The organism is Phyllobacterium sp. YR531, assembly GCF_000282595.1.
Lineage (GTDB): Bacteria > Pseudomonadota > Alphaproteobacteria > Rhizobiales > Rhizobiaceae > Phyllobacterium.
The window spans coordinates 57,672-115,342 of sequence record NZ_AKIZ01000023.1 but is presented as its reverse complement, the minus strand read 5'-3'; the positions used below and the strand labels follow the sequence as shown (position 1 = coordinate 115,342).

Here is a 57,671-nt window from a genome sequence, read left to right as displayed (position 1 = left end):
TAAAGGACCCGGCTTAATAGAATTTTGTGAATAGCTTTCCATGCGGGAAGCCGTGAAGCTCTTCCCATACACATGGCGAGCATTCCTATCCAAAGGACCGACAGTTTGAGGAAATCGGAGGGCCGCTCTGTATGACAGCAGCGCGACTGGCCATGCTTCCAACCTCACGAATAACTATCGTAACTTGCGTTGCTGGTTTCCATTAGGCGGCGGATAATCGAGAAGCCTTGGCGCAATTCTTCCCGTGTTGCTGGCACTGTCACACCAAGCCGGACGCGGTGGAACGCTTTCTCCGTGCGGCCCGGCTTAAACTCATCTTCGTCGTCGATCAGAACACCCTCATTAAGGGCGGCATTCTTGAATGTGGCTGAAAGCCATGGATCGGGCAGTTTTACCCACAGGAAGGTTGCAAGCGGTTGCGAATTGAAATCCATGCCGGCAAATATTTCCTGCGCAATGGCTTCCCGGTCGCGGACCTCGGCGCAGACCTTGCTGCGGATTGCGTCTGCTTCTCCGGAATTCACCAGTTGCGCACCCAGCTCCGCCATCATGAATGGCATGCCGCCCGTGACCATCTTGTGTGCCGTATAAACCCGTGTGGCCAGATGCGGAGGGCAGGCGACCCAGCCGCCGCGAACGCCGGCCGCCACCGATTTTGACAGGCCGCCAATGTGGAATGTGCGCTCGGGTGCCAGTGCCGCGATGGCGATATGCTTATTCTGCATGATCGAGCCATATATCTCGTCTTCAATGATCCAGACATTATAGCGCCGCGCAATATCAACGATTGCCCGGCGGTTTTCCTCCGGCATGGTTGTTGCCGTGGGGTTATGCAGCGAGGGCATGAGAAATACGAGTTTGGGATGCTGCTGGGCGCAGAGACGTTCAAAATCATCCGGTGTCGCAAAGCCCGCCTGTGTATGCATGATTATACTGCGGCGACCCATAAGATTGACGCTGCGTGCGGCAGAACAATAGGTCAGGTCTTCAAACGCGATCCTGTCGCCCGGAGCAGTCACCGCAGCAATGATTGCGAGAATTGCCGAGTGTGCGCCAAGTGTCGGGACAATGGAGGCAAGGTCTGGCTTCCAACCTGCCGATGAAAGCCATCTGCTTCCGGCCTCAAGCCAGCTTTGGGGTAGGGTGCGGGAATAGCTGGATATTTCGCGCGGGTACTGTTTCAAAATACCTTGCAGCAATCGTTCCATCGGTTCGGACTGGCCGACATCAATAGCCGCCGTCGAGTCCAGACGTATATTGCCAGGCTCGATGATTGCGCCCCGGGTTCCGCCAAATGGTGTTGATGTGCTCGAACGTTCAACCAGCGGCACATCCTTGTGACTGGTCACATAAGTTCCACGCCCTACTTCGCCGGTAACCAGCCCGCGCTCGCGAATAAGATTATAGGCGCGACCCACTGTTCCAATGGTGACGCCGATATCGAAGGCGAGATTGCGTTGCGGCGGCAGCTTTGTGCCGGGCGGCAATATGCCTTGCGCTATGTCGGATTCGATCCGGTTTGCGAGCCGCATATAGAGCGGACCGCGCCGTTCTTGGGGTTCAATGTCATTTTCGAGGTTGGGAAGCCAATTTGTCATGGTGACAATGAATATATTGCGATTCAAATAGAGTCAATTCATTAGAATACCCGTACAATGTTTGAGTCAATCCAGACTTGAGGAGTTTTAGTATGAGTACAATTGATACAATCAAATCTTCTTGCGGCTCTCGGGGAGTCGTAGAGGAATATCGCGCTACGCCTTCAACACTGATGGTCGTTTTCAACTGGCTGGTCTCGGCTTTGGCGAAAAGACGCAGCCGAATTCACCTCAGCGAACTGAGCGATGATCAGCTTCGGGATATTGGTATATCGAAGGGCGAAGCTCGCCAGGAAGTTGAGCGGCGGTTTTGGGACTGAATCGATGGTGGTATCGCCGACGATTCAACGTTCCAAAAATACACGGCCGACCAAAACAGAAAAAAGAGGAATTGAACGAGCGTTCAATTCCTCTTTTGTCGTTTTGGAGCGCTAAAGGCCTTTTTCAGTGCAAAAAGACCATTCTCAAAGCTTCATTTTTAAATTCCACGGCAGCGTTGCGCAGAATTCTCAAATTTTGCGAGCAAAACACTCAAATTTGCTAGTGTTTTTGCAATCAGCAGCTTTAATTTAGTTGTTGCCAGTTGAGCCAAACACGCGTTGGAAAATCGTATTGACGTGTTTGGTGTGATAACCGAGATCGAATTTTTCGCGGAGCACATCCTCAGGCAGCGACGCCCGCACATCAGCATCGGCAAGTAATTCCTCAAGGAAATCAGCACCATGCTCCCAGACCTTCATCGCATTGCGCTGAACGAGGCGGTAAGAGTCTTCGCGAGAAACGCCAGCCTGCGTCAGTGCTAGAAGCACACGCTGCGAGTGGATCAAGCCACGAAATTTATTCATGTTTTTCAACATGTTATCCGGATACACCAGTAGCTTTTCAATCACGCCAACCATGCGGGCCAAGGCGAAATCCAGGGTGATTGTCGCATCCGGGCCGATCATGCGCTCAACCGATGAGTGTGAGATATCGCGCTCGTGCCACAGAGCGACATTCTCCATGGCCGGCAAAGCAAAGGCGCGAACCATGCGGGCGAGGCCTGTCATGTTTTCTGTCAGAACCGGATTACGCTTGTGCGGCATGGCCGATGAGCCCTTCTGTCCGGGTGAAAAATACTCTTCCGCTTCCAATACTTCCGTGCGTTGCAAATGGCGAATTTCGACCGACAATCGCTCAACCGAAGATGCAATTACACCCAAGGTTGCAAAATACATGGCGTGGCGGTCGCGCGGAATAACCTGCGTCGAAACCGGTTCTGCTTGCATTCCCAATGCCTTGGCAACGTGCTCCTCAACGCGTGGGTCGATATTTGCGAATGTGCCTACCGCGCCGGAAATGGCACAGGTTGCAATCTCTTCACGTGCAGCGACCAGTCTGCTGCGGCATCTTTCGAATTCCGCATAAGCCTGTGCCAGCTTAACGCCGAAGGTTGTCGGTTCGGCATGGATGCCATGGCTGCGGCCAATGGTGACCGTATCCTTGTGCTCGAATGCCCGTATTTTTAACGCGGCCAGAAGCCGGTCAAGATCATCCAGGAGGATGTCGCTGGCACGCATAAGTTGCACATTGAAGCAGGTGTCGAGAACGTCAGACGAAGTCATTCCCTGATGCACAAAACGAGCATCCGGACCGACGATTTCGGATAAATGTGTAAGGAAAGCAATGACATCGTGTTTCGTTTCGCGCTCGATTTCATCGATGCGATCAATGTCGAATGTCGCTGCGCCACCCTTTTCCCAGATGGTTTTCGCTGCTTCTTTCGGGATGACGCCCAGCTCTGCAAGGGCATCGCAGGCATGTGCCTCAATCTCGAACCAGATGCGGAATTTTGTCTCGGGAGACCAGATTGCAACCATCTCGGGTCGCGAATAGCGCGGGATCATGTGTTTTCCTGTCGGCGGGTGTATATCGGATTTCAGTGCGGTCTATCAGACCAGCGCGCATCACTCAATGCTACTTTCCGGCTGGTCCGGCCCGCTGTGGATTATCGCTGTCTGGTAACGGCCAGCCAGCGATAGTCTGGCCCCTCGAATCCAACGCTGCGAACTGCAATCATGACAGCGATAACCGGCTTTGCATTATCGGGATAGAACGTCTGGACAGCGCCGATACTATAGCCGAGCGGGCACCCTCGACTGGATGGAACTGTCTTGTCTTCATGCAGAAGTTCAGGCTTTGCGTCGGGCTTATCTTCCGTGAGTGTAAGGCGGAAGCCTTTGATTTCGCCCATGTTTTGGCATGTTTCACTCGGCGTGGCAGGCGTTTCCAAAAGCTCGATCTTCAGGTTGGTATCAAGCGCGGGGAAGATTGGTCGCGGATTTACGATCACCTTGAACGGGTCAGCGGAGAGCTCGGTAACCGGGTTTGATGCAACTGTCTGGCCAGCATTGATACGTAACTCGGTATCCGGCAAAGATGTCAGCTCTTCGCTATCCTGACTGACTTTCGTTCGGGCATTTGCAATGGAAGCATTCTCGTCATCTAGCCTTACCCTTACCGGGGTTTTGGCAAGGAACTTGTCGGTCGCCGTGTCGATGTAAAAGCGGTTGGCATATGGAAAACCAGATCCGTCCTGCACGCCATATTCCTCGAAGGCAAATGCACCGCCATCCTTGGAAAACCCAATAATATCAAGCTTTGCAGCATCTCCTGCTTGCGCAATTGCAGGAGCTGCAATCAGTGCAAAAAGCAGACATAAGCCTGATAATGGGCGATATGGCATTACGAACCCTTTTGTATCGCGCTCCGTATAAGATCGATATTAGCTTTGTATTGGGCTTCTGTCCCGCCTTTATAAATGGCTGATCCTGCCACGAGTGCATTGGCGCCTGCGGCGACAGCCAGTGGTGCTGTTTCCGCAGTGATGCCACCATCAACTTCGATATCGATGGGGCGATTGCCGATCATGCCTTTGATTTTTCTTAATTTATCCTGCATTTCGGTGATAAATTTCTGGCCACCGAAACCCGGATTGACCGTCATGACAAGGATGAGGTCGACATTATCGAGAACGTATTCAATTGCGGATTCTGGCGTAGCGGGATTGATCGCAACACCTGCTTTTTTACCCAGAGCACGAATAGCCTGCAGCGAACGATGGAGATGCGGTCCGGCTTCTGCGTGTACAGTGATGATATCCGAACCTGCCTTGGCGAAAGCTTCAATATACGGGTCGCAAGGGGCGATCATCAAATGCGTGTCGAATACCGCATCAGTGAGAGGACGGATCGCTTTGACCACATCGGGACCAAAAGTTATGTTAGGCACGAAATGCCCATCCATCACGTCGATATGAATCCAGTCCGCTCCAGCACTCAAAACGGAAGTTATTTCCGAGCCGAGCTTCGAAAAATCCGAGGCAAGAATGGACGGGGCGATGACGAGCGGACGGCTCATGGTACTCTCCGGATAGCGAAATGATTGGCGCGCACCTATCATGTGCAGCCTTGCCGCACAAGCTTAGCTGAGAGAACCCCAGACGGGGTAAGGATCGTTGTCGGCAGGGGTAGCAGAGTAAACGCCCCGGGCCACAGCACGAGCCATTGTAGAGGCAGCACTGGCACAGAGCTCAACAAATTCACCAATTTCCGGCGCTCTGCCCGCCGTCCCCGTGGCAAGCGCAAAGATCAAGTCGCCGTCGAATGGCGTGTGTGATGGCCATATAGCGCGTGAGAAACCGTCATGAGCCGCGATTGCAAGTCGCTTTGCTTGAGCTTTAGTGAGTACGAGATCGGTTGCGATGACGCCTATCGTAGTATTACCGTTGCGGGCCGCGTCGCTGAATTTCGTGCGGATATCCGCTGCTTCCTCGGGAAGGGGATGAGGCATGCCGAGTCCGCCAAACTCCTCAACCATCTCAAAGGGCGAGGCCCAGAAATGGCGGGTATTTCCCACCGTAACCATCCCCAGTGCATTTACGGCAACAAGGGCACCGATCGTCGTTCCATTGTCCAGCAAAGTTGAGGCGGAGCCTAATCCGCCTTTCAATCCGGCGATGGTTGCACCTGTCCCGGCACCGGTTGTCCCGAGGGCAAAATCCAGCGAAGCCGTATGGACTGCTTCGTAACCCAATTCACGATACGGGGGATAGCGCCCCCAATCCTTGTCGCCGCCATTGAGCATATCAAACAGGATTGCTCCGGGGACGATGGGAATCTTTTGCGTGCCAACTTCAAAGCCCACGCCCATTTCGCGCAACGCCGCCTGCACGCCCGATGCAGCATCCAGCCCGAATGCCGAGCCTCCAGAAAGGACAAGGGCATTGATTGCTTCAACTGTATTATGCGGCTCAAGAAGGTCTGTCTCACGCGTTCCCGGCGCTCCGCCAAGCACCTGTACCGCTGCGGTCGCGGGGGTATCGCAAACTATCACTGTGCAGCCAGACTTTACTTGATCACTTGACGCATTGCCGATCTTGAGACCGCCAACATCCGTGATCAGGTTTCGTGGCCCGGTTTGCCTTGCCATCAATTCGTCTCCGGTACGAATTGTTTTCCATCATATTTTTGCAGACGATAGGTATCGGCAATACGTTCGCCGGCTGCATCGAACTGAACCGGCCCAAGCGCGGTCTCAAATGTGGTCTTGCGGAGCAGTTCGCTGATTGAACCAGCCTGCGATCTTGCGGCGTTCAGCACATCACGCGCAATCTCACCCGCAGCATAGGCCGCGATGGTATAACCTTCCGGCACTTTTCCCGCGAGTTCGACGGCATTTTTTGCGGTACGCGCGCTTTCCAGCGTCTGCGCGGCGCGTGGCGCAATCATGAGCGTGCCTGATGCAAGGTCATTTTCTTTTCCCGAAGCGTTCAGCGCCTCGCTTCCAATAATTGTCAGCGGGTAGTCCAATGCTGTTGCGCTGCGCCCGATGGCAGCAACATCGTCCCGTTCACCGCCAACAAATACCTGTGTGGCACCGGCGCGTTTGAGACGCCCGACAAGCGCATTCTGATTATCGAGTCCGGGGCGGTAAGTGTCGGAAAACACTGGTTTAAGGCCTTTTTCTTCAAGACGCAGGCGAATGCCGGAAGTAAGCTCGCGTCCGAATATTGTCCCGTCATCGATTATGGCAAATGGCGTGGAGCGCCAAAGGTCGGCAAGAATCGTGCTGGTTTCACTGACTTCATTGCGATTTGAAGGAGCCAGCCGGAATACAGGATAGCGCTGATCTGTCCGTAGTTCGGTCAATGTTTGCGACCGTATGGCTGGTGTGATGATCGCTATTCCTTTTTGACCAAGTATGGGCAATGCGGCTTCGAGCGATTCCGTACACAGGAAGCCGATGACGATAAGAGCATCGGATTGAAGCAATTGCTTTGCAGCTTCCGCACCACCTGCAGCCGTACAACTATCATCACGAGTTACTATCGATGCTGCCTGTCCGCTTTTGTCTGACGCGATAGCAATTGCAGCGCCATCCACAAGCTGATTGCCCAGACGTGAAAACGCACCTGAGATTGGCGCGACGACACCAATTTTATCTTCAGCATGTGCGATAGTGCAGAACACCAAGCCCAGAACCAAGGTTGTCGTGCGGATAAGGAGTGTCATCGAAAAAGTGCCGTTTCCTCGTATCTGGTCGCAGGTAACCTGTTTTCGGTAACTGTTTCCTTCACTCAGTGCAATGCGGCCCTATATAAATGATACGTCTTGCGTTAGTGATGCAGAGACAAATGGAAAAAGTACTGTGTTTATCGCCAAAGACCAAAAGATAGAGCCGCTCGCGTTCCGTAATGCGATGAGCCATTTTGCTGAAGCTGTTCACATCCTTACTACTGATGGTCCCGCTGGACGTCGCGGTGTGACGATATCTGCTGTTTGCTCAGTGTCCGACGATCCGGCGACAATGCTTGTCTGTCTTAACCGCAAGCACGAGTTCAACCATCTCTTTGTAGAGAATCAGGTCTTTGCGATTAATACGCTGTCTTTCCGGCAACAGGCGCTTTCAGAAGCATTTTCAGGTAAAGGCGATCTTTCACAAGCGGACAGGTTTGCGCTGGGCAAATGGCACACAGTACAGACCGGTGCACCAGTGCTGATTGATGCGCTGGCAAGCTTTGACTGCCGTATTATTGATACGCATGAAGTGGCGACGCATTATGTTATCTACGGCAAAGTAACTGCCATCAATATGAATAAGCTGGAAAGTTCGCTGGTTTACCTCAACCGCGGTTATCATCGCGTCGGAGAATGAGACTGGAAGAATTATGACCCAACGGCTGGCTGATCCACTAATGATTGCAGAAAGCTGGATGAGAGATGGTCGTGACGTTGCAATCGCCACTGTCATCGAAACATGGGGATCTTCGCCGCGCCAAGCCGGAAGTCAACTGGTCGTCGATAATGCAGGGAATTTCGAAGGGTCAGTTTCGGGAGGATGCGTAGAGAGTTCAGTTATTGCCGAAGCCGCTGATGTGATCAGGCACGGCGAACCAATTATGCTCGAATTCGGCGTTGCTGATGAGACTGCTTGGAAAGTAGGACTTTCCTGCGGAGGGCGCATCAAGATTTACGTCGAGCGGTTGGGTTGATCGTGGATCCTTATTGCCTGAAAAAACTCAATGAAGAAAGGCGTCAGCGCCGCGCCGTAATCATGTTGACCGATCTTGAAGACGGGCGGGATCGTGTCATCAGGGAAACTGATCCCGTTGCCGGTTCGTTAGGCAATGTTATCAAAAAAGCATTTCTGACAGGGCGGTCCGGCGTTGCGGAAGTTGAAGGTCGCTCCTTCTTTCTCAATGTTTATCTGCCGTCGCCTCGGCTTGTTGTTATTGGTGCTGTTCATATCAGCGAAGCGCTGGCACCAATGGCAAAGATTGCCGGCTTTGAGATGGAAATCATTGATCCGCGGACTGCATTTGCAACGCGGGAACGTTTCCCCGATGTGAACGTCTATGCTGATTGGCCGGATGGCGTTTTGCAGGAGCGTCCACTGGATGCCTATTGTGCGCTGGCAGTTCTGTCCCACGATCCCAAAATAGATGATCCCGCCTTGGCGGCTGCGCTGAATGCGGGGTGTTTTTACATTGGAGCACTTGGTAGCCGCACAACTCACGCAAAACGTGTTGAACGGCTAAAATTGCTGGGGTTTAACAAAGACCAGACGGATTCAATCAATGCCCCGATAGGTTTGGATATTGGTGCCGTCGGCCCGCAGGAAATTGCAGTTGCGATCATTGGCGGTATCATCAAATCCTTCCGTTCCCGTGATAATCTACACAAGGATATGAATTGAAGAAGCTCGGTATTCTTGCGGCACTGGTGTTTATCTCGTGCGCGGGTGCAGCGTCGGCTGCCCAGCTGGAGCCTTACAAGGATAGCCTGTTTGCCTATCCTGATATTATCAAAACCGGAGATGATGGGGACTATGTTGTCGTTAATTACAATGAACTGCGCGACATTAACGCCCGAGATCAAATTCCCGAACGTCGTGTAAAACAAGCCTATGTATCAATGCAGCCCAAGCGCTCACAAAAAGACCTGATTGTTACAACCGATGCCGGAGCTTTGAAAGTCATGGCTGTTGGCAATCTTGATGGAGGAGCCTCAGTCATTACGCTCTATCTTCACGGGCAGGGCGGTAGCCGCCAGCAGGGTATGAACGACTATACATTTGGCGGGAATTTCAATCGTCTCAAAAACTTGATGGACAAGAATAACGGACTTTACCTGTCTCCAGATTTCACTGATTTCGAAGCGAAGGGTACAGGCGAGGTTTCGGGTTTGATCAGCTATTTCAAAGCTAAATCACCTAAAGCGAAGCTGTTTGTTGCTTGCGGTTCCATGGGTGGGCAGTTGTGCTGGCGATTGGGCAATGATGCAACGATCTCAAAAAATATATCCGGCCTGATTTTGCTTGGTTCCTTATGGGACGATAAATTCACCAGCTCTTCAGCATTCAAACGCCGGATGCCGGTTTTCTTTGGGCACGGGAGTCGTGATCCGGTGTTTCCAATAAGCAACCAGGAGGGTTTTTATCAGAAACTTCGAGCGCAGACTCCGGGTTATCCTGTTAAGTTTCACCGTTTCGAGAGTGGTAATCACGGCACACCCATCCGGATGACCGACTGGCGACTGGTATTGAATTGGATGCTTTCCGTCACGAGCTGAGGGATGTTGCAATAAAGTCCCATTGTGGCAGTTGTGCCACTCGACAATTGTTAAAAAGCGAATAGTTTCCGGCCTTATACTATCATCCTTCGAGACGATCTTTGCGGAGAGAGCTATGCGCCTGCCCACCATTATTCTTTGCCGAATTGCCCCACTGGCAGTTCTTATCCCATTGGCAGCGTGTTCCACCACGGACGAGCCGAATATGCGGCCATCTATCATGCCAACATTTGCCCCTGTCCGCCCGCCGGTTGATGCTGCACTTGCGGATCCCTGCATTTCTGCAGCCGCATCAAAGTATTACCTGACTGAAAATCATATCACTGCGATTGACGCTGAACCAATTGGTGGCGGCATAAATCAGGTGCGGTTGAAGGCGGATATTCGTGATGCAATGTGTACTGTTACCGACAAGGGCAAAGTGCGCTCGGTAGTCGATACAATGCCTAAAAGCGCCGATCAGGTTGCAGCTGAAGAAGCCGCAGCGGCAAAGAAGGCGGCTGGACAGCCTGCGGCCGAGCCAAAGCCAAAAAAGAAGAGCTGATCGGACTTTGACAGTAAGCAAAGGGCGGCATTAGTCGTCCTTTTCTTGTTCCTGCTTCTCTCTCGGCGGAACCAGCACCTTTAATTCACCGGCATGTATTGCGATTTTGACGTCCTTGGGCAGTTTGATCAATTCACCATCAATAGTCGCCTTGGCGCTTTTTCTCAGGTGAGGGAAATGCAGCTGGACTTCTTCGGCCAATACTTCCTCAACATCCCTATTTCGGCGCCAGGAGCCTGTTATAACAGTTAGCGCAAGCTTCATCAGCGTACCGGATGTCAGGCTGCCAGCTATATATATTCCCAGCTTTCCCGTATTGACGCTCTCAGGCACCGGCAGCATCGTTTGGCCGTAGGGATTGTTGGCTATTGAAATAGCCGATACTGTTCGCTCGGTCGGGCTTCCATCGATTGTCATTCTCACGGTGAAACTGGGTGGCTTAGCCATTGCTTTGAGGAATGCTCGAAAGCTAGCAAGCCTTTTGCCCCAACGCGAGCTAAACTCCAACGTGTTGCGGAATTTGATCATTTGCGGTTGGAAACCGATGGAAAATTGGTGCACAAAACTCTCATCATTGGCGGTTGAAATATCAACAGCCTCAATCTCGCCGCTGGCGAGACTTTCGAGAGCGGCATTGAGTTCCAGAGGGATTTTCAACGCTCGAGCAAAGAGATTCATTGTTCCTGCCGGGAGTACCGCGAGCGGTACTTTTGCCTTCCAGGCAATATCAGCGGCAGCGGAAATAGTCCCATCGCCTCCGCCAGCCATAAGCACGTGTTCGCCTGTCTCTGCAGCGACGTTCTTGAGGGCGGCAACAATGTTCTTTCCTGCTACCACTTCGCTTTCAAATGTATGGCCGTGCCTTTCGAACACATCTTTTGCGGTCTTTGTGAAAAGCTCCATGTCCATTGTACGAAATGTGCCGCCATCGCGGTTAAAAACGGCATGAACTTTCATGACTGGCCCCTGAATTATGCTTGGAAGATGGAAAAGGCATGATTGAAAGTGCTTGATTGCACGAACTGACGCAATGGATCAGAGGTGATTTGGTTCCGAAGCTTTTTCCAGATGGGGGCTGCTAAATCCCAGTTTTGACAACGCGTCTTTTATCTCGGGCGCGCTCATGAACAGGTTCCAGATCAGGCCGCTGCGATAATTTTCTATCATCGCAACAATCGGCCCCTGATCAATTGCAAGATAGGTTCGGGCAAACCATCCACTAGCTGGAGAGAAGGCATCCACAAAGCCGAACCTGCCTGCGATTTTTCGTTTTGGCATCTTCATGAAGTGGCGCAGCGCCTGCATGGATTCTACCGGCGTATAGGGCATGCTGCTCAGGGCAGCAGTGGGGGCAATCAAGCCAAAATCGGATGTTGGTGAGCTGACCACATAACCGTTGGGGCCATGGCTTGAAGTCAATCCCCAGCAGTCAGGGCCATACCCGGCATAATTGTTAGGATTGTGGACGCTGTGCAGATAATTTATGCGGCTATGATTTTGATTTTGCTGCCAATAGTCCGCATAGCGATCAATCAGCGCTCTTGGGTCCAGCCCGCAAAATGAATAATGCGCAAAGAATAGCGGGCCACCATATTCTATCCCTAATGGTAATTTTATACCGTAATAGTCGCCACCATTAAGGAAGGCGCCATTTCGTGCAAATCCATCGTGATAGGTGTCTGCTGCTATACCATGTTCTTCGGAGGTGGTTGCCAGAATGTAAGTGATGAGCGCTTCATTCCAGCCCTGGATAGGTACGTTTCGGGCAAAACGATATTTTGGGCTGCGGTGCCAATAAAGAACATTTTCGCCTGGCTTGATATGACTGTTCCATTGCACGGCTCTACAGATATGATTGATCCGCTCGCGTAGCGTACGATCTTGCGCACTAAAGCTGTCAAAATACTGCCTGACACAGATAAGCCCCTGAATCAGAAATGAGGTCTCGACCAGATCGCCCCCGTCATCCAATTTCGAAAAAGGAATCGTCGATCCATCCGCACCATGGATAAAATGCGGGAATACGCCATGATAGCGTTTTGTACGCTCCAAAGCCGACAGCATTAAATTTATACGCTCACGAGCGCTTTTTTGCGTAACCCAGTTGCGCTCAAGCGCAACCAAAATTGCCATGAATGCAAAGCCTGATCCGCCAATTGCTACAAGGTCATTGTCAGGATCGGTGGTTCGTCCCGATCTGTCACGGGCCAACCCACTTTCGGGGTGTGCTCCTTCCCAGAAATAGGAGAAACTTGCACGCTGTATGTGCTCTAGCAGAACGTCATCGTCACCTTGCGCGACTTCCGGGGGCGTCAGGTCAAATCTCAAATGCATTACAGATGAAAGTCCCACTGCGACTTGTTGTTAGGCTGATGATCATTGTCTGACCTCGATAGCATGTAGTATGGATGATCCAGTTGAAAAGGCCCCAGCGGTCAATAAGCGGTGAATAATAATCATGCACGATCAGTATGTTTTCGAACCAGCCCCTCAACCGGGACTGGAAATTTCCGGTTCGGACAAGCTTTTCCCGGTTCATCGTATTTATTGCGTTGGCCGCAATTACGCTGACCACGCTATTGAAATGGGACATGATCCGAATCGCGAGCCGCCCTTTTTCTTTCAGAAAAACCCCGACTCACTTGTTAAGCAGGGGCAGGACTTTCCCTATCCTTCAGCCACAAACGATGTTCATTTTGAAATGGAACTCGTGGTGGCAATCGGGAAGGGCGGCGTTGATATTGGCGTTGATACTGCACTCGACCACGTGTTTGGCTATGCCGTAGGGCTCGACATGACCCGCCGTGATCTTCAAGGAGAAGCAAAAAAGCTTGGCCGTCCTTGGGAAGTAGGCAAGGCGTTTGAATCCTCCGCTCCCTGCTCACCAATTGTTCCCGCCGCCACGATCGGCCATCCCGCTCAAGGAGCGATATGGTTGAAGGTCAATGATGTAGAGCGTCAACGCGGTGATCTTGATCAAATGATTTGGAAAGTGCCCGAGACAATCGCCTATCTATCGACCTTATTTGCTTTAAAGGCTGGTGATCTCATATTTACGGGAACTCCGGCGGGAGTAGGTGCAATCCAGCGCGGTGATAAAATGGTGGGCGGTGTCGATGGAATTGCCGAGATCAGTGTGAAAGTCGTCTGATTTGATCTTAATTTTGCCAACAAAGATGATTGTTCTTGTTGTGAACGAGCTGGCTGGTTGAAATTATTTTTCAGTGCACCTGCCAGATCGCAATGTAAAAAAGCCTTTAAAAACTGATAGGCCGCAAATATTTGTCGACTAACAAAATATATCTGAGCGATCGATGAAGAATTCGTGTGTTGTCTTTGAAAATAAATGCTTTATTTAGTGAGTAGACACAACAAAATCGGCTCGAAAGTTGGCACTTGATGAACTATCAAATACTATTTGGCTCGTATCCTATTCCGCGTTTTGCCGGGATAGCCAGCCATAATTTTGTTGTGATGTGCGACGAAACCGGTAGGCCGCTTTACGAGATAAATGGTGGTGCTGCAAATCAGGATGGCAGTTTTAACTATTGCGCTATCCGGGGTCCGTTGACTGCTGTTGTCACGGATTATGCAAAGCGCGATTTGCGCTATTATCCCGAGTTCTATGTGCGCCCAACCTCAGTGACGTCTCTGCTTCTGGAGGGCAGTTATAGTTCAATAGCAACGCATTGGCGCGCAGCCGTCGACTTGGCGCAGCGAATTCGTCTATCTGATCTTCGGTATTCTTTTTGGTTTCAGAACAGTAATTCTGTCGCTAGCGCGGTAACTGAAGCGATGGAGCTGACGCCGCCATCATCTGCCGTTGGTAGAGTAAAGGCGCCGGGCAGCTATCGGCGGCTAGTGCTAAACGCTGCTTAACGTACAGGTTGCTTGCGCTTCACTTCGAAGCAAAGTCAACGCGGTCCGGCTTACTCCCCCGTTGACAGATTAGTTTGTGTTTTTTCTTATTTTTGGGCGCAATCCCGCCATTATTCGATTGCTAGTGACGCTACCCCAATTTCATGGTGAACTTGGCAGTATTTAGAAACCGTTTTCTGCAAGCCGGTACCTGCAATGACGCCAATTGCTGACAGTGAAAAACAAATCCGTAAAATTGAAGCGCGGGCCGAATCCAGTAATCCCTGGAGCGTAAAAGCAAGGTCTGCTTTATTTGCTTTTCTGGGTATTGCTGTAGCAGGCGTAAGCCTTCTGGTGCTTAGCCATCTTTCCAGTGAAATATATCTTCACGACGTTCGTCAGTCATTGCACCAGATACCCATGAATCTGGTTATTCTGGCATTTGCATTCACCATTGTGAGCTTTGCTGCTGTCGCCATTTATGACGTGGTTGCAGTTGAGACAATTGCCCCAGGTAGAATACCATACCGGATTTCCGCGATGGCTGGCGGGGCCGGTTACGCTATTTCAAATGCGCTCGGGTTCTCACTGCTTACCGGGGGAGCGTTGCGTTATCGGGTCTATGCAGCTGAGGGCATAGACACAGCCGACATTGGCAGGATCATTGGCACATCCTGGATGGCGATCTGGTTTGCATTCATTATTCTTATCGCTGTTGCGCTCGTCATCGATCCCTCGCGAATCCCTTGGATTGTCTCTTTTGGTCCGGTCGTGGATCAAGCAATTGGGGCAGTAATTCTCGCTGGCGTAGCACTGCTGCTCTATTGGCTATCCCGCCGCGAACGCACTCTTCAGTTTGGAAAAATGTCTGTCCGGCTTCCATCAACGCAGGGAGCCGTATTGCAGATTGTTTCGGGCCTTGTTGATGTTGCTGCTGCCGCAGCTACGCTCTACGTTCTGCTTCCTGCTGGGTCAGTGAGCAGTATTCCTGCCTTCGCGCTGGTCTATGTCGTTGCGGTAGCCTTGGGTATTGTCAGCCACGCACCGGGCGGCATAGGTGCTTTTGAAGCGACGATCATTGCTGGCCTTGGACTTGGGCAAAATCCGGATGCGATTGCTGCGCTCGTTGCTTATCGTGCGATCTATACCCTCTTTCCTTTTCTGGTTGCCGTTGCCGGTTTTGCCTTGTCCGAGATACTCAGAAAAAGGCACGTCCTTACTGCATCTACCCAGTCCGCCGTGAGGATGTTCGAGCCACTCATTCCGCCATTGTCTGCGGGCATCGCATTCCTTGGTGGAATCGTTCTGCTGATTTCAACCGTTATCCCCGGCACCCACCATCGGCTTGAGGCGTTGGCGGATATTGTCCCGATGCCCTTTCTTGAAATGTCGCATCTTGGTGCAAGCTTCGTTGGGCTTGCCCTGCTGATAGTAGCGCGGGGGCTGGCACGTCGTCTTTGGCGTGCATGGCTTGTTGCACTCGGGCTTTTCAGTCTTGGTGCCGTATTCGCCCTTATCAAGGGGTTGGCATGGGAAGAAGCGCTCATGCTGACACTGATGGCAGGCATATTGCTGCTTTTTCGCGACTCCTTCTATCGAAAGCCGCTTGGTGAAAGCTTCGCCCTGACATGGGGTTGGCTTGCCAGCGTTGGCACTACAGCATTCGCCATTATCTGGCTTGGCTTCTTCGCCTACCGCCATGTTGAATATGCAAACGAACTTTGGTGGGAGTTCGCATGGGATGCGCAGGCGTCACGGTTTTTGCGTGCGCTGGTTCTGGTTCTGACTTGTCTGGCTGCCGTCACGATTAATACAATTATAAATGGGGTAGGGCGTATCAAACTGCGCGCTCAGCCAATTCCGGAACCTGTGCCTGCACTGGTTGCCCAATCCCCACGTGCTTCTGATGCCTTGGCTTTGCTGGGTGACAAGCGCTTTTTGATCGATAATGCTGGCGGCGGTTTTGTCATGTATGCTCGCTCAGGCGGAAGTCTGGTTTCAATGGGAGAGCCAGTTGGCGTTGACGACAAGACTGTGTCTGAACTTGCCTGGACATTTCGCGGACTGGCTGACCGAACAGGCACGAGAACGGTATTTTATGGCGTTGGTCCAGAACGATTGCCATTGTTTCTCGATATGGGATTAACTGCGTTAAAGCTTGGCGAAGTGGCCCGAGTTGATCTCAGTGAGTTTTCACTTGAAGGTTCCAAGCGGCAACCTTTACGTTATGCGGCCAGGCGTCTTGAGAAAGAGGGGATATCCTTCGAGATTCTTTCCAAAGACAAAACCAGTGAAGTCATGCAGGAGTTGCGCAAGGTTTCCGATGCCTGGTTGGCGATGAAATCAGGATCGGAGAAGCGATTCTCCCTTGGCTCGTTCGAGAATGCCTATCTTGCGAATTTCGATATCGCAGTTTTACGCAAAGAGGGAGCAATAGTTGCTTTTGCAAATCTGTGGCGCGGTGCTGATCTGCAGGAGGTTGCCGTAGATTTGATGCGGCATCTACCAGATGCCTCCAGCGTTATCATGGACGGCCTTTTTGCCAATCTTCTGGTAGCTACCAGGGATGAAGGATATCGCTGGTTCAACCTTGGTGCGGCGCCGCTGTCCGGCCTTTCCGACAGCCATCTCGCGTCGAGATGGAATCGAATTGGCTCATTCATTTATCGCCGTGGTGCTGAATTTTACAGATTTGACGGACTTCGGGCTTTTAAAGATAAATTCGGTCCGAAATGGACGCCTTACTATCTAATATGCCCTCCGGGGCTTGCAACGCCGCGCTCGCTTATAGATGCAACTAATCTGGTGAGCGGAAGTCCCTTCGAGGTTTTCAAACGATGATATTTTTACGTAACCGCTATGTATTGATTGTGGCGGCCCTTCTGATCGTTAGCGTTGTTTTGGCTGCTGGAGTGCACTTCGCGCCGCAATTTGGCTTCCGCGCGCCCGGCGAACCCGTGCTGGTTTCATCAGAGCGCCTCAACAATGTTCCGCTTTTACAGCCATCGGGCAAACCAAAGGCGCTGGCGATCCTTGTTTCGCAGAAGGGTGGCCTTGCCGCAGATGACAACAGTTTGGCTGAGCTTTTGCTGGATCGGGATTTTCTGGTTCTCACAGTCGATCTGGAGAAATGGCGAAAAGAACTCAATCAGGATACGGGCGATTGCACTTATTTTGTTTCGGACTTTGAGGGAATTGCCAAGGAGGCGCAGCGCATGATCGCCGTTGATGTTTATATGCATCCTGTCATCATTGGTATCGGTGAGGGCGGTGTAATGGCCTACGCGTCGGTCGCCGATACGCCTGCGGCTACCATCGCGGGTGCCGTAATTGTAGACCCGTCCGTTGCCTTGGATACAAAGCTGCCATCATGTGAGGGAGCTGATTATGAAGCGGTTCCCGGACAAGGATTCAGTTATTCCTATGATGCGGATTTGCCAAATCCCGCAACAATAATTCGTGAAAAACCTGACACTGATCCGAAGGGGCCTCCGAGTGCAGGATTTTTCCTGGCGCAGGAAAAAATCGGAGACACCAAAGCGGGAAGGTTGGAGCTCGCAGCCGATGCAGCGGTGGATATCGCCAAGGAAGACGCTACGGCAGAAGCCTTGCCGGTCATAGATATTCCATCAACCAATGGTCCGGCAAAATATGTTGCTCTGTTCTTTTCAGGTGACGGTGGATGGCGCGATATTGATAAATCGGTAGGCGACATCATTTCCAAGGAGTCCACCCATGTCGTTGGGGTGGATTCGCTGCGGTATTATTGGTCTTTGCGCAAGCCCGAGGGTATCGCCAAAGACATCCAGAGAATCGTCGCCAAAGCCGATCCGAGCGGGAAATTGCCTGTGCTTTTGCTCGGCTATTCCTTCGGCGCAAATACCGTGCCCTTTGCATGGCCATATCTTCCCAAGCAGCTTCAGGATCGTATCAGCCTCGTCGGACTGATAGGGACTGAAAAGACCACTCCATTTCAAGTCTCAGTTGGTGCCTGGCTAGGATTGGGAGGGGATAATGAAGTCGCGCCCGCCGTGGTTAAAATACCCGCGAGCAAAGTGCTTTGCGTTTATGGCTCCGAGGAGGACGATACGGCTTGTACGGATACTTCATTGAGTGCCGTGGAGAAAATCGAGCTTCCGGGTGATCATCATTATGACGAGAAGTATGAGCTTCTCGCCACCAAATTGATGGAAGCGGTGACGGCCCGACAACCAAAATAAGGTCAGGCGATCCTGTTCGCCTTGTCGGCATAACGCTGCGCAATTACGGCGCATGCCATCAGCTGAATTTGATGAAACAGCATTAATGGCAGCATGATGCCGCCTATGCTCTGTCCTGCGAACAGGACGGTTGCAATGGGGACGCCGCTTGCCAGACTTTTCTTTGATCCGCAAAAGGTGATTGCGATCTCGTCTTCCCTTGAAAAGCCAGCCCAGTGGCTGCCGAACATTGTTACCGCAAGAACAATCGCCAATAAGACTATATCGATCACAATGAGTATTGCGAGATCGCTGATCGAGATCGTGCGCCATAGTCCTTCGGTGACGGATTCGCTGAAAGCCAGATAAACGACCATCAGGATTGATCCGCGATCAATCGGCATCAGAAGTTTTTTCTTGCTGCGAAGAAAGTTGCCAATCCATGGCTGCAGTATCTGGCCAAGTACGAACGGTGCCAGCAGTTGAAGAAGTATCGATTTTAGTGCGTCCAGCGAAAATCCGGCGTGCCCCTGAGCAGATAACAGAACTCCCGCTAGAATCGGCGTCAAAAACATCCCGAATATATTTGATGCGGTTGCTGCACAAATCGCGGCAGGGACATTCCCGCCAGCGATAGATGTAAACGCAATTGATGATTGGACCGTTGATGGCAGTACGCAGAGGAATAAAACGCCAGCATACAAGGCTGGTGAGAGAATGATGGGTACCAAAAAGCCAATTCCCAAGCCGAGCAGGGGAAAGAGAACGAAGGTGGCTGCCAGGATGGTAAGATGCAGTTTCCAGTGAAGAAAGCCCGCAATGACAACATCGCGTGACAGTCGGGCGCCATGCAGGAAGAACAACAAACCAATGGCAATTTTGGTCGCATAACCGAAATATTCAGCTGCTTCGCCGCTGACTGGCGCAAAAGAAGCTATGATCACTGTGACGACAAGCAGCACTGTGAATGTATCAGGTAAAAAACGTGACATGATTTTTCCAAACCGTGATGGTCTATTAACGCTGCCTGAATCGCACTTCCCAGTGCTAATAACGTCGCACTGACGGCGCGGCAATGACACAGCAGGAGCAGAATGCATATGAGTTCACTATTCAGCTGGTTAAATGAGCCAGCCGTACACACCGGTAACGAGCAGGAACTCAAGCTTGTAACGGATGATCGCACGGATTTCTGGCAGCGCACATTCTACGGGTTCGAGCGTGACAATGGGCATGCTTATCTAGCGCCGGTGTCAGGTGATTTCAGTGCAATTGTTACTATCAGGGGTGAGTACGAGGAACTTTACGATCAAGCTGGGTTATTGCTCCGGATAGACGAGCGGAACTGGATAAAGGCTGGCATAGAATATACGGACGATTTAATGCATTTCAGCGTTGTCGTTACCAATGGAATATCAGATTGGTCTGTTATTCCATTGTACAATACGCTCACCACGGATGAGATAAGCGTAAGGCTTACTCGCCATGGCGATGCTGTCCGCGTGCAATATTCGATAAATGGTGGTGCATGGCAAATGGCAAGACTTGCACCTTTTTCGTCTGCCGACGCAGCTGTCGGCGCGATGGCCTGTTCACCTGAGCGTGCAGGGTTCAAGGCTGGCTTCACTGGCCTCAAGATTGGCCCCGCGATTTCCCGCAATCTGCATGATGACGAGGCTTCAGCTTCCGAATAATTCCGGTCTTTTTTCCCGAAGTTGAAGAAGCATGATACCCATTTTCGAGATATGATCCTCCATTGTTTTTGCCGCGAGATCGGGGTTACGCATTGTGATAGCCGAGATAATGGCTTCGTGTTCAATCAGAGTTTCACTCATCCTTGTTTCGTAATGCAGGAGTAGTCGCCTGACGCGGTCGATCTGGCTGCGTTCTTTGGCAGCAATTTCGCGTAGGCCTACGAACCCGGACGCGTCACAGATCATGTCATGCAGCGCCTCATCCAACTCGTAAAACTGCTCGAAATCCAATATTTCAGCCGCTTTACGTTGATCATCAAGGTTGTCGCGAAGCCGTGCCGCGATTTCTTCTGTACTGTTTATTGCCGCGCGTCGGATGGCAGCGGTTTCAAGTGCAACACGCACGAATTGCGCAGTTTCAATCTTGTCCAACCAAAGCCGCGCTACAAATGTCCCGGCTTGCGGATAGATTTCCACAAGACCTTCACCAGCGAGCCTGCTGATGGCCTCGCTGACCGGTGTTCTGGAGACTCCAAGCTGGTTCGCGACGAGTTCTTTCCGTATTGCTTCCCCGGGGGCAAGCTGCGATGAGATAATTGCTTGTCGGAGTATGCCGTAGACCTGATCTTTACGGGTCGCGGAGACTACTTTTTGTTCCTTGTAGTTTTTGCTCGAGAAGCGTGGTTGCAAGTGTGAAACTCCCCCTGAATTCCAGCTGGCATTAAAGCAATTCAAGTCTTTTGCAAAAGCAATTGACTCTCCTTCTCCAACATCTAACATGTTACACACTAGCTTTAAAAGAATGTTTTGGGAGGAACATTTTTTGGAAAGTTCGAAACCTGTTATTTCTCTGCGTGCCGTCAGTAAGTCTTTTGCTCACGTGATAGCTTTACGGAGCGTTGATCTCGACGTTTACCCGGGTGAAATCCATGCGATCATGGGTGAAAACGGCGCAGGAAAATCAACACTCGTAAAAATTCTGAGTGGTGTGCATCAGCGAAGCGCGGGACATATGGAAGTTCGTGGACGCGAAGTGGACTTTGCTACACCAAAAGAAGCCGAACGCGACGGTATCGCCATCATCCATCAAGAGCTTAATCTCATTCCAAGCTTGAGCGTGTCCGAGAATATTTTTCTCGGGCGCGAACCGCTCAAAGCCGGGCTGTTTATCGACTATAGGGAAATTGAAAACAGAAGTGCCGAGATACTCGCCCGCTTCGGTATAGATATTGATGCGCGGGCCGATGTTGAAACGTTGAGAGTTGGTGAGCAGCAACTGGTGGAAATTGCGCGGGCGCTATCACTCAACGCCGATGTACTCGTCCTTGATGAACCAACATCTGCGCTGTCAGAAGCTGAAGCGCAACGTTTGGCTGGGTTTGTGAGGGCTCTGGCAAAGCAAGGGGTTGCAATACTCTATATCTCGCACCGAATGAGCGAGGTATTTGCCCTAGCAGACAAGATTACTGTTCTGAGAGACGGTAATTTTATTGCTACACGACGCTCAAGTGAAGTCAGCGAGCGCGATGTTATTCGTATGATGGTTGGGCGTGAATTGAAGCCACAGGAAAGCAAAAGTACCGTCTCGGGCAATCCGGTAGCGCTTTCAGTAAGGAATATTGGCCTGCAAAAACCCAATTCGCGCGGGCGAATGCATAAGGTCGTTGATGATGTAAGCTTTGAGGTTCACGCCGGAGAAATATTCGGTATTGGCGGGTTGCTTGGATCGGGTCGGACTGAGGTGCTCGAACTTATATTCGGTGCTCCGATCGGCCAGCGCTCGGGGGCAATTTCGCGCGGTGGAATCTCTTCCAACGTACAATCCCTGACGCCGCGCGTTTCGGTGACGAATGGTATTGCTTTTCTTACAGAGGACAGGAAAGGCAGCGGTCTGCTCATGCAAGCTGACATTCGTTCAAATGCCGTGCTCCCTTCGCTTCCGCAGCTCGCTCCGCTCGGTTGGATAAGCCGTTTGCGTGAAAATGCTGTAACGCGACGTATGATCCAATCGATGCGCGTCCGTTGCCAGGGGCCAGACCAAAAAATTGAAGAATTGAGTGGTGGCAACCAGCAAAAAATTGTCCTTGGCAAATGGCTCGAAACAAGGCCGCGCGTCGTCTTGCTGGACGAGCCCACTCGCGGAATTGATGTGGGTGCAAAAGAGGAGATTTATGATCTGCTAAAGCAACTCGCTGCGACTGGCGTTGCGATTGTGATGGTGAGCTCCGAGTTACCCGAACTCCTGTCTTTGTCGAACCGCATCCTCGTCATGTGCGAGGGCAGGGCGACGGGAATCGTTGGCAGCGAAGAGTTTTCTGAAGAACGCATAATGGAACTCGCCACACCATTGGGTGTACGGCTTCAAGGAGAAGCTGCGTGAGCAAGTTAAGCGAGCAGATCAGTGTATCCTCTGGAGCTTCCGAGCGCCTGAAAACCGTTTTAAAGCATACGAAGCTCTATTGGGGTTTGGTTTTGCTGTTTCTGGTCGGAGTTTTGTCTTCGCCGATTTCGTCAAAAGGCAATAATATCTTTTTGTCATTCGGCAATCTTTCCGATGTCTTTCGTCAAATATCGGTAACAGGCATAACCGCAGTCGGAATGACGTTAGTTATTTTGATCGCCGGTATCGATCTTTCCGTTGGCTCGGTGCTTGCATTGGGTTCGGTGGTTTGCGCCATGCTTTTGACCAACGAAGGCTGGTCGGCAGCTTATTCAATCGGAACCCCGGCACTTTTTATTCTGGCGTTCGTATGCCTCTTTGGAGTGCTGAGCTTTGCAGCGAAACTTAAAGGGAACTCTCAGGCAAATTCACCCTCGGGTTCATTTGCTAATCCCAGGATCATAGGGGCCGCATCAGTCGTGACAGCCCTTGCCATCGCATTTTGCATGGCGATGGGGTCGGAGGGCAAAGCAGGTGTACTGCTCGTGTTGTTGGTTGTTCCTGCAGTTGGTTTTATGCTTGGCATGATCAATGGATTGGTCATTGTTGGAGGAAGGCTGCAACCTTTTATTGTGACACTTGCCATGATGGTAGCAGGTTTGGGCATTGCTCGCTTGACCGCCGGCCAAAACACCGCCGTATGGCCGGTTTATACTGGCAGCAATGCTACGGAAGATTTCGAGTTTCTTCGCTCATTGATACTCGGTGTCATTCCTGTTCCTGGCGTTATATTTGCCGGAGTGATTTTCCTTTTCTGGATCGTCCTGAAGTTCACGAAATTTGGACGCTACGTCTACGCGATAGGTGGCAATGAAGAATCTGCCCGGCTGGCGGGGGTACCCGTCTGGCGGGTGAAAATTACGGTCTATGCCATATCCGGCTATCTCGCTGCCTTGGCTGGCATTCTCTATGTCGCGCAATATCGTCAAGGGAAGCCTGATGCTGGAATGGGGCTGGAGCTTGACGCGATTGCAGCGGTTGTCATCGGCGGCACCAGCCTGATGGGCGGTCGCGGATCAATGATCGGCACACTCGTCGGTGTCCTGATCTTCGGTTTCCTCAGTAACATTCTTCAGCTGAACAATATCGACAGCAATACGCAACTCGTCTTGAAAGGCGCGATTATCATCGTCGCTGTGCTTCTGCAGGAGCGACGTTCGAGCGGCTGGCTGTTCTTTCTATCGCAACTGAGAATGCGAGACCGGGTGGAAAAATAAAACAATATCAAAGGGAGAGAGAAAATGAACATAACCCGTAGACATTTTTCAAAGCTGGCATTGGCGACAGTCATGTTGATGCCGTTGGCAATCAATGGTGCAGTTGCGCAAGCCAAAGACAAATACGTAATTGGTTTCAGCCAAACCACTACAGTTGAGCCTTGGCGTGTACAGTTCAACAAGGATTTGGAAGCAGAGGCAAAAAAGCATGCCAATGTCGAACTTCTTGTCGCTGATGGTCAGGACAAGACAGAAAAGCAGGTTGCCGATGTCGAGAATTTCATTCGTCAGGAGGTAGATGCAATACTCATCTCTCCTAAGGAATCTGCTGGTCTTACTGGCGTCGTTGAAAAGGCTATGGATGCCGGTATTCCGGTGATCGTCCTTGATCGCAATGTCGATACTGAAAAGTACACGCAATGGATTGGCGGCGATAATGTTGTCATCGGGGAAGCTGCGGGGAAATATGCGGTGGAGCTTCTTGGTGGCGCTGGCAAAGCCAAGGGAACAGTCGTGGAGATTTGGGGCGGTCTTGGCACCCAAGCCAGTCATGATCGTAGTAACGGCTTCCACAAATTTACCGATGCTGAGAAGGGCATTACTTATTTGCTGGACAAACAGTCCGGAGATTGGAAGCAGGATCAGGCCTATAACATAATGGCGACTGCTCTGCGAAATCATGAAGATATCTCAGTGGTTTATGGGCACAATGATCCCATGGCATATGGTGCATACCTCGCAGCAAAGGATGCCGGGCGCGAAAAAAGCATACTTTTTCTAGGTGTTGACGGCTTGCCTAATGAAGGTGTGCAGTGGGTAAATAAAGGTGAACTCGCAGCAACGTTCCTTTATCCCACACCCGGTGCAGAAGGACTTCGTCAGGCGCTAAAAGTGCTCGCTGGTGAAAAAGTCGAAAAGAAAATCGTACTCGGCACTGAAACCATCACGAAAGAAAATGCCCCTGAAATACTGAAGGCAAACGGCCTGTAGAATTCGCGGTATACTCTAGGAATAAGTTCTCAGCGGAGAACTTATTCCATCTTATGTTTGATATTAGCCTCAGTGCTTGACGAGTGTGGCTGTAGAAAAATCACGCATGGCTTCGGCAACAAGCAAGGTATCATCCGGAGTAAGCATTTCTCCGGTGAGGATATTTTCATATGTTGTCGAAGAAGCCGCCTTTGGCAAATGGATAGCCGTGTCATCCCAAGCTGAAATAGGCATGAAAGGTTCCTGAAATCTTGAGGCCGCTTCGAATGTCAGGCGTGGAACAGCAATGATGCAGGACGCCGTTTCACTTCGGCGCATGAATGCCAAAACATGATTAGAGTAAGAGCCGCTGACCTGCAATGGAGTATAGTCGCCTTGCAGGAACAAGCTTGGATGTTGTTGCCGCAGTCGCAGATGCATCGTCGCTACACGCTGCTTTATTGCACCAGAATGCCAATCCGACAAAAGATTAACGAGTGGAGATTGCTCTGCATAATTCAGTTGAGTGCTCAAATCACCAAAGCCTCCACCAACTGATGAACCGCTTTGCGAAAGTGCAAAATCCCAACTTTCGCAACCGCTCTGTATGACTGGGACTCCGGGCGCAGTCATTTTGAGGACGGTTTGTGAGAGGCTGTTAAGTGCTCCCGTCACCCAATAAGGCTTCATCCGATCCGCAAACTCCGCAAGAAATGCGCGATCCTCGAAGATCGAGCAGATATATTCGGTGATTGCCAATTCATACGGTCGATTGACGTTCGTCCAGAAGGCGTCTTTTCTCATCTCCCGAACAGCCCTTATTACAAAGCTTGTGAGCTCCTCTTGAACCGCGAAAAGCGACTGCTGATCATCAAGATGCAGTTGGAGCGGCCAAATTGCAGCCATGGTTTGATAAATGAGCCATTCGGTTTCGGGGTGCGGAACAGCTACGGTTTCAATTGTCTGGATGTTTCTCGCAAAACGTATGCGCCAATCGGAAACACATTCTGCCCAGATGGCGGGTGCTTCGGTGAGTGCTAAAAGGCGCATACGGGCGTCTTCACCAAATTTTGTGGCATAGGAAAAGTTGGTTGCATTCATTCCTAATGGCATTGTGGCTGCTTTTTGAGCCATATGCCTATGAAATGCTTCTGTGGGATGTTCCGCCTCCGCAGAGGAAACTGTGATTTCATCGAGTGATATTGGGCCTCGGTCATAACGGTAAGACTCTTCTATTGTTTGAGCCATAACCGCCGCCGATAGCTGCTGATAGCGGGTATCGAAGTTTTTGAGCATGCCTTCTGGCAGTTCAGATTTTTCCAGTCCTGCAGCCAGCAATATTTCTGCGTGACTATTTAGCGGGTCTCCCGAATAGCTACGGAACACCGGCAATTCGGTGATGTGTTGTGAAATTATCCGCCTTATCTCCAGTTGATCGATCTTGTCCGATGTGAATTGCAGCAACATTTCACCCAGTGCGTTCAATTCCGGGGCAAACTTTTTTTGGAGAATTGCATATTTCGCGGTGCGATAATGATTTGCCTTTTCGTTCTCTACCCCAGCGATCGTCGCATGAGCCTGTTCCAGAACGGGAAGCTGCGTGTGATCAATGAACAGGTTTGAAGTGGCAGCGATAAAATCATAGCCAGCCGTTCCATCTGCCTCCCAATCATCTGGAGCGCATTCGCCATTCAGAAAAATTTTATCGGTCACGATGTAAGCTTCGTCACCTGCTGCTTCACGCAGCTGTTTTAAGTAACCTGCAGGATCTGCGAGACCATCAATTTGGTTCACGCGGAATCCGGTTACTGTGTTCAGCTGGAGTAATTCCAGCGCAGTTTTATGAAACTTATCAAACACTTTGGTATTCTCTACCCGCGCTGCGACAGAGTACAACGAGTCGTAGGAGTGCCGGTAACCCAAGTACTCGCGAGCTTCAGCTAAAGTGGACAGTACCCAATGCTGTTCTGTCAGGGTGTTCTTAAGCGAGGTAGCATCAAAAGCCAGCAGATTGAGGTGCCTGGCGAGTTCCAAACGGTTTGAGATGCTGCTTGTATCGTAGATGCTGCCCAGCCTCTCGTGGAAATGGTTTGCCTGAAGTGGATGGGCCTCATTTCCTGCCTTGCGGAGCCCACCAGCCAAATCATTGTCTAGCCCAGCCAGAACCTTGTTATAGGACTGCGGCGACAAGGGACAGAAGCTGTCCAAATAGGATATGCCCAAAGCTCTCGCGTTGGTATCAAACAGCAGGGTTATCGAACCTGCAGCCAGCTCTTCAGCAAGTGGCCGCTCCAATATTGGAAGGCTTAATTGCCTGTTCCAATCAATGTCAAAGTAGGCGGCGTATTCAGCATCTTTTCCCCACTCGAGAATTGATCGCCACCAAGCGTTCTTGTGAGAAAAAGAGATTTGATTTGGATTGATATCGATCAGCAGGCTGATCCCGGCATTGGCGAGTGCCTGATTGAGCAAAGCAAATCCTTGCTCCCCTCCCGACGCTACATCCAATTTTTCGGGATCGAAGGAGCGTCTGCCATTGCCCGCATCGCTGGTCTCAAAAACCGACGAGACACTGACACAGTCAACTCCCAATCGTTTCAAGTAAGGCACTATCGATTCCAGATGATGAAACGTAAAACCGTCTTTCAGGAGCAATCTATAGATTGACGTTGGCACGTTGTTTTCTTTGGGCATGCTGATTTCAAGTCTTCTGTTAGTTCGTAAGGTGAATTGGGGAGTGTTTCGTGAACTGGTGTATGAGCTGTGGGCGCTCAGTTCGCCCCAGAAGTGCGTCAAGATATTCACGTTGCCACCATTGAGCATCACGGTCGGTGACTCGCTTTAAAAGTTTGCGTTGACGCGACTGCCGCTCAGACAAAGGCATGGTCGCCGCCTTGTGAATTGCCTGTGCTACGTCATTGATATCGTACGGATTTACTATAAGGGCCTCGCTCAATTCTTCAGCAGCGCCGGCGAATTTGGATAGAATGAGTATTCCAGGATCGGCATCGTCCTGTGCGGCAACATATTCTTTTGCGACGAGGTTCATTCCGTCACGCAAGGGGGTGATGAGACCGATCAGACTGGATTTGAAAAGCGGAGCCAACTGCGCGCGAGCGATACTTCGATTTATGTATTGAATGGGCGCCCAGTTGAAATCTGCAAATTTGCCATTCACTGCGCCAGCAAGCTGTTCGAGCTCTGATTTGATGTCTCCATATGCAGTCACGTCTTCTCTGGAGGGCGATGCAATCTGGAGATATTCCGCACGACCCTGATATTCCGGGTAAAGATCAAGGAATTTACGAAATGCCTTTATCCGGTGCGGCAAACCCTTCGAATAATCGAGACGATCTGCAGATATGATCTGGAAACGCTTCAGCATCTTCCGGCGCATACGTTCCAAATCCACTGCATCGTCGGTTTCGCCGGAAGTTTGGGCAAACTGGTGGACATCAATTCCGATAGGAAAATGTCCGACATGAATTGCTCGATCTCTTACGCGTATTAGTTCTGGTGAAATAATGTCCGCATCGGAGTGCTCCTTGAGATATCGATGGAAATTCTGAACATCATTTACCGTCTGGAATCCAATCAGATCATATTGAAGCAGACAGAACCGCAGCCATTCGTGCCGCGGAACTGCCGAGAATACATCAACGGAAGGAAATGGGATGTGCAGGAAGAAGCCGATCTTGTTCTCACAACCATTTTTGCGCAGTTCCGCAGCCATGGGGATCATATGATAGTCATGAATCCAGATAACATCGTCGGGCTCAAGTTGCGGAACCAGTATTGCAGCAAACCGTTCGTTGACCGATGCATAACTGTCTGCAAATTCGGTCCTGTAGTCCATTAAATCCAGCCGGTAATGAAAGGCCGGCCAAAGCACCTTGTTAGAGAATCCGAGATAGTATTTTTCGTGTTCTTCAGGCGTCAATGACGTTGTCAAGGTGGTGACATTGTCATGCTTCTCGCTTTGGGTTGCCGATGCATCGTCAGCGATGCGCCCGTTCCATCCCATCCAAAGACCGCCTTGGCTCTTCAACGCGTCGACAATTCCAACTGTTAATCCACCCGCCTGCGTTTTCTTGGCGAGATTTGCCGTTCGGTTTGAAACAACAACCAACCGTCCCATAATAAGTCCCTTGCATTTGTGTCAGGTAGGTCCAACCCGTTCAGGCGCAGATGGTTCCCAATTTGATTGGGCAGGGCGATTGAACAATTTGCCTCCTGTAGAGTTGAATTAGAGAAGCTGAACTCAAAAAACGGCAAAAAATATCTATTATGAAACCTGAAATAAAAGACGTACTTCCAACAGACTTGCGTGCATGGGCACTGTTTTTGGACATTGATGGAACGTTGATAGACCTTGCGCCCACACCGAACGGCATCATTGTACCGGAAGTCTTGCCCGAGCACTTATCGTCTCTTTACAAACAGCTTGATGGCGCAATGGCCTTGGTGACCGGGCGCTCTATTGAGTCCGCAGATGCAATGTTTGCGCCGTTTCAATTTCCTATCGCCGGCATGCATGGCTCGGAAGTGAGAGACGGTGTGGGGCATCAGGCGACGAAACTGATCGATCGGCTAGCGCTCGATGAAGCGCGACAGGAGCTTGAAAAGTTAACTCTGCGTTGGCCGCAAACCATCATCGAAGATAAGGGATTGGCCATTGCGGTGCATTATCGGCAAGTGCCAGAGGCAGAAAGAGCCGTGCAGGCAACACTGTCGACAATCCACTCCAAGCTAGGAGACGGATGGAAACTACAGAGCGGCAAGATGGTGGTTGAATTGCTTCCATCCGGCACGGATAAGGGTTCTGCTATTGCAGATTTCATGAGTACGGCACCCTATAAGGGCAGGCGCCCACTAGCCATTGGCGATGATCTTACAGATGAAGCAATGTTCCGGTTTGTCAACGGATCAAATGGTCGTTCTGTCAGAGTAGGCACACCGCTTTTTCAAAGCGATGCGCAATATGAGGTTAATTCGGCAAATGATGTCAGGTCTTGGATTGCAGCCCTAGCCAACTCTTCCGGCTAAAATGAAGAGATTGCCTTACATCAGCGCTCTGTCTGCTTTTCAACCTATTCAGGCACGACACGCCAAATCGTATTACCCACATCATCTGCAACCAACAGCGCACCAGTTTTGGCGATTGCAACGCCGACCGGCCTGCCGAGAGCTTCGTCTTTATCGCTTATAAATCCAGTCAGTATGTCCTTCGGCTCCCCGTTTGGCTTTCCATTAGCGAAGGGTACGTAGATCACTTTGTATCCACTCCTTGGCTTTCTGTTCCATGATCCATGCTGACCAACGAAAGCGCCGCTTTGATATTCCGATCCCAGTAAAGCAGCCGTGTTGAAGGTAAGGCCGAGCGATGCTGTGTGTGGGCCAAGGGCGTAGTCGGGCTTGATAGCTTTCGCGACCAATTCCGGGTTTTGAGGTTTGACCCTGACATCGACGTTCTGGCCGTAATAACTATATGGCCATCCATAGAATCCACCGTCCTTAACTGATGTCATATAGTCCGGCACTAGATCGCTGCCGATTTCATCACGCTCGTTGACAGCTACCCATAATTCGCCGCTGTCAGGATTCCAGGAAATGCCGTTGGGATTACGTAACCCTGAAGCAAATACGCGCTGTTTTCCCGTGGCAAGATCAATTTCCAGAATGCCAGCCCGGTCTTTTTCGGCATCCATACCATTTTCACCAACATTGCTGTTTGAGCCAACGGTTGCATAAAGCTTAGTGCCATCGGCACTTGCAATCACGTCTTTTGTCCAGTGATGATTGATAGGGCCGCCAGGTAGGTCGGCAATTTTTTCTGGCGTAGCCGTGGATTCGGTATCGCCATCTGCATAAGGCACCGCGATAATACTGTCGGCGTTGGCTACGTACAGTTTTCCGTTCGCAAGCGTCATGCCAAACGGCGAATGCAGGCCTTGCAGGAAGGTTTTTCGCATCTCTGCTACGCCATCATTGTCGGCATCTCGCAACAATGTAATGCGATCTGCGCTTTTAACTGTTGCACCGGCCCGTCCCATTACGAGACCCATCACCCAGTTTCGGATACTGAACCCTTGTTCTTCCTTGGCGGGTGCGTTGCTTTCCGCGACGAGAACATCGCCATTTGGAAGGACATGGATCATGCGAGGGTGATCGAGATCTTTGGCTAGCGCATTGACCTTTAACCCTGGTGCGGCTTTCGGCGTGACACCTTCAGGCCATTTACTCGCCTTCGCAATATTCACAGTCGGGATGGGTTTGGGATTAGGCGCTGGGAGCGTGGGATTAGGACCGTAGCCCTGTTCGATTGCGACTGTTGCCGATTCCTGTGAGTAGAAATAGACGCCACCGGCGCCAAGTCCCGCAAGTACAGCAAGTACCAACACAACTTTAGCAAGAGTTTTCATCGATTTATCCTTTGATGGAGAACTACACCATAATGCTCATAAAGCACGAGTGTTCCCTGCCAAATGATTATGCCCCGTGGAACCCGATTGCGACAACAACGTTCAATCCGGACAGGAGACCATAAATGACCGAAACAACATTGCTTACAGATCACCAAGCTATTCAGGATTGGGCCGGGGCTCGCGCGGGTGTGCCTGTCATACGTGACGCGGCGGAGTTAATCGGCATAACTGAACCTGTGCTGATGATAGAATTCGGACAGCAGGCATATGAAGACAATGACGCTAATGGCTCTGACCGGCCAGATGCGTTGGGCAGTCCCCGGTTGGTAGATTGGGATGAATGGTTCGAGCTTTTCGACGAAAAGCAACTCGCGTTGGTCGTGGCAACAGAAGTTGCCGGTCAGCGCGACGAATTTCATGAGCTTGTACGGAGATAATCGAGCGAAAATTTACAGCGTAAAACAAATCCGGGTGTGGGTTGATCCTTGAGGGTTCGGACTGTAAATAGAAGCATTGGATTTTGGATCGTCTGACTTTGTTTTACGCGTTTCGCGCTTCGACAAACTCCTTCTTCAAAACTCGATTAATTAGAGGCTCCTGTGCAAACGGGTGCCAGTTTTTGTTGCTAGACGGAGGTCCATCATGGCCACAGGTACAGTTAAATGGTTCGACTCGACAAAGGGTTTCGGTTTCATTCAGCCAGATGACGGCGGAACAGATGCTTTTGTTCACATCTCAGCGGTTGAGCGCGCTGGATTGCGCAATATAGTTGAAGGCCAGAAGATCAGCTATGAACTGGTTCGCGACAAGAAGTCCGGCAAGATGTCGGCTGATCAGCTCGCGGCTGTATAATAACGACAGCGGTATTCGCTGTCAGCGAATTTCATGCTACGACAAACAGAAAGGCTGGGCTTCATGTCCAGCCTTTCCATCGAACGGCAATTGAAATGCCAATTGTTTGCAACGACAGGACTACTTTCTATTGAAAAATCTTAAAGAATTGAACGACCGCCGCACCGCGGCGATTGAAGCGAAAAAGCTTCTGCTAAAGAAATTTGAATCAGCGCCGAAGGCTGATGATCCAAAAGTCATTGCCAAGCGTGCTGAACGTGAAGCCATCATTGCTGCGCGTGAAGCAAGAAAAGCTGAACGTGACCGTTTGGCCAAACTGGAAGAAGAACGCAAGCTAGCGGAAGCTCAGGCTCGTGCAGAAGCTGCGGCAGCTGAGGCAGAAGCGCAGGCAGCTGAAGCGAAGAATCGTATTGCCAAGGTTCTCTTGGACGAAGCCGAGCGCAAGGCAGAACGTGACCGCCGTTACGCGGCCCGCAAAGCAAAACAGCGCTAAAACAAACCCTTTTCAGCTAGTCCATCGCGTCCCACTGTTCAAAATCGTGGGACGCTTTTGTGTTGTATTTTGTCAAATATAACGCTCGCTATTCTCCGCTTACCGATATATCCATAAAAATATTACGGTGGGACAAAAGAGAGAATTCAAATGAACGTAGAATGGCATAAATGGGTCAAGCGTACGGCGACGGTACTAACGGTTTTTTGGCTGGCGACACCGCTTCAAGTGTGGCCATCTTATGCAGCTGAGAAAGTAACTGTATTTGCTGCTGCGAGTCTGAAAAACGCTATCGATGATGTGGCAGCTGCCTGGAAAGCCGATACCGGTAAGGATGTGACGGCCTCTTACGCTGCGAGTTCAGCATTGGCCAAGCAAATTGAGTCCGGGGCGCCAGCTGATATTTTCATATCCGCTGATTTGGATTGGATGGACTATCTTGCTGAAAAGAAGCTTATCAACGAGGCCACCCGCAAAAGCCTCCTCGGCAACAGCATCGTTCTTGTAGCTCCGAAAGACAATGCTGAACCTGTTGAAATCAAAAAGGGGCTTGATCTGTCAAAGCTTATTGGCGATGGCCGATTGGCTATGGGCGCTGTTGATACTGTACCGGCTGGTAAGTATGGAAAAGCGGCGCTGGAATCCTTGGGTATCTGGCCATCCGTTGAAAGCAGGATTGCCGGTGCGGAAAGTGTACGCGCTGCGTTGCTGCTTGTTTCCCGAGGAGAGGCGCCGTACGGAATTGTCTATAAAACCGATGCTGCGGCTGACAAGGAAGTGGCTATCGTCGGCACATTTCCTGAAGATAGCCACAAGCCGATCGTCTATCCAATAGCGGTTCTGGCAGACAGCAAGAATGCTGATGCCATTTCACTGCTCGATTATATAAAATCCGACAAAGCTGTGCCACTGTTCGAGAAACAGGGTTTCACTGTATTGAAGTAATGGCTGGCTCCGGTTGAGAGCTTTGCAAAAATGATAGCGAGCTCTCGATTGGATTGGTTTTCGTTAAGCAAAGAGGAATGGACGGCGGTTCACCTTAGTTTACGCATTGCCAGTGTGGCAATGATTGCCAGTTTGCCTTTTGGTATTGCCGTTGGTTTGTTATTGGCCAGAGGCCGTTTTTGGGGAAAGTCTCTTTTAAACGGCCTTGTTCACCTTCCACTCATTTTGCCGCCAGTCGTTACCGGATTTATTTTGCTCGTCCTTTTTGGCAGAAGAGGGCCCGTAGGTGCGTTTCTGGCCGAGCATCTCGGAATCGTTCTTTCTTTTAAATGGACCGGTGCCGCGTTGGCCTGTGCTGTCATGGGCTTTCCGTTAATGGTCCGAAGTATACGCCTTTCAATAGAGGCGGTGGATCGGGGATTGGAAGACGCAGCTTCTACGCTGGGCGCAAGCCCTGTCTGGGTCTTTCTGACGGTAACTTTGCCTTTGGTTTTGCCGGGCATCATTGCGGGAATGATCCTCTCATTTGCCAAGGCCATGGGAGAGTTTGGCGCAACAATCACCTTTGTTTCGAATATTCCCGGCGAAACACAGACCCTATCTGCAGCGATCTACACGTTCACCCAAGTACCCGGCGGGGACGCCGGGGCATTCAGATTGACCATTATTTCTGTGATCATTTCCATGGCTGCCCTCATGGCTTCGGAATTCATGGCCTATCTCGTTGGGCGTAAAGTGACAGCATCATGAGGCTGGAATTTGAAGCACGTGGTAAATTGGGCGCTTTTCAGCTGGATGTGGCATTTACGTCTGATGGCGGCGTAACTGCGTTATTCGGGCCATCCGGTTCAGGAAAAACTTCAGTAATACGTATGCTCGCGGGTTTGAGTCGACCGGATGAAGGGCGCATCATTTTCGATGGCGAGGTGGTCGTTGATACCAGCAGGAAAGTATATATTCCCCGCCATAAACGTCAATTTGGTGTTGTTTTTCAGGATGATAGATTGTTTCCCCATTTATCGGTCAGCCAAAACCTCAAATATGGCCGATGGTTCGCCGGAAAATCCAGGCACGTTGATAATTTTCATACCGTCGTTGATTTGCTTGGATTGAATGCTTTGCTTGATCGTCGCCCGGGGAATCTCTCGGGTGGTGAAAAACAGCGCGTCGCCATTGGCAGGGCGCTTCTTTCATCGCCGCGGCTATTGTTGATGGATGAGCCGCTTGCAGCATTGGATGAAGCGCGAAAAGAGGAGATCTTGCCCTATCTTGAGGCACTCCGTGATCGGATGAATATTCCGATCATTTATGTCAGCCATTCTGTGCGGGAGGTTGCGAGGTTGGCCGACAAAGTTGTCGTTCTCGCAAATGGTAGTGTTGGTGCGGCGGGTGAGGTCGCTGATGTCTTGAATCAATCTTCTGTTTCGTCCGTGCAGGGCAGGAAAGAAGCGGGGACACTGATAGAAGGAAAGGTTACGCGGTACGATCCAAAGCATAATCTGAGCACGATTGAAGCCAATTCCTCTCAATTGTTCATTTCCGGTGCCGACATTGGCGTCGGAAAAACAATACGAATGTATATTTTGGCAAAAGATGTGATGCTTTCGACAATTCATCCTCAAGGCATAAGTGCTCTCAACGTTCTTGAAGGAAAAATTACATCTATACTTTCCAACAGCGAAGGAACCATGGATGTTCATATTGACTGCCGTGGGACGCCCTTGCTTTCCCGGATAACAACGCTTGCCAGTGAGCACTTGTCATTACGGCAGGGAATGACGGTTTTTGCGATTATAAAAACGGTGGCGCTGGAGCCTCGATAGGTCGTTCTTGTTTTGAAAGACGCGAAGGCGTACATACGACCAGTCGGTTATATCTGGAAAGAATGATGAAGGTAGCGCGAGAAGACATAGTCAAAGCCGCTCGGGAGCTTTTTCGGCAATATGGTTATGCCGGAGCGTCCATGCAGGCTTTGGCAACCAATGTCGGGTTGCAAAAAGCAAGCCTTTATATGCGATTTGAAAACAAGGAAGCGCTGGTTCCCGAGGTCATGGCTCTTACTTTGGCTGAGACATTTGGCGATCCCGCACTGGATAATCCGGACTGGCGCATAGCTTATGCGGCGGCATTGCAGTGCATGGCATCTGGCCTGATTGAATCCAGACGCTGCGTGGGACTGCATTTGGCTTACGGGGTTACAGATGAAACGCCCGAGGCGAGGGAAGCGGTCCGGGGGTTCTTTTTGGGATCCCGGAACAGATTGAAGGACATTCTCGCAGTTGGAATTGGAGTAGAGCGTGCCGAACAGATGGCGACAGATGCGCTGTTGCGTCTTGAAGGTGCAACATTATGGTTGGCATCAATGGGTGATGCAGCCCCAATGGAACGCGCTGTTACAGCATTAATCGCTGAAGCTGATGCCGCTTCGTTGGAATAAGGCCTCCAATTGGAATCCAGATTGCAGGTATCTTCCAGTTGCGCGCTTTAAATGGGCAGACTTTCCAAGGCTTTGGCAATGCGCGAATATTCTGATTTTTCAACGGGAAGTATCGGGCGTGGTGGCTTGCAACTCGTTAATTCCAGTATTTCTGCCGCCGCATACATGACACGAAGGCTTGTTAGCTCCTTGAACAGGTCCCATAGGGGTTGAAACAGCCCGTCAATTCGTTTGACTTCATCCTGATTCAGGCTCTGCGCCGCACGCGCTAGTGCCAAGCATGGAACGGGCAAAAGGCCGCCTGCCACGCTGTACCAAGCATCTCCACCAGCCAGTAGCGCATTGGCGGCAAACCAGTCGCCACTGAACCCAACAGAAAAATCAGAAGGTACAGCATCGCGAAGAGGCTTGATCACAGCCGCCATTTCGGATGCCGGGGCGCCAGGGTTTTTGAGGGCCACTATATTGTCAATTCCTGACAATCGCTCAATCAGCGAAACAGAAAAGGTAAAATGAGTGGTCGTGGGATTGTTATAGATGCACAGCGGGAGGCCGGTTGCACCAGCTACCGAAGCGTAGTGCTGAAAGACTTCCTCGTCATTCAATGGGGTATATGAGACAGGTGCAAGAAGAAGTCCCGAAGCGCCTGCCTGTTCAGCATCTTTCGCGAATTGTTCGGCAGCGTCGGTCCGTAAAGCTCCTACACCGACGATAATGGGAGTTTCGGAACCTGCAATGTTCGTAGCAATCTCGAAGGCGCGCTGTCGTTCCGCCCGGTCGAGATACATATATGTCCCGGTACTTCCGATGAGGCCTATGGAATCGACGCGCGCATCAGCAAGGCGAGCGATGACCTTTGAAAGACTGCTCTCATCTACACGTCCGCTGGAATCACATGGCGTAATCGGGAAAGCGGACAGTCCGTGGAAAATCGATGAACTCATGCTGCTGTCCTGAATACTGTTCAATGTCTTGGTGGGATGTTTGCTTGCGGTCAGAAAATGACGCCCAGAGTTTTATATTGCTATCTGTTATTCATGAGTCTGGCAAACTGCGAAGAATGACAGGCAAGGATTAACTTTGGTGTTTAGCTTTCATCGCTGGCACTCATGGATGCGCCGGGCCGGTAGAGCAATATCTCACGGATTTCATAGACAGCAGTTGGGTTTGCGCGGCGCAATTGGCGAGCCGTTTCCACAGCAGCGTCAAGTGACGGACAATCAACCACATAGAGACCCAATAGCTGTTCCTTGGTTTCGGCAAATGGACCATCGACGACCATACCAGCATCTTTGCCGCGTAAAGTTACAGCACGCCCTGTCGGGCCAAGCCGCGCAGCAGGCCCCAATGTTTTCTCGCGAACAAGACGCTCATTGAGCTCAAGCAGATCCGCCATAAGCGCGGCATCTTCCTCCTTGGTCCATGACGCGACAACTTCTTCTTCGTGATAGGCCAGAATTGCGTAGAACATGAATTGCGTCCCTTTTAGCTTACTGACAATGAATTTAGTTGGTCTGGGTGGCTTCGCATAAAGGCAAGAGCAATCAAATGAAATAGGCTTCCCAAGAAGGAAGCCCATTTCTTATCATTCCTGTTTGCAACTACAAGCTGTCAACTGCAGCCACTTGTGCTTCCGCAGGTGTCACACTTGAGGCAGGTTCCATTACGCACCATCGTGAAGTTCGAGCACTCGGAGCAGCTGTCACCCGTATAACCCTGCATCATTGATTTGATGCGGCGGTCAGAGATCACTTTCTTTGCTGCAGCTTTGGCCTCTTCGGCAGCCGTTTCTGCAGCTGTATCCTCGAACAATGCTGCAGAAGGACTTGTCTCAGCAGCAGCTTCCTTCGTCTGCTCCTCATAATCGCGTTTGAAGCCGGTCGATTCCTGAGTTGCAATGGCAATCGCGGGTTTTGTAGCGAGCGCCGCTGTAGAACGGCTGGCAAGGGTCGTGACATTTGATGACGCAGTTGCCTTGGGCGCGCTTACCGTGCCTGTTCCCCCTGCGTTACTAAAACCCTTTGGATCTGCCTTGGTCGGAGAAACGACAGTCAGAGAAGCGCCGCGGGTCAAACCTTTTGAGACGGGTTCCGCCTTGCCTTCCGAGATACCTCGTCCAAGGGAAGTATTGGAAAAATCCGACTGATCGACATGAGCAAGGTCGTGACGATCCAGGTATGAGACGGCCAATTCACGGAACAGATAATCAAGGATCGACGTTGCGTTCTTGATTGCATCATTGCCCTGAACCATTCCGGCTGGCTCGAATTTAGTGAAGGTGAATGCTTCAACATATTCTTCGAGCGGAACGCCATATTGCAGGCCGAGCGAGATTGCGATGGCAAAGTTGTTCATCATTGCCCGGAAGGCAGCGCCTTCCTTATGCATATCGATAAAGATTTCGCCAAGACGACCATCGTCAAATTCACCCGTCCGCAGATAGACCTTGTGACCGCCGACGACTGCCTTCTGGGTATAACCCTTACGACGGTTCGGCAATTTTTCACGATCATGGATATATTTTTCTACGATACGCTCGACGATTTTTTCCGTTACCTGAACAGCACGAGCCGCCGCCGGCGCTTCAACATAAGCTTCGATTGCATCATCTTCATCCTCGTCCTCATCGGCGAGCAATGAAGCATTAAGCGGCTGAGAGAGCTTTGAACCATCGCGGTAAAGCGCATTTGCCTTCAGCGCCAATTTCCAGGACAACATATAGGCTGATTTGCAATCCTCGACAGTTGCTTCATTGGCCATATTGATGGTTTTGGAAATTGCTCCGGAAATAAACGGCTGTGCAGCGGCCATCATGCGAATATGGCTGTCCACCGAGAGGTAACGCTTACCGATCTTGCCACATGGATTGGCGCAATCAAACACTGGATAATGCTCTTCCTTCAGGAAAGGCGCACCTTCCAGTGTCATTGCACCGCAAATGTGCACGTTGGCAGCTTCGATTTCCTTCTTGGAGAAGCCAAGCGCTGGCAATATCTCGAATGACATATCGCTGAGCTGCTCATCCGTGAAGCCCAGTACATTCTTGGCAAAATCTTCGCCGATGGTCCATTTGTTGACCGCAAACTTGATATCAAAAGCTGATTTCAGTGCGGTATTGAGCGTTGCGATGATCTCGTCTGTAAAGCCTTTGGCCTTGAGTGAACCCGGATTGATCGCTGGAGCTTGATTAAGGTTACCGTGACCGACGGCATAAGCTTCGATCTCAGCAATCTGACTCTCGGAATATCCAAGCGTGCGCAAGGCTTCAGGAACGGCACGATTGATGATCTTGAAATAGCCACCGCCGGCAAGCTTCTTGAATTTGACGAGTGCAAAGTCCGGCTCGATACCTGTCGTATCGCAATCCATGACCAGGCCGATTGTGCCTGTCGGTGCAATAACCGTAGCCTGCGCATTGCGGAAACCGTGCTTTTCGCCCAGCTCCAGCGCTTTGTCCCAAGCAGATTTAGCGTGAGTGATAAGGTCCTGATCCGGGCAATGATTTGCAATCAGTGCCACCGGGTTTACAGCAAGACCTTCATAACCCTGCTTTTCGCCATGAGCCGCACGGCGATGATTGCGAATGACGCGCAACATGTTGGCTGCGTTTGGCGCATATCCAGAGAAAGCGCCAAGCTCTTTGGCCATTTCAGCCGACGTCGCATAAGAGATGCCTGTCATGATGGCGGTGAGGGCGCCGCCAATCGCGCGACCCTCATCGCTGTCATACGGAATACCGGAGGTCATCAGCAGGCCACCAATGTTGGCATAGCCAAGACCAAGAGTGCGATATTCATAGGATAGCTTGGCGATTTCCTTTGAGGGGAACTGGGCCATCATGACGGAAATTTCCAGAACGATTGTCCACAGGCGAGCGGTGTGTTCATAGCCTGTGATATCGAACTTCCCATCCTTGCCGCGATATGTCAGCAGGTTGATTGATGCAAGGTTACATGCCGTGTCATCAAGGAACATATATTCCGAGCAAGGGTTGGAGGCACGGATCGGACCTGCCGCCGGGCACGTATGCCAATCGTTCATTGTTGTGTTGAAGTGAAGACCCGGATCAGCTGAAGCCCAAGCGGCATAGCCAATTTTTTCCCACAGATCGCGGGCTTTCAGGGTCTTCATAACCTTGCCGTCTTTACGGGCTGTCAGGTTCCAATCGCCGTCATTTTCAACTGCACGCAGGAACTCGTCTTTCAAGGAAACCGAGTTGTTGGAGTTCTGGCCAGCAACTGTCAGATAGGCTTCAGAATCCCAATCCGTGTCATAGGTCTTGAAGTCGATATCGGTATAGCCCTGTTTGGCAAACTGGATAACGCGCTGAATATAATTTTCGGGGACCTGGTTTTTCTTGGCAGCCTTGATTTCGCGCTTTAAAGCAGGGTTCTTCAAGGGCTCGAAGCAATCGCCATTGTCGGCTTCGCAATTGACGCAAGCCTTCATGATTGCGGTCAGATGCTGCTTGACGATCTTGGAGCCGGTAACGAGAGCCGCTACCTTCTGCTCTTCCTTCACTTTCCAGTCGATATAATCTTCGATGTCAGGGTGATCGACGTCAACGACAACCATTTTTGCGGCGCGTCTTGTTGTGCCGCCTGATTTGATTGCTCCGGCAGCGCGATCACCGATTTTCAGAAAAGACATAAGGCCGGAGGAGCGTCCACCGCCTGAAAGCTTCTCACCTTCGCCCCGCAGATACGAGAAATTCGAGCCCGTGCCTGAGCCATATTTGAACAAACGCGCTTCACGGACCCAAAGATCCATAATGCCGCCTTCGTTGACCAGATCATCAGCAACAGACTGAATAAAGCAGGCATGGGGCTGCGGGTGTTCGTAGGATGATTTTGATTTGGTCAGTTTGCCGGTTTCAGGATCGACATAATAATGTCCTTGTCCCGGACCATCGATACCATAGGCCCAATGTAGCCCGGTGTTGAACCATTGCGGGGAATTGGGTGCAACGCGCTGGGTAGCCAACATGTAGGCAAGCTCGTCGCGAAAGGCGAGGGCATCAGCTTCGCTGTCGAAATATTTGCCTTTCCAGCCCCAATAAGTCCACGTACCAGCCAGACGATCAAAAACCTGGCGTGCGTCCATTTCAGAGCCATAGCGCTCGTCTGCAGGTAAAGCAGCCAAAGCTTCTTCGTCGGCGACGGAGCGCCACAGCCATGACGGGACAGAGTTTTCTTCAACCTTTTTGAGCTTGGCAGGAACGCCGGCTTTGCGAAAATATTTCTGCGCCAGAATATCGGCAGCCACCTGACTAAACTGGGCTGGAACATCAATATTTTCGAGACGGAACACAACTGAACCGTTCGGATTCTTGATTTCGCTTGTGGCTACGCGAAATTCCAAATCCGCGTAAGCAGATTGGTTCTCTTTTGTAAAACGCCGTTCGATCCGCATTTCTTTGGTCCTTGTCTCTATATATAGTGTTCAACCGGCGCTATGTGAAGTGATAAGCGTGCCATGAACACGATCCTACTGACACTGGTTCAAATGTCTGAAGCCAGCTGCTTGCACCCTGAACTGTTTTCAATGCGATTGAGCACATGAAACTTCGATCAGGTGAGTTATCCGATGTCTGTCTTGCGATTCTTGCCCCTTAAGGACTGTCACAGTATCTGGTAGGAATTCTGCCTGCAAACACTAAATATAGTATTAACAAGAGAAAAATCCAACCCCGCGAACAATCCTTTTGCCCCTCCGTAAGTCAAAAGTCTACCGTTCGTGTTTCCGTATGAAAACAGCGTCTAAGGCATTGTTCAAACTGGAAAAAGAGACCGGCTACCAACACTCCGGTCACGCTACTAACGCAACGGTCTCCTATAAAAAGTGACTCGCGTCTGGGCGTCAAGAAATAGTTTCTTACAAATTTATGACCGCAACATCTTGTGTGTCACATATGTGGATAACGGGGAGTAATTACTTAGTCGCATTGCCAACGGCACATCACTTCGGATGATGGATTTTCTTGGAGTTGTAGCGGCGATCAGCGGGGGATACGGTAGGGGTCAAAACTCATCAAAAGAGCTTTGAGTTCGGGCTCTTCGACACGTAATGCAGATTCCTCAATACTTACCCATTCAAGTCGACGTTCACCCCGTTCAGGCCACTTCTTTTCCTGATGAGAAAACTCCAGTGGGAAAACATCAACAATGAAATCGCCAATTTCTCCTTCGCACATATCATCTTTTTCATAACGATAGGTTCCGACAGAGAACGGACTGACGTCGCCTCTAACGCCAGCCTCTTCATATGCTTCCGCCTCAGCAGAGCAGGCATAGGTCTTTCCGACCTGCGGCCATCCTTTCGGCAATACCCAGCGACCGGTACCACGGCTGGTGATAAGGAGAATTTCGGGGACGTCCTTTTTGAGCCTGTAAACAAGCGCAGCAACTTGCCGGACCCGGCCATCAGGCATCTCGGTCCGTTTTGCAGTAACCAGCTCATCTTTGTAGACTATATTCAAGGCTCCACTCATTCTTTCTTGTGTTTTCAGCAAGTTTGAACCGATTCGTGCAAATCGCAATTGATTACCGGCTACAGTTTTTTGCTTAAACGCGACTTGTGACATTTTTTTGAACAGCAGTGCAAAAAAAACACAACTATGAATGGTGGCTAGTTGTTCCCCAACTTTATTGAATTACTCTTTGACTGAGTCTTTATCGGTTTTAGGGGGAGGCGATTACCCCTTGTGACCTTTGGTGATTGGTTCTTGATAAGTCAGACCCATATCCCAAGGGAAGTAAATCCAGGTGTCCTGCGAAACTTCAGTAACAAATGTATCGATAAGCGGGCGACCTTTTGGCTTGGCGTAGACCGTGGCAAAATGTGCTTTCGGCATCATTGCGCGAACGATAGCCGCTGTTTTGCCCGTGTCGGTTAGATCATCAATAACCAGAATACCTTCGCCGCCATCTTCCAGAAGGCGTGCATCAACGTCCTTGAGAACCTTAAGCTCTCCTTGCTCGTCATAGTCGTGGTATGAGGCGATACAAACTGTCTCGATCATTCGGATGCCTAATTCCCGGCAGATGATTGCAGCCGGAACGAGGCCGCCTCGAGTGATGGCGACCATAGCCCGCCATTCACGCTGCATGCCGGCAACACGCCATGCCAACGCACGCGCATCGCGGTGAAACTGATCCCAGGAAACCGGAAAAGCTTTGTCGGGCAGGGACATGGGATGCACTCCATAAATCAAGCGAGGAAGCGGGAAACCGCGAGGAATGCAATTCGCAATAGCGGGAAAAGCTAGCTCATGGCAAGCAGCTTGCACTGTTTACCCACGCTTACTGTATTTTTAACCGGTCCTTTGGCCCATGTTATCGTGACATGAGCGTAAGGCATGGCATATCGGCCATGATTGAAGTTGTTACGCCGCCAAACACCCATTCCTTCAGGCGGGACTGGCTATAAGCGCCCATGACGAACAGATTTGCTCCATTGTCTGCAATTCTGCGGCGCAGGATTTTATCGGTGGACTCACCGTTGGAATCGATAGTTGACGGATTAACGTTCACACCGTGACGCCGAAGCGCGTCTGAAAGTGGTGTGCCGGGTATATCGACATTGGGATCGTTGGATTTTCTGGGGTCTACCCAAAGAATATCAACGCTTTCTGCCTTGATCAGTAATGGCAGGGAGTCGAATGCTGCGCGTGAGGCTTCCCGCTTGCCGTTAAATGCAACGACTACACGGTCAATCTTTTCCGGAAGCGGTGTTTTGTAGGGCACGAACAACACGGGTCGTCCACTTTCCATGACCAGCGGGTCGGTCACATCATTGACGCTGTCGGGATCATTCGGATCAGGTTGCCCGGCGATAATGATATCCGCTCGTAAAGCGCTTTGAGTAACACCTGCTGATGGACTGCTGCTTTCAGAGCGCACAATGCGGAATTCATGTGAGATTGCTGTTTTTGCCATTTCTGCATTGAAGGCGGATGTAATAGCGGCAGCATTCTCTTTATGCCGTTGTTCGTGTGCTTCAAACAAAGTGGTATCGGCAAAACCGGTCGGGTCGGCATAAACAATAGGTGAAGGAACCGTATAAAGGCCGATAATATGGGTTCGCTCACTCGATGACGCGATCAATCTCGCCGCACCAATGACCCGTTTTGCTTCCCGTTCACTACGAATGAAAGCGATGATCGTGCGAAATGCCATTTTGGCCTCCATTGTCTTTGAGTCATCGAACCATGGCTGGCTACAGTATACAACCAGAATAGGCTAAGCGTCAGCGCGGAAGTTGCGTTGCCTCCAGATTTGCAATCATAGCCTTCACAGCTTCCACGGCAGATGTCAGTTTGGCCGCATCACGAGCTCGAACAACGAGTTCTGTGGAAAAACGGCCATTTTCGTATTTTGGATATGATCCGATGATCGTCTCAGGATTCTCCGTTTGGATATTGCCAAGAGGAACGGCAATCGATCCCTCGCCAAACGGGCAGTTTACAGATTGCGATAGCAATTGGGTTCCCACGCGCAATGTAGGGATTACATTGTCCAGCATTGCCTGAAAAATGGATGGAACGCCGGCCATTACATACACATTTTCGAGATTGAAGCCGGGAGCGGTTGAGACCGGATTATCGATGTGAACTGCCCCCCTTGGCATGCGCGCCATACGCTGGCGGCTTTCCGTGAACTCCATGCCTCTTGAAGCGTAACTATCGCCCATTATCTTCATTGCCTTTGCGTCGTGCTCGCATGGCACCCCAAAAGCTTTGGAAATAGCATCGGCAGTGATGTCGTCATGGGTGGGTCCGATGCCGCCGGAAGTGAAAACATAGTCATAGCGCTGGCGCAAAGCATTCAACGCCTCTACGATGCGGGCTTGTTCGTCAGGAACAATGCGGACCTCCTCCAAATCAATCCCAACAGCAGTCAGAATGTCGGCGAGATGGCCGATATTCTTGTCTTTGGTCCGGCCGGACAGCAATTCGTCACCAATCGCGAGCATCGCTGCCGTTACAATCTCACTCTTTTCGGTCATGGAAAGACTCCTGATGGGAAATGGAACGTAGTTCCCGAAACGGATAGCCGCAAGCCCGCTTGATGAAGGCTTTCCAGCTTGACGTGTGTTCTCAACACATTGTGAAACAACAAAAAACCCGGCTAAAGCCGGGTTCATGTTGGTGCGGACGGCGGGACTTGAACCCGCATGACCTATGGCCGACAGATTTTAAGTCTGTTGTGTCTACCGATTTCACCACGTCCGCGCGGTTATGCTTTTCAACGGTTCAATCGATTCCGTCAACGGTGTTTTGCATTAGTTTTTGCATTGGTGAAGTCAGGATGGCTTGCCTGAAACGGCTTGCCACCCTCAGATTTGAATTAATCCTCGACAAACACCTCATCGCGCTTCTTGCGAATGCTTGGCAGCAGAACCACAACGAGCACCGCCGCTGCAAGCAACAACAGTGTCAAACTGATCGGCCGTGTGACGAATGTCGTAGCATCGCCGCGTGACATGATCATTGCCCGCCGCAGATGCTCTTCGAGAAGCGGACCCAATACAAAGCCTAGCAACAAGGGGGCCGGTTCGCAGCGAAGCTTTGCCAGCACATAACCGATCAATCCGAAGAATGCGACCGCATAGAGATCGAAAACATTGGAGTTAACGCTGTAGACGCCAATGGAACAGAACGCGATGATTGCTGGAAACAGCATATAGTAGGGGATGGTCAGGAGTTTTACCCATAGACCGATCAGCGGCAGATTCAGCAGGATCAGCATAAGATTGCCGATCCACATCGATGCGATGATACCCCAAAAAAGTGCAGGCTGTTCCGTCGCCACATTTGGTCCGGGCACGATGCCTTGAATGATCATCGCACCGATCATTAGTGCCATAACCGGATTTGCAGGAATACCAAGCGTCAACATTGGAATGAACGATGTTTGGGCACCGGCATTGTTGGCTGACTCAGGCCCTGCAACACCCGCAACGGCACCTTTACCGAACTCTTCAGGTGTCTTGGACATGCGTTTTTCAACGGTATAGGAGGCAAAGGAAGCAAGAATGGCACCGCCACCTGGCAATATTCCAAGAGCAGAGCCAATTGCGGTGCCGCGCAATATCGGCGCCGTCATTTCCTTCCAATCCTGTTTGGTTGGCCAAAGATTGGTGACCTTCTTGATCATGACATCGCGGTCATGTTCATTTTCAAGGTTGCGAAGAATTTCCGCAATACCAAACACACCGACCGCCAGAGCAACGAAGTTCAGCCCATCGGAAAGTTCAAGAATGCCTAAGTTGAATCGAGGCGTACCGGTGTAAATATCTGTTCCGACAAGGCCGAGAAGCAGTCCGAGAACCACCATCCCGAGTGCTTTCACGACTGAGCCATGGGCAAGGGCAATGGAAGAAACGAGACCGACAATCATCAGCGAGAAATATTCGGCAGAACCGAACTTCAAGGCTATGGCTGTGAGCGGCGGCGCGAAGACAGCGACCAATACCGTGGAAACAGTTCCGGCGAAGAACGAACCGATGGCCGCAATTGCCAGCGCCGCACCCGCTCGCCCTTTCCGTGCCATTTGATATCCATCAATGGCGGTGACGGCTGATGACGATTCACCCGGCATATTAATCAGGATAGCCGTGGTGGAGCCGCCATATTGAGCGCCGTAATAGATTCCCGCCAGCATGATCAGCGAAGAAACAGGCTCCAGCTGGAACGTAATAGGCAGCAACATGGCAATCGTTGCCGTCGCACCGATACCGGGCAATACGCCGATCAGTGTGCCAAGGATAACGCCTACGAGGCAGAAGAACAGGTTCCATGGAGCACCGGCAGTGGTGAAGCCGAGGACGAGGTTGTTAAAGAGTTCCATGATGCGTCCTCACTGTCCGAGCCAAGGGCCGAAACGGCGGAATGGCAGCCCCAATGCATAACTGAAGACAACAACGGAGAAGATCGTCAGCCCCCCCACGAGAAGCAACGCCATACCGGGTCGCATTTTCGTGCTGGCGAAAGCCGCAATCAATGCTGTCAAAAACAATGATGGTACAAATCCAAGACCACGGACAGTCAGGCCGAAGAAAACAGGTGCCGGAAGGATGAACAACATCCCGCGCCATGCAATGGGTCCCATCGGCTCGTGTTCGATTTGCGTTCCCTGAATGATCACGATGATTCCAAGAATCACGAGTATTCCTGCCAGAACAAACGGGAAATAACCGGGCCCCATTCGAACGGCCGTACCCAGTTCGAGCCCATATGCCTGTACCGCAAAAAACAGGCCCACAAGAATAAATAATGCACCGCAAACAATGTCGCGTGAACTGAAATTCAAGGATTTCATATATCCCCCAATCGCCGTTTTCCGACGTTTCTTAAAATGGAAAGGACCGGGGCATTTTCGTGCCCCGGCTAATGCTGAATTAGTCTGCGTATTGGCCGGCAGCCTCAATAATTGGCTTCCAGCGTGCTACTTCACTCTCCAGCTTTGATTTCAAACCTGCAGGTGTAGCTTCGGCATCAGTTACAGGAACTGTGCCAAGTTCGGCAAAACGCGCGATAATGTTCGGATCCTTGAGGGCCTTTTGCAGTGATGCAGACAATTTCTCGGTAACTTCTGTTGGCGTGCCCTTTGGCGCGTAGATACCGTGCCAGATGCCGACCTGCATGCCGGGAAGACCAGCCTCTTCTACAGTCGGAACATCTGGAAGAGCGTCGAGACGCTTTGCGGATGTCACCGCATAGGCTTTGATCGTGCCGCCTTTGATCTGCTTGGTAGTGTTTGTGGTCTGGTCGCACATGAGATCGACCTGTCCACCCAGCAAATCAGTCATTGCAGGTCCGGTTCCCTTATAAGGAACGGTAACGAGCGGAACCTTGATCTCGTTCATGAACAACATGCCGCACAGATGCGAAGCAGCACCAATGCCAGCGTTTGCAAGGCTGATCTTGTCGGCGTTGGCTTTCACATACTCAACGAGGCCTTTCAGGTCTTTCGCTTCGAAATCTTTCTTGGAGACAATTGTCATCGGTACGTCGGTCACAAGGCCAACATATTCAAAGGCATTGAGCGTATCATAGGGCAGTTTGCGGTAAAGTGTTGCGCTGGTTGCCATACCAATGTGATGCAGAAGCAATGTATATCCATCGGCTTCGGCCTTTGCGACCTGCGATGCACCCAAGGTTCCACCCGCACCGCCCACATTCTCCACGAGAATTTGCTGTCCAAGATCTTTTGACATGGTTTCAGCGACAAGGCGGGTAACCGTATCGGTAGGGCCGCCTGCAGCGAATGGCACGACCATTGTAATATTGCGTTCAGGATAACCTTGAGAAAATGCAGTGCTTGACGCCAAAGCAAAAGTAGCTGTGGCTGCCAGCGAAATGAGTATCTTGCGCATCAAATGTTCCTCCCAGAATATGGCTTGTTAGTAGATTTTCGCTTTCTTTTACTGAACGATATTGCCGGCTGCCTCCACGGTTCAGCAGAATCTCATTCAATTCGTCGTTAATTCTCTATCGGAGGCAAGCGCAGGCAGTATGTCAAGCATTTCATGGGCTTCGCATAAATTTTTGAGAAAATCTCTTGCGGTGGAGTGCTCAATGCCATTTTCGTATATGCATGCATGACATATGAAAAGGCGATGCGAGGTTATTGAATGTCGAAGCAGGATAAAGCCGCCAAAAGGCCGGACAGCTGGACGCAATCAGCACCGCTGCTGGTGGATGTCGCCATGGGACGCCGCCCAGCAGACCTGGTGGTACGAAATGGCCGCTTGGTTAGCGTATATTCCGGTGAGATCATTGCGGGGATTGATATCGCGATCATAGTCGGCCGATTTGCTTTTGTCGGCCATGGTGCCGAACATTGCATCGGCTCTAAAACCAAAGTCGTTGATGCGGCTGGCCGTTATCTGGTCCCGGGCCTTTGTGACGCTCATATGCATGTCGAAAGCGGCATGGTTACAGTTACGGAATTCACGCGCGCCGTCATTCCTCACGGTACTACCTCCATGTTTATAGACCCGCACGAGATCGCCAATGTGCTGGGGCTTGAAGGTGTTCGCCTGATGCATGATGAGGCATTGGGCATGCCCATCAATGTGCATGTACAGATGCCGAGCTGTGTTCCTTCTGCACCCGGTCTGGAGAATGCTGGAGCAGCAATCAGCCCGGAAGATGTAGCTGAAGCCATGACGTGGCCTAATATTGTCGGGCTGGGTGAAGTCATGAATTTCCCCGGTGTTGCCAATAATGATGCGACCATGCGAGGCGGTATCGATGCCACGGTTAAAGCCGGAAAAACTGTTGGCGGACATTTCGCATCGCCGGAACTCGGCCGCGCGTTCCATGGATATGTCGCTGGCGGTCCCGAGGATGATCACGAGGGCACACGCATGGAAGATGCCATGGCGCGCGTGCGGCAGGGTATGCGTGCCATGCTTCGCCTTGGCTCAGCCTGGTATGATGTGGCGAGCCAGATCAAGGCTGTAACCGAGCAGGGGCTTGATCCTCGTAATTTCATCTTGTGCACTGATGACAGTCATTCCGGTACGCTGGTCAATGACGGGCATATGGACCGTGTTGTAAGACACGCAATTGCTCAAGGGTTAAAGCCCGTCACGGCAATCCAGATGGCGACCTTGAATACAGCCCAGCATTTTCGGCTGGAGCGGGAGATTGGGTCAATTACGCCAGGGCGTCTGGCGGATTTTCTGATCGTATCTGATCTTCCGAATCTCGTCATAGATCGCGTCTACGCGCGAGGCGTGCACATGGCGGAAAAGGGGAAGCTGATTGCGGATATTCCTGCTTATGACTATCCCTCATTTGCCAAAAACACGATCAAGCTTGGCAAGAAACTAAAATCCAGGGACTTTGACATCAAGGCTCCAAAGCCCGGAAAACATGTTACTGCGCGCGTGATAGGTGTGATTGAAAATCAGGCACCAACCAAGGCGCTCGAGGCCGATCTGTCGGTTTCTGATGGAGTTGTGCAAATGGATAGGCGCAATGATGTCTGCCAGATTGCGCTTGTGGAACGTCATCGGGGCACCGGTGCGGTGGTAAACGGGTTTGTCTCGGGCTTTGGCTATACTTTAGATTGCGCAATGGCGTCGACCGTAGCTCATGACAGCCATCACATGATCGTTGTGGGCACCAATAAGGAAGACATGGCCAAAGCTGCCAATCGACTTGGTGAAGTCGGTGGAGGTGTGGTGCTGTTTTCCAAAGGACGTGAATTGGCTCTTGTCGAGATGCCGATAGCGGGTTTGATGTCGGAGCAGCGTGCTGAAGTGGTGGCAGCAAAGGCGGACAAGCTGGTCAATGCCATGCGAGCCATGGGATGCAGCCTGAACAATGCTTACATGCAGCACTCGCTATTGGCGCTGGTTGTCATTCCGGAATTGCGTATTTCCGATGTCGGGATTATCGATGTTCGAACGTTCGAAAAGGTTGATTTATTTCTATGACTGCTTTTGCCAAGGCTGTTGCCCAAGCAACCACAAAAATGCGTACGCTGTTTCCAGAAACACCGCTCCAACTCAATCACTATCTTTCGCAGAAATACGGTGCGCAAATCTGGCTGAAGCGGGAGGATTTATCGCCTGTCCGTTCGTATAAGATCAGGGGTGCGTTTAATTTCATTTCGCATTATCTGAACACAAACAAGTCCGGAGAGGCCATTTTTGTTTGTGCTTCTGCTGGTAATCACGCCCAGGGATTTGCCTTCATATGTCGGCATTTTGGCAAGAAGGGCGTTGTCTTCATGCCAGTCACGACACCGCAGCAGAAAATCGACAAGACGCGGAGTTTCGGCGGCGAGTTTATCGAGATTCGTCTGGTTGGCGATATTTTCGACCAGTGCTATGCGGCGGCGCGCGAGTTTGAAGCTCAGATGGGGGCGATCATGGTGCCCCCCTTTGATCATGTGGACATTATAACCGGTCAGGCGACCGTAGCGCACGAGATCGCCGCACAACTGCCTGATGAGCGAAAACCAGATCTGATGATCTTGCCGGTTGGGGGCGGCGGGCTTTCCGGTGGCGTGACACGCTATCTCTCGGAACTCGGTTGGGACACGCAATTCCGTTTTGTAGAACCTGCCGGGGCTCCCAGTCTGAAACGCAGCCTTGAGTCCGGGAAGCGGGTAAAACTCGAAGCTGTCGATAACTTCGTTGATGGAGCTGCTGTCGGTGAGATCGGGCGGGAAAACTTCAAGCTTCTCAAAGGGTTCAGTCCCGACTCTGTGACATTAATTCCGGAAAATCGGCTTAGCTCTACAATTCTGGAAATGCTCAATATTGAGGGGATCGTCGTAGAACCCGCAGGAGCTTTGGCAATTGATGCGCTTAAAGATTTCAAGAAGGCCGATATCAAAGGCAAACGGATCGTACTGGTGATATCCGGCAGCAATTTTGATTTCGAGCGGTTGCCGGAACTGAAAGAGCGGTCACAACGGTACGAAGGCCTCAAGAAGTACTTCATTTTCCGTTTTCCGCAGCGTCCTGGTGCCTTGCGCTCCTTCCTCGATCTCCTTGGTCCCGAGGACGATGTCGCCCGTTTTGAATACCTCAAGAAATCGGCTCGTAACTTCGGCTCGGTGCTCATTGGTATCGAAACCAAGAACAGGAAGAATTTTGATATATTGTTCAGGCGCTTCGATGAAGCGGGTTGGGCGTATCAGGATATCACTGACAACGAAACAATTGCCGGGTTGATTATTTAGAGGCCTTTCATGGCGACTTGGATCGTTCTGTTTCGCGGTGTAGGTGGCGCAACATTATTGCCGGTGAAGCCGCTCGCGGCAGCCTTGACAGAAGCGGGGTTTGATAGCGTGCGGACTTATATCAACACAGGCAACGTTGTTCTCAAGTCGTCAGGCACATCGGAAAAAATAATAAAGCGTATCGCTCCGATTGTTTTGGAGCAGTTTGATTTTGCGAAAGAAATATTGATTGCCAGTGCCGCAGAATGGAACAGGCTGGTTGCTGAAAATCCTTTCCCCGATGCGGTTACTACACCCACAAAGCTTCATGCTTATCTTATGAAGCAACGACCGGACGACAAAGCCATAGAGGCGCTGCGGGCAAAAGCAGATGGTCCGGATGAGTTTGAGATAAGGGGGCGAGTCCTTTACTATCATACGCCGCAGGGCATTTCGAATGCGCGGCTCTTCCCCAAAATTGAGCGGACGCTGGGTGTCGCCGCGACAGCCCGTAATTGGAACAGTGTGCTGAAACTTCAGGCGCTTGCTGCGGCTAGCTGAAGTTTAATGGCCTTTGCCAGCACATCAAATATGCGGGTGTCGTCGCACTGGGCTATGTTAAACCGCATATAGGAACTGGCGGATTGCGATTGGCTGAAAACATTGCCCGGAGCGAATACGATGCCGTTTTCCAGCCCGTATTTTGCGATGCCGGCAGCGTCGATGCCATCGGGCAGTTTGCACCATAACAGCATACCGCCACGTGGCTCGTTCCATGGGATTATGCCAAGCATCTTCAGCCTAGCAATTGTATGTTCCATGCTGCGTGCAAGCTGCACCCGCAAATTATCGATATGTTTGCGATATGCACCTTCTTTCAGCATGAACAGCACCAGTTCGGCACCGAGGCGACTGCCGCCGAATGATGTCGCGATACGTAAATCCGTAAGTCCTTCGATCCAGTCGCGTTTGGCAGCAATGAAGCCACAACGAACAGATGCCGAGATTGATTTCGAAAAGCTGCCGATATGGACAACTTGATTCAAGCCATCAAATGCGGCAAGTCGCGGCGCAGGTTCATATTCAAAATCTGCAAAAATATCGTCTTCGACAATCGTGAGATTATGAAGTTCTGCCAGCTTCAACAGACGGTGGGCCACGACAGGCGAGAGCACTGCTCCAGTTGGATTGTGGAAGGCAGCATTCGTTATGTAAAGGCGCGGATGATGTTCTTCCAGCGCGCGCGCAAACAATGCGAGGTCGGGACCGTTTGCAGTGTAAGGCACGCCTATCACATTGACACGGTGCGCTTTGAGCAAAGCGTGAAAATTGAAGTAACACGGATCATCAACGATCACGCTATCTCCTACTTCAAGCAGGAATCGACATATAAGGTCAATGGCATGAGTTCCAGAATCAGTCAGCATGATTTGATTGGCGGGCGCTTCGATTCCATGTTCGCCGAGCCTTCTCGATAAAAGCTGACGAAGTGGCTGCAGTCCGAGAGGCGAAGCATAATCAGTCAGCACCGAGTCATTCGATCTGGCGATTGCCCTCAATGCACGGCGAATGGCACCTTCCGGCATCCACGATGCAGGCAGCCAGCCGCAGCCAGGTTTTAAAGTATCGTTCCCAGCATCAAGCGAAGTCCGCGATACCCAAAGGGGATCAATGGCGTGGTCAAGTTTGGGACCGATTTCAGCAAGTGTCAGCGGTGCCAGATGCCCGGCGACATAAAAACCCGATCCACGCCGCGACTGAATGAGCCCTTCTGCCGCAAGCCTGTCATACGCTTCGACCACCGTAGACTTTGACGTTGCCATTGTTTCAGAGAAACTTCGGATGGATGGCAATTTTGCACCCGGAAGCAGTAGTCGTGCCGCAATACGTTGCCTGATCGCACGCATGACCTGCTCGACACGTGTCCCATTGTTTCCGTTACTGTCCATCTGTACTGCTCATATTACCATTACAGTTTGCAAAAATTGTACTGTACCGTATCTGGAAAATTGATCGCCGACAATGCACATCGTCACAATGGAATTGAAGGTAGGACTGGATATGGACAAGACAACGAGTGGCTGGATCAATGGCTTTGTGGGCGTTCTCATTTTCAGCGCATCGCTGCCGGCGACGCGCGCGGCCGTGGCGGATTTTGATCCAATTTTTCTGACTGCTGCACGGGCGACGATCGCTGCGTTTCTTGGCCTAGCGCTTTTGCTGGTGTTCAAGGAGAAATGGCCGGCCAAGTCTGATCTTGGACATCTGTTTGTAACGGCGATGGGTGTTGTTGTCGGTTTTCCGCTTTTGACAGCGCTTGCGCTTCAACACATCACCTCAGCGCATTCCATCGTTTTCATAGGCCTCTTGCCGCTATCGACGGCAATATTCGGTGTGTTACGAGGCGGCGAGTCCATGCGTCCGATGTTCTGGCTGTTTTCGTGTCTGGGCAGTGCGCTGGTTGCAGGTTTTGCTCTCACACAAAATCTGGAAGCATCGTTGGCAGGTGATCTTCTGATGTTCGCTGCAATTGTGGCTTGTGGTTTAGGTTATGCGGAAGGAGCGCAGCTTTCTCGCAAACTTGGCGGGTGGCAGGTTATCTGCTGGGCGCTCGTTCTGTCATTACCGATCATGTTGCCTTTGACATTATTCGTAATGCCTCATGACTGGGTTGTCATTGGTCAGCCAGCCTGGATAGGACTGATTTATGTATCGCTGTTTTCAATGCTGATTGGGTTTATTTTCTGGTATCGTGGACTTGCGCAAGGGGGCATCGCGGCAGTTGGACAACTTCAGCTTCTACAGCCATTTTTCGGCTTGATCCTTGCCGCAACATTGCTTCACGAGGCTGTTGGCTGGCAAATGATCGTCGTTACGATTGCCGTGATTGCATGTGTTTTCGGGGCAAAACGCTTCGCCAAATAGCCTCGCATTTTGCGCCGCACAATAAAATCGTTTGCTTTTTGAGTCAGAAGAGCCCATATGCCGCTCAGACGCTTGGGCCGGTCTGATCCGGCCTTCCGAAACAGGACTCGTGGCGTCTGAGCCCCATCCGCATGATGCGGTGGGCACGGCTGCGCAAGTCGCTCGAATCTTCAAGGTTCTACGCGTCTCGTCGTTTATCCGAAAATATTGCACGCAGGTTGCGCCCTGCAGTGCGTTTTATGGCCCGCAATTTATTGCGTCTGGCCAAGATGAGAGTTTTAAATTGGAAAATATCGAAGCAAACGGCTTTGCCACAATGGGTCTGAATGCAATCCTGCTCAAGGCAGTTGATGCAGCTGGAATGACTGCCCCCAAGCAAATTCAGCAACAGGCTATTCCGGCACAGTTGGCAGGTCAGGACATTCTTGGCATTGCACAAACGGGCTCAGGTAAGACAGCGGCATTCGCCCTGCCAATCCTGCAGAAAATTCTGACTATTGGTGACAAGCGCAAGGGCAAGACCGCCCGTGCACTGGTACTTGCACCAACACGTGAACTTGCAGTTCAGATCGAAGAAACCTTCCGCAAGCTGGCAAAGGGCGCTCATATTTCGACAGCGCTGGTTCTCGGCGGTGTTTCGCGTGTTGCACAGATCAACAAGATGCAGGGCGGCGTTGACGTTCTGATTGCTACGCCCGGTCGCTTGACGGATCTGGTCCGTGACAATCGCATCGATCTGTCCGAGACACGCTGGCTCGTTCTCGACGAAGCCGACCGCATGCTGGACATGGGTTTCATCAATGACGTGAAGAAGATTGCCAAAGGTACGCATCGCGATCGCCAGACAGCATTGTTCTCCGCAACGATGCCGCAGGAAGTTGCAACACTGGCAGCAAGCCTTCTGCGTAACCCCGTTCGCGTCGAAGTAGCGCCGCAGGGTACGACTGCCGCTGAGATCAAGCAGGTCGTACATATGATTCCGACTCGCCAGAAGAAGCAGGTTCTTTCGGCTATGCTGAAGGACGAGACACTATCTTCAGTCATCGTTTTCACACGCACAAAACATGGTGCGGATGCTGTTACCCGCATCCTGGAGAAGGATGGCTACAACGTTGCTGCCATTCACGGCAACAAGTCTCAAAATGCCCGCCAGCGCGCTCTGAATGGCTTCAAGGATGGCTCGGTGCGCATCCTTGTGGCAACCGACATTGCGGCCCGCGGCATCGACGTTGTTGGTATCAGCCATGTGATCAATTTTGACCTGCCAGATGAGCCGGAAAGCTATGTCCACCGTATCGGACGAACAGGCCGTAATGGTGCATCGGGCAATGCCATCACGCTTTACGATCCGGCCGAAGAAGGTTCAAAGTTCAAGGCTGTGGAACGCGTGACTCGTATGCGTCTCCCAATGGCAGATTCGCCGGTTGATCTTTCCAGTCTACCCGCCCGTGCTGCTAACAGCGATCAGCGTCCACCGCGCCGCGAAGGTGGTAATGGTGGTGCACCGGCAAAGAACAAGAAGCCGCATCGTGGCCAGTCAGCAAACGGTGGTCCACGTGAACCGCGCGGCGAAAAGATCTGGAGCAATGACGGTGGTGCACCCGCACAGAAGCGCCCATTCCGCCGGAACAAAAAAGGCTTTGGTGCGAAAGCGGCATAGTTAGAAATTTGCTTTAAGCATATCTGATCGATTGGAAGGCCACCGGCAAAACCGGTGGCCTTTTTGTTTGTGGCAAAGATTTATCCCCGTCATTGAAGATTGTGAGATTATGCGCTTGAACGGGGCGGTCCGTGCAAATAGGTTTAAGGCCAGCATATTGAAGGACTTGGCAATGTATAATTCCGTAATCGAAGCAATTGGAAACACCCCGCTAATTCGTCTCAAGAAGGCCTCAGAGCTAACCGGTTGCGAGATATACGGCAAAGCGGAATTCTTGAATCCGGGCCAATCTGTCAAAGACCGCGCGGCGCTCTATATCATTCGCGACGCAGAAAAACGTGGTCAATTACGACCGGGCGGTGTGATTGTTGAAGGCACTGCAGGCAATACGGGTATTGGCCTGACAATGGTCGCAAAAACGCTCGGTTACCGCACAGTGATCGTTATTCCGGAGACACAAAGCCAGGAAAAGAAGGACGCGTTGCGACTGCTTGGTGCAGAACTCGTTGAAGTGCCTGCTGTCCCGTACAAAAACCCGGATAATTACGTGAAGGTTTCTGGCCGCTTGGCTGAACAGCTCGCAAAAACTGAACCAAATGGCGCGATATGGGCCAATCAATTCGATAATGTTGCGAACAGGCAGGCGCATGTCGAAACCACTGCACAGGAAATCTGGCGCGATACCAATGGCAAAGTCGATGGATTTGTCTCAGCGGTCGGTTCCGGCGGTACGCTCGTCGGCGTTGCAATGGGGTTGAAAGCCAAGAACAATGCCGTAAAAATCGCTATTGCCGATCCACTCGGAGCAGCCTTGTATTCCTATTATACAACCGGGGAGTTCAAAGCTGAGGGCAGTTCGATCACCGAAGGCATCGGGCAAGGCCGCGTTACGGCGAACCTCGAAGGTTTCACGCCTGATTATTCCTATCAAATTCCTGACGCGGAAGCGCTCGAGATAGTGTTTGGTCTGGTGACGGAAGAGGGGCTGTGCCTGGGTGGATCGTCCGGGATCAACATTGCAGGGGCCATTCGTCTGGCGCGTGATCTCGGGCCCGGCCATACAATCGTGACCGTCCTTTGCGACTACGGCAATCGTTACCAATCAAAACTGTTCAATCCGGAATTCCTGCGCTCCAAGGACTTGCCGGTGCCGCTTTGGATGGAAGCGAAGGTTGATATTTCCGTACCGTTCGAGAGCAAATAATGGCCTATGATACGACTATCCTTTTTCGCGATGACTCTTATCTGAAGGAAATTAGTGCCACGGTCATTGCGGTCAATGATCGTGGTGGAATCGTTACAGACCAGACCAATTTTTATGCAACGTCTGGCGGTCAACCCGGTGATACGGGAGTGTTTGTACGTTCCGATGGCTCGGCAATCACCATTGCGGCAACGGTTACCGGAGAAACAAAAGAAGAGATTATCCATGTGCCTGCACCCGATCAGCCGGTGCCGGACATTGGTGAAAAATTGCTTCTCAAGATTGATTGGGAGCGTCGTTACAAGCTAATGCGCATGCATGCAGCCTGCCACCTTTTGAGCGTCGTTTGCCCTTATCCAATTACCGGCGCGGCGGTCAGCGAAGACGACAGCCGGGTCGATTTTGATTTGCCTG

Annotated in this window: 53 protein-coding genes and 1 tRNA gene (1 of these 54 only partly in view); 29 read left to right on the top strand and 25 right to left on the bottom strand. The window is 51.1% G+C overall.

What is annotated here, in order from left to right; genetic code table 11:
• Positions 1-164 precede the first annotated feature (164 nt).
• Positions 165-1,598, bottom strand: a complete 1,434-nt coding sequence (locus PMI41_RS16670) for a PLP-dependent aminotransferase family protein (protein ID WP_008126755.1) — start codon at positions 1,596-1,598, stop codon at positions 165-167.
• A 92-nt stretch (positions 1,599-1,690) separates the two neighbouring features.
• Here PMI41_RS16670 and PMI41_RS16665 point away from each other — a divergent pair, with 92 nt between their 5' ends.
• On the top strand, positions 1,691-1,918 hold the full coding sequence (locus PMI41_RS16665) for a DUF1127 domain-containing protein (RefSeq protein ID WP_008126753.1): 228 nt from the start codon (positions 1,691-1,693) through the stop codon (positions 1,916-1,918).
• Positions 1,919-2,167: 249 nt separating this feature from the next.
• Here the strand turns inward: PMI41_RS16665 and purB are convergent, their stop codons facing one another.
• From purB to PMI41_RS16640, 5 genes are all read right to left on the bottom strand, one after another.
• Complete coding sequence (gene purB, locus PMI41_RS16660) at positions 2,168-3,484, bottom strand: adenylosuccinate lyase (protein WP_008126750.1); 1,317 nt, start codon at positions 3,482-3,484, stop codon at positions 2,168-2,170.
• A 101-nt stretch (positions 3,485-3,585) separates the two neighbouring features.
• On the bottom strand, positions 3,586-4,323 hold the full coding sequence (locus PMI41_RS16655; RefSeq protein ID WP_008126749.1) for a DUF2259 domain-containing protein: 738 nt from the start codon (positions 4,321-4,323) through the stop codon (positions 3,586-3,588).
• Positions 4,323-4,997, bottom strand: coding sequence for a ribulose-phosphate 3-epimerase (gene rpe, locus PMI41_RS16650; RefSeq protein WP_008126748.1), 675 nt, complete (start codon positions 4,995-4,997; stop codon positions 4,323-4,325). Before rpe ends, PMI41_RS16655 begins: the two co-directional genes overlap by 1 nt.
• 63 nt (positions 4,998-5,060) lie before the next feature.
• Positions 5,061-6,068, bottom strand: coding sequence for a P1 family peptidase (locus tag PMI41_RS16645; protein ID WP_008126745.1), 1,008 nt, complete (start codon positions 6,066-6,068; stop codon positions 5,061-5,063).
• Entirely contained in the window at positions 6,068-7,150 is a 1,083-nt protein-coding gene (locus tag PMI41_RS16640) for a branched-chain amino acid ABC transporter substrate-binding protein (RefSeq protein WP_008126744.1), read from the bottom strand. The genes PMI41_RS16645 and PMI41_RS16640 overlap by 1 nt, the downstream gene beginning before the upstream one ends.
• Before the next feature lie 187 nt (positions 7,151-7,337).
• Here PMI41_RS16640 and PMI41_RS16635 point away from each other — a divergent pair, with 187 nt between their 5' ends.
• The 5 genes from PMI41_RS16635 to PMI41_RS16615 all read left to right on the top strand — a co-directional run bounded on the left by PMI41_RS16635 (position 7,338) and on the right by PMI41_RS16615 (position 10,253).
• Positions 7,338-7,793 (top strand): flavin reductase, encoded by a 456-nt coding sequence (locus PMI41_RS16635; protein ID WP_244423965.1) that lies wholly within the window; start codon positions 7,338-7,340, stop codon positions 7,791-7,793.
• Positions 7,794-7,806: 13 nt separating this feature from the next.
• The gene (locus tag PMI41_RS16630) at positions 7,807-8,130 is read left to right on the top strand and encodes an XdhC family protein (protein ID WP_008126740.1); all 324 of its coding nucleotides are present in this window, start codon (positions 7,807-7,809) and stop codon (positions 8,128-8,130) included.
• A gap of 2 nt (positions 8,131-8,132) precedes the next feature.
• Positions 8,133-8,834 carry an XdhC family protein gene (locus PMI41_RS16625; protein WP_040855535.1) on the top strand — a complete coding sequence of 234 codons (702 nt, stop codon included), beginning with the start codon at positions 8,133-8,135 and terminating at the stop codon, positions 8,832-8,834.
• Positions 8,831-9,709, top strand: a complete 879-nt coding sequence (locus PMI41_RS16620; protein ID WP_008126736.1) for an alpha/beta hydrolase — start codon at positions 8,831-8,833, stop codon at positions 9,707-9,709. Before PMI41_RS16625 ends, PMI41_RS16620 begins: the two co-directional genes overlap by 4 nt.
• A 115-nt stretch (positions 9,710-9,824) precedes the next feature.
• Positions 9,825-10,253, top strand: coding sequence for a hypothetical protein (locus PMI41_RS16615; RefSeq protein WP_008126734.1), 429 nt, complete (start codon positions 9,825-9,827; stop codon positions 10,251-10,253).
• A 30-nt stretch (positions 10,254-10,283) separates the two neighbouring features.
• Here the strand turns inward: PMI41_RS16615 and PMI41_RS16610 are convergent, their stop codons facing one another.
• A complete protein-coding gene (locus tag PMI41_RS16610) occupies positions 10,284-11,210 on the bottom strand; it encodes a diacylglycerol kinase family protein (protein WP_008126732.1) in 927 nt (308 codons plus the stop codon).
• Positions 11,211-11,288: 78 nt separating this feature from the next.
• Positions 11,289-12,587, bottom strand: a complete 1,299-nt coding sequence (locus PMI41_RS16605) for a glucoamylase family protein (protein ID WP_008126730.1) — start codon at positions 12,585-12,587, stop codon at positions 11,289-11,291.
• A 124-nt stretch (positions 12,588-12,711) separates the two neighbouring features.
• Here PMI41_RS16605 and PMI41_RS16600 point away from each other — a divergent pair, with 124 nt between their 5' ends.
• The 4 genes from PMI41_RS16600 (at position 12,712) to PMI41_RS16585 (ending at position 18,331) form a co-directional block, all read left to right on the top strand.
• Positions 12,712-13,404: a fumarylacetoacetate hydrolase family protein gene (locus tag PMI41_RS16600; protein WP_008126728.1), complete on the top strand. Its 693-nt coding sequence runs from the start codon at positions 12,712-12,714 to the stop codon at positions 13,402-13,404.
• Positions 13,405-13,652: 248 nt separating this feature from the next.
• Positions 13,653-14,132: a hypothetical protein gene (locus tag PMI41_RS16595; protein ID WP_008126726.1), complete on the top strand. Its 480-nt coding sequence runs from the start codon at positions 13,653-13,655 to the stop codon at positions 14,130-14,132.
• Positions 14,133-14,327: 195 nt separating this feature from the next.
• Positions 14,328-16,952, top strand: a complete 2,625-nt coding sequence (gene mprF, locus PMI41_RS16590; RefSeq protein WP_008126723.1) for a bifunctional lysylphosphatidylglycerol flippase/synthetase MprF — start codon at positions 14,328-14,330, stop codon at positions 16,950-16,952.
• On the top strand, positions 16,949-18,331 hold the full coding sequence (locus PMI41_RS16585; RefSeq protein ID WP_008126721.1) for an AcvB/VirJ family lysyl-phosphatidylglycerol hydrolase: 1,383 nt from the start codon (positions 16,949-16,951) through the stop codon (positions 18,329-18,331). The genes mprF and PMI41_RS16585 overlap by 4 nt, the downstream gene beginning before the upstream one ends.
• A gap of 2 nt (positions 18,332-18,333) precedes the next feature.
• Here PMI41_RS16585 and PMI41_RS16580 read toward each other — a convergent pair whose 3' ends face one another.
• Positions 18,334-19,302 carry a bile acid:sodium symporter family protein gene (locus tag PMI41_RS16580; protein ID WP_008126719.1) on the bottom strand — a complete coding sequence of 323 codons (969 nt, stop codon included), beginning with the start codon at positions 19,300-19,302 and terminating at the stop codon, positions 18,334-18,336.
• A 108-nt stretch (positions 19,303-19,410) separates the two neighbouring features.
• On the opposite strand from PMI41_RS16580, the gene PMI41_RS16575 reads away from it, so the two are divergent.
• Complete coding sequence (locus PMI41_RS16575; RefSeq protein WP_008126717.1) at positions 19,411-20,004, top strand: DUF1349 domain-containing protein; 594 nt, start codon at positions 19,411-19,413, stop codon at positions 20,002-20,004.
• On the opposite strand, the gene PMI41_RS16570 is transcribed toward PMI41_RS16575, so the two are convergent.
• On the bottom strand, positions 19,990-20,694 hold the full coding sequence (locus PMI41_RS16570; protein WP_052025923.1) for a GntR family transcriptional regulator: 705 nt from the start codon (positions 20,692-20,694) through the stop codon (positions 19,990-19,992). The two genes, PMI41_RS16575 and PMI41_RS16570, sit on opposite strands and share 15 nt — an antisense overlap.
• 133 nt (positions 20,695-20,827) lie before the next feature.
• Here PMI41_RS16570 and PMI41_RS16565 point away from each other — a divergent pair, with 133 nt between their 5' ends.
• The 3 genes from PMI41_RS16565 to PMI41_RS16555 all read left to right on the top strand — a co-directional run bounded on the left by PMI41_RS16565 (position 20,828) and on the right by PMI41_RS16555 (position 24,651).
• The gene (locus tag PMI41_RS16565) at positions 20,828-22,384 is read left to right on the top strand and encodes a sugar ABC transporter ATP-binding protein (protein WP_008126715.1); all 1,557 of its coding nucleotides are present in this window, start codon (positions 20,828-20,830) and stop codon (positions 22,382-22,384) included.
• Positions 22,385-22,476: 92 nt separating this feature from the next.
• Positions 22,477-23,661: an ABC transporter permease gene (locus tag PMI41_RS16560; RefSeq protein ID WP_244423964.1), complete on the top strand. Its 1,185-nt coding sequence runs from the start codon at positions 22,477-22,479 to the stop codon at positions 23,659-23,661.
• Positions 23,662-23,685: 24 nt separating this feature from the next.
• Positions 23,686-24,651 (top strand): substrate-binding domain-containing protein, encoded by a 966-nt coding sequence (locus tag PMI41_RS16555; RefSeq protein WP_008126713.1) that lies wholly within the window; start codon positions 23,686-23,688, stop codon positions 24,649-24,651.
• 69 nt (positions 24,652-24,720) lie between these two features.
• On the opposite strand, the gene treY is transcribed toward PMI41_RS16555, so the two are convergent.
• Both treY and PMI41_RS16545 read right to left on the bottom strand, forming a co-directional pair.
• Entirely contained in the window at positions 24,721-27,453 is a 2,733-nt protein-coding gene (treY, locus tag PMI41_RS16550) for a malto-oligosyltrehalose synthase (RefSeq protein ID WP_081497157.1), read from the bottom strand.
• Positions 27,344-28,768 carry a trehalose-6-phosphate synthase gene (locus PMI41_RS16545; RefSeq protein ID WP_008126711.1) on the bottom strand — a complete coding sequence of 475 codons (1,425 nt, stop codon included), beginning with the start codon at positions 28,766-28,768 and terminating at the stop codon, positions 27,344-27,346. Before PMI41_RS16545 ends, treY begins: the two co-directional genes overlap by 110 nt.
• A 149-nt stretch (positions 28,769-28,917) precedes the next feature.
• On the opposite strand from PMI41_RS16545, the gene otsB reads away from it, so the two are divergent.
• Positions 28,918-29,676, top strand: a complete 759-nt coding sequence (otsB, locus tag PMI41_RS16540; RefSeq protein WP_008126710.1) for a trehalose-phosphatase — start codon at positions 28,918-28,920, stop codon at positions 29,674-29,676.
• A gap of 44 nt (positions 29,677-29,720) precedes the next feature.
• Here otsB and PMI41_RS16535 read toward each other — a convergent pair whose 3' ends face one another.
• Positions 29,721-31,052, bottom strand: a complete 1,332-nt coding sequence (locus PMI41_RS16535; RefSeq protein WP_008126709.1) for a sorbosone dehydrogenase family protein — start codon at positions 31,050-31,052, stop codon at positions 29,721-29,723.
• Positions 31,053-31,177: 125 nt separating this feature from the next.
• On the opposite strand from PMI41_RS16535, the gene PMI41_RS16530 reads away from it, so the two are divergent.
• The 7 genes from PMI41_RS16530 (at position 31,178) to PMI41_RS16500 (ending at position 35,782) form a co-directional block, all read left to right on the top strand.
• Entirely contained in the window at positions 31,178-31,492 is a 315-nt protein-coding gene (locus PMI41_RS16530) for a hypothetical protein (protein ID WP_008126708.1), read from the top strand.
• Between the two features lie 205 nt (positions 31,493-31,697).
• Positions 31,698-31,907, top strand: a complete 210-nt coding sequence (locus PMI41_RS16525; RefSeq protein ID WP_008126707.1) for a cold-shock protein — start codon at positions 31,698-31,700, stop codon at positions 31,905-31,907.
• Positions 31,908-32,037: 130 nt separating this feature from the next.
• Positions 32,038-32,400 carry a DUF6481 family protein gene (locus PMI41_RS16520; RefSeq protein WP_008126706.1) on the top strand — a complete coding sequence of 121 codons (363 nt, stop codon included), beginning with the start codon at positions 32,038-32,040 and terminating at the stop codon, positions 32,398-32,400.
• A 150-nt stretch (positions 32,401-32,550) separates the two neighbouring features.
• Positions 32,551-33,345, top strand: coding sequence for a molybdate ABC transporter substrate-binding protein (gene modA / locus PMI41_RS16515; protein ID WP_008126704.1), 795 nt, complete (start codon positions 32,551-32,553; stop codon positions 33,343-33,345).
• 48 nt (positions 33,346-33,393) lie between these two features.
• Positions 33,394-34,095 (top strand): molybdate ABC transporter permease subunit, encoded by a 702-nt coding sequence (gene modB / locus PMI41_RS16510; RefSeq protein ID WP_040855459.1) that lies wholly within the window; start codon positions 33,394-33,396, stop codon positions 34,093-34,095.
• The gene (modC, locus tag PMI41_RS16505; RefSeq protein ID WP_008126700.1) at positions 34,092-35,168 is read left to right on the top strand and encodes a molybdenum ABC transporter ATP-binding protein; all 1,077 of its coding nucleotides are present in this window, start codon (positions 34,092-34,094) and stop codon (positions 35,166-35,168) included. The genes modB and modC overlap by 4 nt, the downstream gene beginning before the upstream one ends.
• A 62-nt stretch (positions 35,169-35,230) precedes the next feature.
• Entirely contained in the window at positions 35,231-35,782 is a 552-nt protein-coding gene (locus PMI41_RS16500) for a TetR/AcrR family transcriptional regulator (protein ID WP_244423962.1), read from the top strand.
• Positions 35,783-35,829: 47 nt separating this feature from the next.
• On the opposite strand, the gene PMI41_RS16495 is transcribed toward PMI41_RS16500, so the two are convergent.
• The 11 genes from PMI41_RS16495 to PMI41_RS16445 form a co-directional block, all read right to left on the bottom strand.
• On the bottom strand, positions 35,830-36,726 hold the full coding sequence (locus tag PMI41_RS16495; protein WP_008126697.1) for a dihydrodipicolinate synthase family protein: 897 nt from the start codon (positions 36,724-36,726) through the stop codon (positions 35,830-35,832).
• Positions 36,727-36,869: 143 nt separating this feature from the next.
• The gene (locus PMI41_RS16490; protein ID WP_040855511.1) at positions 36,870-37,253 is read right to left on the bottom strand and encodes a YciI family protein; all 384 of its coding nucleotides are present in this window, start codon (positions 37,251-37,253) and stop codon (positions 36,870-36,872) included.
• 140 nt (positions 37,254-37,393) lie between these two features.
• A complete protein-coding gene (locus PMI41_RS16485) occupies positions 37,394-41,194 on the bottom strand; it encodes a vitamin B12-dependent ribonucleotide reductase (RefSeq protein WP_008126694.1) in 3,801 nt (1,266 codons plus the stop codon).
• Between the two features lie 586 nt (positions 41,195-41,780).
• Positions 41,781-42,212 (bottom strand): NUDIX hydrolase, encoded by a 432-nt coding sequence (locus PMI41_RS16480; protein WP_157179427.1) that lies wholly within the window; start codon positions 42,210-42,212, stop codon positions 41,781-41,783.
• 264 nt (positions 42,213-42,476) lie between these two features.
• Entirely contained in the window at positions 42,477-42,974 is a 498-nt protein-coding gene (gene gpt / locus PMI41_RS16475) for a xanthine phosphoribosyltransferase (protein WP_008126691.1), read from the bottom strand.
• 142 nt (positions 42,975-43,116) lie between these two features.
• Positions 43,117-43,959 carry a universal stress protein gene (locus tag PMI41_RS16470; RefSeq protein WP_008126689.1) on the bottom strand — a complete coding sequence of 281 codons (843 nt, stop codon included), beginning with the start codon at positions 43,957-43,959 and terminating at the stop codon, positions 43,117-43,119.
• Between the two features lie 70 nt (positions 43,960-44,029).
• Complete coding sequence (locus PMI41_RS16465; protein ID WP_008126687.1) at positions 44,030-44,788, bottom strand: competence/damage-inducible protein A; 759 nt, start codon at positions 44,786-44,788, stop codon at positions 44,030-44,032.
• A 140-nt stretch (positions 44,789-44,928) separates the two neighbouring features.
• Positions 44,929-45,014 (bottom strand) — tRNA-Leu (locus tag PMI41_RS16460).
• Between the two features lie 115 nt (positions 45,015-45,129).
• Positions 45,130-46,632 carry a tripartite tricarboxylate transporter permease gene (locus PMI41_RS16455; protein ID WP_008126686.1) on the bottom strand — a complete coding sequence of 501 codons (1,503 nt, stop codon included), beginning with the start codon at positions 46,630-46,632 and terminating at the stop codon, positions 45,130-45,132.
• 9 nt (positions 46,633-46,641) lie between these two features.
• Positions 46,642-47,103 carry a tripartite tricarboxylate transporter TctB family protein gene (locus tag PMI41_RS16450; protein ID WP_008126685.1) on the bottom strand — a complete coding sequence of 154 codons (462 nt, stop codon included), beginning with the start codon at positions 47,101-47,103 and terminating at the stop codon, positions 46,642-46,644.
• 79 nt (positions 47,104-47,182) lie between these two features.
• Positions 47,183-48,160 carry a tripartite tricarboxylate transporter substrate binding protein BugD gene (locus tag PMI41_RS16445; RefSeq protein ID WP_008126683.1) on the bottom strand — a complete coding sequence of 326 codons (978 nt, stop codon included), beginning with the start codon at positions 48,158-48,160 and terminating at the stop codon, positions 47,183-47,185.
• Between the two features lie 258 nt (positions 48,161-48,418).
• On the opposite strand from PMI41_RS16445, the gene ade reads away from it, so the two are divergent.
• Genes ade through PMI41_RS16430 form a run of 3 tightly spaced genes read left to right on the top strand, consistent with a single transcriptional unit; the run spans position 48,419 to position 52,029 of the window.
• The gene (gene ade / locus PMI41_RS16440; RefSeq protein ID WP_008126681.1) at positions 48,419-50,233 is read left to right on the top strand and encodes an adenine deaminase; all 1,815 of its coding nucleotides are present in this window, start codon (positions 48,419-48,421) and stop codon (positions 50,231-50,233) included.
• Positions 50,230-51,489, top strand: coding sequence for a threonine ammonia-lyase IlvA (ilvA, locus tag PMI41_RS16435; RefSeq protein ID WP_008126679.1), 1,260 nt, complete (start codon positions 50,230-50,232; stop codon positions 51,487-51,489). The genes ade and ilvA overlap by 4 nt, the downstream gene beginning before the upstream one ends.
• A 9-nt stretch (positions 51,490-51,498) precedes the next feature.
• Positions 51,499-52,029, top strand: a complete 531-nt coding sequence (locus PMI41_RS16430; RefSeq protein WP_008126678.1) for a DUF1697 domain-containing protein — start codon at positions 51,499-51,501, stop codon at positions 52,027-52,029.
• On the opposite strand, the gene PMI41_RS16425 is transcribed toward PMI41_RS16430, so the two are convergent.
• Positions 52,005-53,417: a PLP-dependent aminotransferase family protein gene (locus PMI41_RS16425; protein WP_008126676.1), complete on the bottom strand. Its 1,413-nt coding sequence runs from the start codon at positions 53,415-53,417 to the stop codon at positions 52,005-52,007. The genes PMI41_RS16430 and PMI41_RS16425 overlap by 25 nt on opposite strands.
• 112 nt (positions 53,418-53,529) lie before the next feature.
• On the opposite strand from PMI41_RS16425, the gene PMI41_RS16420 reads away from it, so the two are divergent.
• The 4 genes from PMI41_RS16420 to PMI41_RS16405 all read left to right on the top strand — a co-directional run.
• Positions 53,530-54,393 carry a DMT family transporter gene (locus PMI41_RS16420; protein WP_008126675.1) on the top strand — a complete coding sequence of 288 codons (864 nt, stop codon included), beginning with the start codon at positions 53,530-53,532 and terminating at the stop codon, positions 54,391-54,393.
• A 316-nt stretch (positions 54,394-54,709) separates the two neighbouring features.
• Positions 54,710-56,053 carry a DEAD/DEAH box helicase gene (locus tag PMI41_RS16415; protein WP_052025924.1) on the top strand — a complete coding sequence of 448 codons (1,344 nt, stop codon included), beginning with the start codon at positions 54,710-54,712 and terminating at the stop codon, positions 56,051-56,053.
• 172 nt (positions 56,054-56,225) lie between these two features.
• On the top strand, positions 56,226-57,257 hold the full coding sequence (locus PMI41_RS16410; protein ID WP_008126672.1) for a cysteine synthase A: 1,032 nt from the start codon (positions 56,226-56,228) through the stop codon (positions 57,255-57,257).
• A protein-coding gene (locus PMI41_RS16405) for an alanyl-tRNA editing protein (protein WP_008126670.1) crosses the window boundary here: on the top strand, positions 57,257-57,671 show its 5' portion. Its footprint extends 332 nt past the window's final position; 415 of the gene's 747 nt are visible here — the first part of the coding sequence; it begins with the start codon at positions 57,257-57,259; its stop codon lies beyond the right edge, outside the window. Before PMI41_RS16410 ends, PMI41_RS16405 begins: the two co-directional genes overlap by 1 nt.

Excerpts from the sequence above, each read along its gene's own strand:
- PMI41_RS16450 (WP_008126685.1), bottom strand. The coding sequence starts at position 47,103 with ATGAAATCCTTGAATTTCAGTTCACGCGACATTGTTTGCGGTGCATTA.
- PMI41_RS16415 (WP_052025924.1), top strand. The coding sequence starts at position 54,710 with ATGGGTCTGAATGCAATCCTGCTCAAGGCAGTTGATGCAGCTGGAATG.
- PMI41_RS16485 (WP_008126694.1), bottom strand. The coding sequence starts at position 41,194 with ATGCGGATCGAACGGCGTTTTACAAAAGAGAACCAATCTGCTTACGCG.
- gpt (WP_008126691.1), bottom strand. The coding sequence starts at position 42,974 with ATGTCCCTGCCCGACAAAGCTTTTCCGGTTTCCTGGGATCAGTTTCAC.
- mprF (WP_008126723.1), top strand. The coding sequence starts at position 14,328 with ATGACGCCAATTGCTGACAGTGAAAAACAAATCCGTAAAATTGAAGCG.
- PMI41_RS16420 (WP_008126675.1), top strand. The coding sequence starts at position 53,530 with ATGGACAAGACAACGAGTGGCTGGATCAATGGCTTTGTGGGCGTTCTC.
- ilvA (WP_008126679.1), top strand. The coding sequence starts at position 50,230 with ATGACTGCTTTTGCCAAGGCTGTTGCCCAAGCAACCACAAAAATGCGT.
- treY (WP_081497157.1), bottom strand. The coding sequence starts at position 27,453 with ATGCTCAATGGTGGCAACGTGAATATCTTGACGCACTTCTGGGGCGAA.
- modC (WP_008126700.1), top strand. The coding sequence starts at position 34,092 with ATGAGGCTGGAATTTGAAGCACGTGGTAAATTGGGCGCTTTTCAGCTG.
- PMI41_RS16635 (WP_244423965.1), top strand. The coding sequence starts at position 7,338 with ATGAGCCATTTTGCTGAAGCTGTTCACATCCTTACTACTGATGGTCCC.
- PMI41_RS16445 (WP_008126683.1), bottom strand. The coding sequence starts at position 48,160 with ATGCGCAAGATACTCATTTCGCTGGCAGCCACAGCTACTTTTGCTTTG.
- PMI41_RS16555 (WP_008126713.1), top strand. The coding sequence starts at position 23,686 with ATGAACATAACCCGTAGACATTTTTCAAAGCTGGCATTGGCGACAGTC.
- PMI41_RS16425 (WP_008126676.1), bottom strand. The coding sequence starts at position 53,417 with ATGGACAGTAACGGAAACAATGGGACACGTGTCGAGCAGGTCATGCGT.
- PMI41_RS16640 (WP_008126744.1), bottom strand. The coding sequence starts at position 7,150 with ATGACACTCCTTATCCGCACGACAACCTTGGTTCTGGGCTTGGTGTTC.
- purB (WP_008126750.1), bottom strand. The coding sequence starts at position 3,484 with ATGATCCCGCGCTATTCGCGACCCGAGATGGTTGCAATCTGGTCTCCC.
- PMI41_RS16480 (WP_157179427.1), bottom strand. The coding sequence starts at position 42,212 with ATGCCTGATGGCCGGGTCCGGCAAGTTGCTGCGCTTGTTTACAGGCTC.
- PMI41_RS16605 (WP_008126730.1), bottom strand. The coding sequence starts at position 12,587 with ATGCATTTGAGATTTGACCTGACGCCCCCGGAAGTCGCGCAAGGTGAC.
- ade (WP_008126681.1), top strand. The coding sequence starts at position 48,419 with ATGTCGAAGCAGGATAAAGCCGCCAAAAGGCCGGACAGCTGGACGCAA.
- PMI41_RS16580 (WP_008126719.1), bottom strand. The coding sequence starts at position 19,302 with ATGTCACGTTTTTTACCTGATACATTCACAGTGCTGCTTGTCGTCACA.
- PMI41_RS16470 (WP_008126689.1), bottom strand. The coding sequence starts at position 43,959 with ATGGCATTTCGCACGATCATCGCTTTCATTCGTAGTGAACGGGAAGCA.
- PMI41_RS16430 (WP_008126678.1), top strand. The coding sequence starts at position 51,499 with ATGGCGACTTGGATCGTTCTGTTTCGCGGTGTAGGTGGCGCAACATTA.
- PMI41_RS16490 (WP_040855511.1), bottom strand. The coding sequence starts at position 37,253 with ATGTTCTACGCAATTCTGGCCTATCACGAAGAAGAAGTTGTCGCGTCA.
- PMI41_RS16610 (WP_008126732.1), bottom strand. The coding sequence starts at position 11,210 with ATGAAAGTTCATGCCGTTTTTAACCGCGATGGCGGCACATTTCGTACA.
- PMI41_RS16600 (WP_008126728.1), top strand. The coding sequence starts at position 12,712 with ATGCACGATCAGTATGTTTTCGAACCAGCCCCTCAACCGGGACTGGAA.
- PMI41_RS16615 (WP_008126734.1), top strand. The coding sequence starts at position 9,825 with ATGCGCCTGCCCACCATTATTCTTTGCCGAATTGCCCCACTGGCAGTT.
- PMI41_RS16585 (WP_008126721.1), top strand. The coding sequence starts at position 16,949 with ATGATATTTTTACGTAACCGCTATGTATTGATTGTGGCGGCCCTTCTG.
- PMI41_RS16525 (WP_008126707.1), top strand. The coding sequence starts at position 31,698 with ATGGCCACAGGTACAGTTAAATGGTTCGACTCGACAAAGGGTTTCGGT.
- PMI41_RS16665 (WP_008126753.1), top strand. The coding sequence starts at position 1,691 with ATGAGTACAATTGATACAATCAAATCTTCTTGCGGCTCTCGGGGAGTC.
- PMI41_RS16500 (WP_244423962.1), top strand. The coding sequence starts at position 35,231 with ATGATGAAGGTAGCGCGAGAAGACATAGTCAAAGCCGCTCGGGAGCTT.
- PMI41_RS16535 (WP_008126709.1), bottom strand. The coding sequence starts at position 31,052 with ATGAAAACTCTTGCTAAAGTTGTGTTGGTACTTGCTGTACTTGCGGGA.
- PMI41_RS16595 (WP_008126726.1), top strand. The coding sequence starts at position 13,653 with ATGAACTATCAAATACTATTTGGCTCGTATCCTATTCCGCGTTTTGCC.
- PMI41_RS16630 (WP_008126740.1), top strand. The coding sequence starts at position 7,807 with ATGACCCAACGGCTGGCTGATCCACTAATGATTGCAGAAAGCTGGATG.
- otsB (WP_008126710.1), top strand. The coding sequence starts at position 28,918 with ATGAAACCTGAAATAAAAGACGTACTTCCAACAGACTTGCGTGCATGG.
- PMI41_RS16670 (WP_008126755.1), bottom strand. The coding sequence starts at position 1,598 with ATGACAAATTGGCTTCCCAACCTCGAAAATGACATTGAACCCCAAGAA.
- PMI41_RS16455 (WP_008126686.1), bottom strand. The coding sequence starts at position 46,632 with ATGGAACTCTTTAACAACCTCGTCCTCGGCTTCACCACTGCCGGTGCT.
- PMI41_RS16530 (WP_008126708.1), top strand. The coding sequence starts at position 31,178 with ATGACCGAAACAACATTGCTTACAGATCACCAAGCTATTCAGGATTGG.
- modA (WP_008126704.1), top strand. The coding sequence starts at position 32,551 with ATGAACGTAGAATGGCATAAATGGGTCAAGCGTACGGCGACGGTACTA.
- PMI41_RS16655 (WP_008126749.1), bottom strand. The coding sequence starts at position 4,323 with ATGCCATATCGCCCATTATCAGGCTTATGTCTGCTTTTTGCACTGATT.
- rpe (WP_008126748.1), bottom strand. The coding sequence starts at position 4,997 with ATGAGCCGTCCGCTCGTCATCGCCCCGTCCATTCTTGCCTCGGATTTT.
- PMI41_RS16410 (WP_008126672.1), top strand. The coding sequence starts at position 56,226 with ATGTATAATTCCGTAATCGAAGCAATTGGAAACACCCCGCTAATTCGT.
- PMI41_RS16495 (WP_008126697.1), bottom strand. The coding sequence starts at position 36,726 with ATGAGTTCATCGATTTTCCACGGACTGTCCGCTTTCCCGATTACGCCA.
- PMI41_RS16545 (WP_008126711.1), bottom strand. The coding sequence starts at position 28,768 with ATGGGACGGTTGGTTGTTGTTTCAAACCGAACGGCAAATCTCGCCAAG.
- PMI41_RS16465 (WP_008126687.1), bottom strand. The coding sequence starts at position 44,788 with ATGACCGAAAAGAGTGAGATTGTAACGGCAGCGATGCTCGCGATTGGT.
- PMI41_RS16575 (WP_008126717.1), top strand. The coding sequence starts at position 19,411 with ATGAGTTCACTATTCAGCTGGTTAAATGAGCCAGCCGTACACACCGGT.
- PMI41_RS16645 (WP_008126745.1), bottom strand. The coding sequence starts at position 6,068 with ATGGCAAGGCAAACCGGGCCACGAAACCTGATCACGGATGTTGGCGGT.